This window comes from Gelidibacter maritimus, from assembly GCF_014062315.1.
Taxonomy (GTDB): domain Bacteria; phylum Bacteroidota; class Bacteroidia; order Flavobacteriales; family Flavobacteriaceae; genus Gelidibacter; species Gelidibacter maritimus.
Genome location: NZ_JACGLT010000014.1, coordinates 22,020 through 79,690, shown reverse-complemented (window position 1 = coordinate 79,690; position 57,671 = coordinate 22,020). Strand labels below are relative to the sequence as shown.

Below are 57,671 nucleotides of genomic sequence, written 5' to 3'. Positions count from 1 at the left end.
GAACTTTAGAAGCAAATACCAAAATTATAATGCTGAGGAAAAACTGTTGGCTATTGAAAAGGATAAAGGCGAAATTGAAGTGTCGGATTATGAAATCACTGATATGGATGTTGTTGATAATCCGATAAAGTATGTTTATGATTATAATTTGAAGAGTGCGATAGAGCAAATAGGTGATAAAATATTCTTATCCCCAATGCTGTTTTTCTCACCAAAAGAAAATCCATTCAAGGCAGATAAAAGGGAATACCCAATTGATTTTGTGTATGCGTTTAACGATAGATTCACCATTAATATGATGGTTCCTGAAGGGTATGTTGTAGAATCATTGCCAGAGAGTTCCGTTGTAAAATTTCTCGATGATGGCGGCGAGTTTAAGTATATTACGAAGGTTAATGGGAATGTGTTGCAATTTTTGGTTACTTTAGATTTGAACAAATCATTTATTCTCCCGAATGAATATGATGATTTTAAGCAATTCTATCAACTTATGACAGAAAAGCAAACAGAAAAAGTAGTGCTTAAAAAAATATAAAATGAAACTTAAAAATTCACAAAAAACAGTAGATGAGTGGATCAAAACCCATGGTGTCCGTTATTTTAATGAGTTAACCAATATGGCGCAGCTTACTGAAGAGGTGGGTGAAGTAGCAAGAATTATTGCGCGACGTTATGGCGAACAGAGTGAAAAGGAAAGTGATAAGGACAAAGATTTAGGTGAGGAGTTAGCCGATGTTGTTTTCGTGGTGTTGTGTCTGGCCAATCAAACAGGGATTGATCTTCAAGCCGCTTTTGATAAAAAAATGGATAAAAAAACAAAACGAGATCATGATAGGCATCACGGGAATGAGAAATTGAAATGATTTTTTAGGTTCAGAGTTCAAAGGTATTGAGGTAGCCTAACTTATTTAATTTCATATATTACGCCTACACAAGTGCTGCGAGAGCGTAGGCCTAATCCTAAACAATCAATTAAAAATCCACAATTTCTTATGAAACTTCATACTTCTTTCTATCCCTTTCTCAATTAGCTATTTAACTTTCGACAATTGTGAACGTGTCTTTTCAGAAGATAGAGATCGGCAGGTGAAGATCAAAGACCGTCAATCGTCAAATCTTTATAAAACTTCGTGTGTCTTTATGTCGCTTTATGGAATAGCTTTTCTATTTTCGTAAAATTGCAAATCCCGCCTCCGCAAATGTTGCGAATTGGTAGGTGTAAATCAAAAATCAAAAATCAAATTTCGTAAATCGTGAGTCCAATGTTGTTAGCCCTTCATAAATCTGCCGTTGTAGAAAATCCCCCAAAAATTGTTATTACAGGTTCAAAAAGTGAGTCGAATAGACTGTTATTGTTGCAAGCCCTCTATCCTGAAATAAAAATTGAAAACATCTCCAATTCTGATGATTCAAAAGTAATGCAAGCTGCATTAAAATCAACATCAAACCATATCGACATTTCTCATGCTGGTACAGCTATGCGATTTTTAACTGCTTTTTTTGCGACCCAAGAAGAAAGAGAAATCACTATTACTGGTTCGGCAAGAATGAAAGAGCGGCCGATACAGGTTTTGGTAGATGCCTTAAATACCTTAGGTGCCGATATCTCTTATTTGGAAACTGAAGGTTGTCCGCCGTTAAAAATTAACGGAAAATTACTGTCAAATAACAAAGTGTCTCTAAAAGCTAATGTGAGCAGTCAATATATTTCTGCGCTATTATTGATAGCCCCAAAATTGAAAAACGGATTGGAATTGACCTTAGAGGGTGAGATTACTTCCGTTCCCTATATCAATATGACCTTGGATTTACTAAATCAAATTGGGGTAGAAACCCATTTTGAGAATAATAAAATAAAAATAAGTCCACTTGAAAGTTTAAGTCCTGATCAAACACCGTTAACCGTAGAAAGTGATTGGTCTTCGGCATCTTACTTTTACAGTATCGTAGCGTTAAGTGCTGTTGGAACTGAAATCACCTTATCTTCCTATAGACAGAATAGTTTGCAGGGCGACATCGTATTATCCGATATCTATACTGATTTTGGGGTGGAGACTAAATTTGACAACAACAGCATCACGCTATTAAAAAAAGAAGAATACCAGCTAAAACCTATCGATTGCGATCTAAAAAATGCTCCAGACATTGCCCAAACGATAGCCGTAACCTGTTTTGGACTCGGAATAAGCTGTCATTTAACCGGTTTGCATACTTTAAAGATTAAAGAAACCGACCGGCTTGTAGCTCTGAAAACCGAGCTCGAAAAGTTAGGCGCAAAAGTATCCATCACGGAAAACAGTTTGTCATTAGAAGCGCATCAGTTGTTTGGTTCAGCAAGCCAAGGTCAGCGTAGTCAAGGGTTAGGCGAGATTATTGCCACCTATCATGACCACAGAATGGCGATGGCTTTTGCCCCGTTAGGCCTTAAAATAAATTTGCGGATCGAGGATGCCATGGTGGTTTCAAAATCCTATCCTAGCTTTTGGGAAGATCTTGAAAAGGTCGGATTTAAAATAACAAAATAATAAACGGTCATTTACTTGACAAGGCCTAGTTTGAGGTTGTATCTTTGCAGCCTGCAAAAAAATCTATACTAATCGCGATGTGACGCACTTATGACTAAGTTCAAAGCAAACGATTATATAGAAAAGGGTACTTTTTGAGGTCTGTTGGCAGGCAGATCTGATCATTAAAAAACATATAAATACATGAAATTATCCCACTTTAATTTTAAACTTCCTGAAGAACTATTGGCTGAACATCCATCAGAAATTAGAGATGAATCCCGATTGATGGTTTTGAATAGAGAAAAACAAACCATTGAACACAAGATGTTTAAGGACCTCATAGACTATTTTGATGAAGGTGATGTGATGATCTTAAACAATACCAAGGTTTTTCCAGCCCGCTTATACGGTAATAAGGAAAAAACAGGAGCAAGAATTGAAGTCTTTTTGTTAAGAGAACTTAATGAAGAACAACGTTTATGGGATGTTTTGGTTGATCCAGCCCGAAAAATACGAATTGGTAACAAATTGTATTTTGGTGATGATGAAACTCTAGTGGCTGAGGTTATTGATAATACCACATCCAGAGGGCGTACCTTACGTTTTCTATATGATGGATCTTATAAAGAGTTCCGTCAAAAATTAACAATGTTAGGAGAAACACCATTACCTAAATATATCAAAAGAGAGGTGGAGCCAGAAGATGAGGAGCGCTACCAAACTATTTTCGCTAAAAATGAAGGTGCAGTTGCTGCCCCAACCGCCGGTCTACATTTCTCTAAACATTTATTGAAGCGTTTGGAAATTAAGGGCATTGAGTTTGCTGAGGTGACCCTTCACGTTGGGTTAGGGACATTCAATCCAGTAGAGGTAGAAGATTTGTCCAAACATAAAATGGACAGTGAAGAAGCTTTTGTTACCCAACAAGCTGCTGACATTGTGAATGATGCCAAAACGCGGAAAAAAAGAGTCTGTGCTGTAGGTACAACGGCCATGAGAGCCATTGAAAGTTCTGTGTCGTCAAGCGGCACGCTGAACGAGTTTTCAGGCTGGACCAATAAGTTTATTTTTCCTCCTTATGAATTTAGCATCGCCAACTGTATGATTACTAATTTCCATACACCAAAATCGACCTTATTGATGATGGCCTCAGCTTTTGCTGGTCATGATTTTATCAAAAGGGCTTATGATGAAGCTGTTAAGGAAAAATACCGTTTCTATACTTATGGAGACGCAATGTTGATTCTTTAATTGACAAATCAATATATAAGGCCTCATCTTCGGATGGGCTTTTTTTTTAGTCATCAATCATCAGTCAGCAATCAGCCGTTGGCACGATCAGCTTATGATAGAATAGAGGACAAATTCAGTTGCGGATTTCAAGCTCAGTTTTAGCTTCAATTATATCTTCAAATTGAATCTCAATTACGGCTTGTGACCGAACTTTCTCAAATTATACCCTGACCTCTTCGCAATTCGTCAAACCTTTCATTATTTTTGCATCAGCAATGGAAACAATAAAAAAAGACATACGCGCATTAACCAAAGAACAGCTCCGAGAATTTTTCGTCGCTCAAGGCGATAAAGAGTTTAGAGGCAATCAGGTCTATGAATGGCTGTGGAACAAAGGTGCCCATAAATTTGAGGACATGACCAACATCTCCAAACAGACACGACTTATGTTGGAGGAAAATTTTGTCATCAACCATATTGAAGTGGACCAGATGCAGCGCAGTAATGACGGTACCATTAAAAACGCTGTTCGTTTGCACGACGGTTTAGTGGTTGAGTCTGTGCTTATTCCCACAAAGAAGCGGACTACCGCTTGTGTGTCGTCTCAAGTTGGTTGTAGCCTCGACTGCAAGTTCTGTGCTACCTCGCGTCTGAAGCGCATGCGTAACCTGAATCCTGATGAAATTTTTGATCAAGTAGTGGCCATTGATAAACAAAGTCGATTATATTTCAATAAGCCCTTGACCAATATTGTATTTATGGGTATGGGAGAACCGCTCATGAATTATAATAACGTGTTGAAAGCTATTGATAAGATTACCTCACCTGAAGGTTTGGGGATGTCTCCTAAACGCATTGTGGTCTCCACTTCAGGAGTTCCTAAAATGATCAGAAAAATGGCCGATGACGAAGTCAAATTCGGTCTTGCCGTTTCTTTGCACTCTGCCATTGATGACATCAGAACCTCGATTATGCCGTTTAATGCAACCTTTCCATTGGCAGATTTAAGAGCGGCTTTAGAGCATTGGTATGCAAAGACAAAACATCTCATCACCTATGAATACGTGGTGTGGAACGGTATCAATGATACAAAAAAAGATGTGGAGGCCTTGATTCAATTCTGCAAATTTGCGCCCAGTAAAGTCAATTTGATTGAATATAACCCCATTGATGATGGCGAATTCCAACAGGCCGATAATGCTGCACTAGACATGTACATTGCCATGTTGGAAGCAAATAATATCACTGTAACGGTAAGACGATCAAGAGGCAAGGATATTGATGCGGCTTGCGGACAATTGGCAAATAAGTCCTAAAAAAGCAACTTCTCATTCTATTTGTAATAATTCTTGTATAAATCTTAGCTTTCTGAAATTTTAGATAGTATTTCATTCCCATTTTTAGTACGTTTGTTATTGAAATTCGCATGACGACCTCCATTTGAAAATTGACGAACAAATAAAGCAGCCCATAGCCTATGAAATGGAACTTTTTGAACAAAAGTTCTTACTTTCCATGTCTTCTAAAGTGGCGCTTTTAAACCGGATTACAACCTTTATTGTCAATAGAAAAGGCAAGCAAATGCGCCCTATGTTTGTATTTCTCGTCGCCAAGATGGTCAATAATGGTAATGTAAGCGAACGGACTTATAGAGGTGCTGCGGTTATAGAACTGATCCACACGGCTACCTTGGTGCACGATGATGTGGTAGATGACAGCAATAGAAGGCGGGGCTTTTTCTCGGTCAATGCCTTATGGAAAAACAAGATTGCCGTGCTTATTGGCGATTATCTGCTGTCTAAAGGCTTGCTGCTTTCCATTGATAACAACGACTTTGATTTGCTTAAGATTATTTCCGTAGCCGTTAGGGAAATGAGCGAAGGTGAGTTGTTGCAAATTGAAAAGGCGCGTCAATTGGACATCACTGAGGATGTGTACTATGAAATCATTCGGCAAAAGACAGCCACACTCATTGCTGCCTGCTGTAGTCTTGGTGCGGCTTCTGTAAAACCCAATTCGCCTGATGTGGAATCCATGCGTAAGTTTGGAGAACTCATCGGAATGGCATTTCAGATTAAAGACGACTTGTTCGACTATGGCAATGAAGCTATCGGAAAGCCAACGGGCATTGATATCAAGGAGCGTAAAATGACCCTTCCACTTATTTATGCCATTAATAATTCTACTAAAAAAGAAAAATCCTGGTTGATCAATTCGGTCAAAAACCATAATAAGGATAGAAAACGCGTTAAGGAAGTCATTGCCTTCGTAAAAAATAAAGGCGGTTTGGACTATGCCGTTTCAAAAATGCTGGAATTTCAAGACGAAGCCCTACAACTTTTAAAAGCCTATCCTGAATCTAAATTTAAAGCATCTTTGCTCCTTATGGTCAATTATGTGATTGACAGGAAGAAGTAGGTTTTGATTTTGAAGCCTGAAGCGGAAAGATGAAAGTTGGAAAAGCTTTATTTTTTTTTTTTGAGTTAATTTACTTATTATCAAATAATTGGTATTTGTATTTAAATTTATTGATTCATATTTAATCCCTCAGGCAACCTTTTCCCTGTTTTCTACGTCTTTATAAATAGAAGACCTAATCGAACCAATTTTTGAAAGTCATTCAATTACATAATAACAACATCGCACTCATTAAAAAAGCGGCCAAGAACAATCGTGAGGCGCAACATCTGCTTTATGAGGCCCATGCGCCTAAAATGTTGAGTGTTTGTAGATATTACGTAAAGGATATTCAAAAAGCGGAAGAGGTTATGCTCAACGGATTTTTTAAAGCGTTTGTCAACTTAAAATCATTTAAGAACGAAGGCAGTTTTGAGGGCTGGCTTAGACGGATTATGGTAAGGGAGGCGATTTCATTTTTGAGACAGGAAAACAAGGTGGAATTTTCAGTGGATGTTATGCCAGTTAATCATGGGCAAGTTAACAATATACAAACCACTATTGAGGTGGACGAGATCCAACAGTATATTGACCAATTGCCGGAAGGTTACAAAATGGTTTTTGTGATGTATGCGATTGAGGGCTATAAACATCATGAAATTTCGAAATTACTGAATATCAGTGAAGGTACTTCCAAATCGCAGTTGTTCAAGGCAAGACAGCTTTTACAACGCAAAATCAAAACGTCCAATATAGTAAAAAATGGTACAGATGAAATGGGAGGATAATATAAAGAAAACACTTGAGGAAAGAACGCTCGAGCCATCTGCTGCATCTTGGGATACTTTAGCTGGCAAATTAGATACCGTCAACAAAAAAAGGAGTAAAACGCCGTATTGGTGGGTGGGTATTGCAGCAAGTATTGTAGCCATATTATTCACGGTAAACGTACTTTTTGATGGTAAGAGTGCTGAGATTCAAAATCCGATTATAGTGGATACCCAAGAGCAAGTTGAAGAACAATCCATGCCGATGGAGAATCAGCCAGTGGTGGAACAAGTAGCAGCAACTCACCAGGAGGATGAAAGACGAAAACCGGTTGAAAAAAAACCTTCTAAAAAAAAGCTTCTTAAAACACAAAATGATTTGATGCCACCAGTAGAAAAGAACAGTTCTGTAGCGAATACCGAGAAAGAAACAATTGAACCATTAGATGCAAATCGTCAAAAGGAAATTTTAGAAGATAAGAAAATCTCTGAGATTCTTGCCCAAATTCAAGATTTGAAAAATAAGGGTCAAACCGTAACCGATGCTGATATTGATGCCTTATTAGATCAGGCACAGAAGGAAATTAAGTTTCAAACTATGACACAGGAAGGTACATTAACGGTCGATGCAAATGCGTTGCTACAGGACGTCGAATATGATTTACAGCAATCTTTTAGAAAGAAAATATTTGAGGCATTAAAAAGTAGCTATGAAACCATAAAGACTGCCGTAGCAGAACGGAAAAATTAACCCAATTCCTGTGCAAATAGGAATTCCAAGCGTCAAAGTAAATTCATCAGTTAAAAATCGAACATTATGAACACAATTGCAAAATTTGTTGTGCTGGCAGTCTTGTGCCTACTTATGGGTAATGCCCAAGCACAAGACACGCTACAGAAAACAGACCACAGTCAAGAAATTACACGCCTCGAGCAGTTAAAGGACGCCATCGTTAAAGATGAAAAAATGTTGTTGAAAGCTGAGGTTGAAACCATTAACGAGCGCCTGGAAAATGGTGAAATTTCCCAAGAAAAGGCTGATAGCCTAAAAAGGGAAATGGCCAAAAAACGCGCGTTGAATATTGAAAATCGGATAGCCATTATTGAAAGTCAGTTGGCACTTATTAAGCGAAACCCTGAGACTTATCCATCCAATCCGGATGTATTCGACGCTTTTAGTCTCACCATTGGAAATAAAAAAAGAGTCGTGATTAAAGGAGAAAGCAAACCCGTAAAATATGATATTCGTACGTCAAACCAATTGTTATTCGCTATCGGTTTTAACAACACTATTATCGATGGGCAAAGCTTAGACGATTCACCTTACGAAATAGGAGGCTCCGGGTTTGTGGAATTGGGTTGGCTATGGAAAACCAGACTTCTAAAAAACTCGAATTTTGTAAGAGTCAATTATGGACTTTCGTTGCAGTGGAACAAATTATCCATAAAAGACAATCAATATTTTGTGGCGAACGACGACGTGACCACCTTGGAACCCTTTCCTTTAAATTTGAAAAAAGCTAAATTTAGGACTACCAGTTTAGTGGTTCCTGTACATTTTGAATTTGGTCCATCAAAGCAATTGGGTTTTAATGATCGTATTAGATATCAAACTCACAAACAATTCAAAATAGGCCTGGGCGGATTTGCAGGCATCAATTTGAGTACCAAACAGAAATTGAAGTATAAAGAAGATGGCAAGAACCAAAAGGATAAATTTAAATTAGATTACAATACCACTAATTTTGTTTATGGTGTGAGTGGTTATATTGGGGTGGGCGATTTTAGTGTCTATGCAAAATACAATCTCAACGATTTGTTCAAAGATCAAGATGTTGCCCAGCAAAATATATCTTTAGGTTTGCGCTGGGCTTTGGATTAACACAATTAATTGAGTTAGTTGAAAAAAGGGTGTTGAAGCAATTCAGCGCCTTTTTTACTTTCTTTTTATCTGTTTTTTGTCAATACAAATAATCTTCCCAGGATTCATCAACAAAGATATATTTCATGTTAGTTTTCAATTAGTTCTTTCTCGAAAGATTTTCCATTTTTCAACTTTTCAATGGCTGAATCCAATCTAAATTCGTTTTTACGAGAAGACAATTCGTGATTGGTTGCCATTAATGAATTGTACTCTTCTAATGACATCACTACAATTCCTGAGTCTTTGCCGCGATTGATGATTAGCGTTTCAAAGTTTTTAACCACTCTGTTCAAGTAGGTCTTAATGTTTTTTCTGAATTCTGAAACCGTCGTGACTAACATAAATAGTGTATTTAATTTTGTACAAATACATGTACCAAATATGGTTTTTACAAGTTTTTACTTGAAGTCGTTTTATTAAAAAGGGTGGTTCAAGTTAAAATTGTTTCGAGTACCTATTGATGAAGATCTCAATTTTCCAAGACGGGAATTGGTTGTTATGATTTTTCAAAAAAAACTCAAATCGTACATTCCTTAATTGTTTGGGTTCTTTGTGCTATTTTTACAAAAAATTATAGCTACAACTTTGATTTCAAAATCCACCATAGACCAAATATTTGAAACCGCCCGGGTTGAGGAGGTCATTGGCGATTTCGTCAACCTCAAAAAATCAGGAAGTAATTTTAAGGGGCTGAGTCCGTTTAGCGATGAACGCTCACCAAGTTTTATGGTGAGCCCCGTAAAGCAAATTTGGAAGGATTTTAGTAGTGGTAAAGGAGGAAATGCCGTGACTTTTCTTATGGAACACGAACACTTCACCTATCCTGAAGCTCTTAAGTACCTTGCCAGAAAATACAATATTGAGATTGAGCGAACCGAGCAGACCAATGAGCAAAAGGAAGTAGCCAATGAAAGGGAAAGCCTCTATTTGGTCAATGAGTTCGCAAGTACTTATTTTCAAAACACATTACATAAAACAGATCAAGGCAAGGCCATCGGATTGAGTTATTTCAAAGAACGCGGATTTACGACGGAGACGATCAAAACCTTTGGTTTGGGCTATTCACTGGATCAATGGCAAGCATTTACTGATGAAGCTTTAAAAAAAGGCTATCAACTGGAGTTTTTAGAAAAGACGGGATTGACCATTGTCAAAGATGATAAGCGCTTTGATCGGTTTAAAGGTCGGGTCATGTTCCCCATTCATAGTATGAGTGGAAGGGTCTTAGGTTTTGGGGGTCGGATTTTGGGTGCCGATAAAAAAACAGCCAAATATCTTAACTCCCCCGAAAGCGAAGTCTACCATAAAAGTAAAATCTTATATGGTTTATTCCATGCCAAACAAGCCATTGCCAAAGAAGATAATTGTTATTTGGTAGAAGGATACACAGATGTCATTCAATTTTACCAATCGGGAATAAAAAATGTTGTATCCTCGTCCGGTACGGCTTTAACCCCAGAGCAGATTCGTCTCATCAACCGTTTGACCAAAAATATAACGGTGCTATTTGATGGTGATGCTGCAGGAGTTCGTGCCGCAGTTAGAGGAATTGATTTGATTTTGGAGCAAGGCATGAACGTCAAGGTCTGCACTTTTCCAAATGGCGCCGATCCTGATAGTTTTGCAAAACAGAATACGCCTGAAGAACTGGCATCTTATCTTGTAGACCATTCAAAAGATTTTATACAGTTTAAAGCATCTTTATTGGTTGAAGATGCTAAAAAAGATCCTATTAAAAAGGCAGATACCATTCGGGAAATTGTCAATAGTATTTCCAAAATTCCTGATCCAATTAAGCGTGAGATTTATGTAAAGGAATGTGCCAATATTATGGATATCAGTGAGACGGTTTTGTTTAGCACCTTGGCTCAAATTGGTAAAAAGGAAACTCAAGAAGCCAACAGGCAACATAAGACTGAACAAAAAGCTTTTGAGGTGCTGCGTTCAGAGCAACCCGCAAAAAAAGTAAACCACCAATACATATTGGAGCAAAAAATCATTGAAATCCTGTTGCTTTACGGAAGTGAAACCGAAGAGTTTGAAGACTTGGTCATGAAGGAGGATGATGCCGGCGATTTAAAATTGGAGCCAATTATCCATCAGGCAAAAGTATTTGAAAAAATTTACTTGGACTTACAGGAAGATGAAATGCAGTTTTCTGATGAGCAGTTCCAAAATCTATATTATGTCATTATTGAGGCGTTGCACCAATCCAAAGAATTTCAATTAAAGGATTTTATCAACAAACTTGATCAACAAATGGCCAATGAGGTGACCACCATCTTGATGAATGATGAGCGTTATAGCCTTCATGATTGGGAGCGGAACCATATTATTCCAAAGGAGAAAGATCAATCCATCGCACAGCTGGTAACCCAAACAATACTAAGTTTAAGATGCTTTTTAATAGATCAAAAGGTGATGGAATATAAGATGGCAATCTCTCAACCACAAAATAATGCTATGGGCATTATGGAAGATGTTCGTGATTACTTAAGGTTGAAAACACTCTTGTCTAAAAAATTAGGGAAAGTGGTTGGTGCGTAAATTTAAATCGTACCGATATGTTGCGCCTGATGGATTAAATCGACGAGGTTTGTAACATTCAATTTCTTGAAAAGTCTGGCTTTGTAAGTGCTGACTGTTTTTTCGTTGATATCGAGTTCCAACGCAATTTCTTTGTTCTTTTTACCAATTGATAATAATTTCAAAACTTCAACTTCTCGTGTAGACAAACGTTTATAAAGTTTACTTTTGGAGTTACGGGTGTCATCATAATGCAAATGCTTCTCCATTTTGGCGCTCAAATAAATATCGCCATTATGCACTTTGATGATGGCATCCCTTATGATTTCGGTTTCTACTGTTTTGGAAAGATAGGCGGAAGCACCAGCTTTAATGCTGCTAATGGCATAGATTTCTTCGGGGTGAAAACTGAACATGATAACTTTTACCTTTTCATGTTCTTTTTTTATAGCCCTCAATGCCGTGATGCCATTTAGTTCTGGAAGATCAATCTCAGAAATGACCACGTCTACGGGATGACGTCGTATATATTCGAAGATTTCAACGCCTGTTCCAACAGTTCCAACCACTTCAATGTCTGGATCTGATTCAAAAAACAGCGTCAAACCTGTTCTTACAATGGGATGATAGTCCACAACCAATACCTTAATCATAATTTACAGTTTATTAGTTAATTAAGTTAGCCTATATACTTAAGAGGATAAGTTTACGCTTGTGGAGATTCGCTACGTAAATGTATGAAAAAAATCATGATATTCCATTGATTTCGATAACATTCCGTGATTTTAATAATAAAACAGTCCGATTATTTTAAGGTTTTAGGTATTTTACATATCGGAATCGGGACCATCTTGTGTTGGTTATTTCGGTTTAATTTTGAAAATAGTTTGAAGACTTCTGCTTTTCTACCCTCAAAATCATGAACTGTTTTCCCGTTTTCGCTCATGGTCATTGCCCACTCCAACTCCGGATAGGAGGCACCAATTTGGTCCTCGTCACTGCGGTCGTCGCCAAATAAGCCATCGCTCGGTGCTGCTTTGATTATAGCTTCCGAAACCCCCAGCACTTCGGCAAGGTCATAGATTTCTGATTTTGTCAGATCGGCAATCGGACTCAAATCTACGCCACCATCACCATATTTTGTAAAAAAACCAACCCCGAAATCTTCTATTTTATTGCCAGTACCAGCAACCAATAAGGAGTGTAATCCCGCATAATAATACAGGGTGGTCATTCGCAATCGTGCCCGAGTGTTGGCAAGTGCCATGTCAACTATAGCCTGGTCTTTAGTAGCAGTTACTTCGGTCTTGAATTGTTCAAAAACAGGAGTGAGGTCTACCAAAGTGTCCTTTACATTTCCGAAAGTTTCTTTTAACTGTTTTATATGTTCTTGGCCACGCGATACATGGCTCTTAGGTTGGTGTATGGGCATTTCAAGACATAAAACCTCCAATCCAGTCTTAGCGCATAAAATTGAGGTGACTGCCGAATCAATGCCGCCAGAAATCCCGATAACAAAACCATTTACTTTCGCAGTATTGGCGTAATCTTTTAGCCAGTTTACAATGTGGTCAATAACTTTTTCTGTTTGCATTTTTTGGAAGATTTAACACAAAGAATACTACCTTTGTATCACAAAAATAAAGGAATCGCCTAAGTAATAAAAATTAAAGAGGTTTAAAACATCTATGAAGAAAATTGGTTTTCTATTCGTCCTACTGTTTGTTTTTAACGCTTGTAAAGAAAGTAATCAGATAGAAAGTGAAATTTCTAAAATCGATATTGACCTAAATGTTGAGCGATTTGATCTGGATTTTGCCAATGCCGAAACTGAAGACCTACCTGAATTAAAACACACTTACCCTTTTTTGTTTTCAGAACGTATTCCAGACTCTGTTTGGGTTGAGCGGATTAATGACTCCCTTCAGCAGGAATTGTCCAGCGAAGTTGAAAAAGCATATTCTAATTTTGATGATATTCAGCACGATATCGAATCGCTTTTCCAACATTTAAAATACTACGACAAAACCTTTAAGGTTCCACGCGTGATTACGGTCACTTCTGATGTCGATTACAGGAATAAAACCATTGTTACCGACACAATTGTACTCATTTCGTTGGATACATATTTAGGTTCTGAGCATCGTTTTTATGAAGGCATTCAGCGTTTTATAAGCTTAAATATGAAACGATCACAAATTGTTAGCGATTTGGCAGCAAGCTATTCAGAAGGTTATATTTACCAAACCAAACCTAAAACGCTATTGGATGACATGATCTATTATGGAAAACAATTGTATTTTAAGGATCAGATGATTCCATTCAAATCAGATGCTGAAAAAATTGGATATTCTGAAGAGCAATTGGAATGGGCCATCGTAAATGAAAGTGAAATCTGGCGCTATTTTATCGAACGGGAACTTTTATTCAGCACAGATAATAGTTTGGCGGGTCGGTTTATTGCTGATGCTCCATTTTCTAAATTTTATTTGGAATTGGACAGCGAGTCACCAGGTAGAATAGGTCAGTATTTGGGTTGGCAAATAGTAAGGTCTTTTATGAAAAACAATGAGGTTCCGTTTATGGAAATGTTACAGATGGACGCAGACGAGATATTTAATAATTCTAAATTTAAACCACGCAAATAATGTCAAAAACTATAAAATCAACTATCGAATTACACGTAGAATTGGATGAAAATCGTGTGCCGGAAAAATTAAGTTGGACGGCCCAAGATGGTGGTATCAATAATGAAGAGGCAAAGGCCATGATGCTATCGGTTTGGGATAGTGAAGCACAGGAAAGTCTGCGCATTGATCTTTGGACAAAGGATATGCCCGTAGATGAAATGAAATTATTTTTCCATCAAACCTTGGTGGAAATGAGCAATACGTTCTATCGTGCTACAGAAGATGAAAAAATGTCGGCAACCATGAAGGACTTCTGCGATTATTTTGCTGAAAAGTTAGAACTCAATAAGCAATAGTCATACTTTAAAAGCCTGACAGGGATTTTCATATTATAAATAATCGATGCGCAAACTCCTATACGTTTTAATTTTGGTGCTGGTCGTTATGTTCGGCTATCGCTATATTATTAATGATAAGGATGAAACCATTCTGCAAGAAAACTCTGCACTCATCCAAGAGCAGATCAGGAACGTCAGCAAATTAGTTGTTACTGAAGGCCACTTCAGTCAGGTGTTTACCTATAAAAACTCAAAAGCTATTTTTGCCAATTTGGTCAATGTCGAAAAGAAAGCTCTTGTCGTGGTCAATGCCGATGTGACGGTTTCCTACGATTTAAGTCAAATCGAATACGAGTTGGATGAAGCCTCCAAAACTCTCAAAATTATAAGTATCCCGAAAGAAGAGATCAATATCAATCCGGATTTTGAGTATTATGATGTCACAGCGGATTATTTAAATCCTTTTAAAGCAGAAGATTACAATAAAATTAAAGATAAAGTCAGGGTGCAATTGATGAAAAAGATTGAAGCCTCAAATTTAAAAAGTAATGCCCAGAATCGTCTGATCAGCGAATTGTCAAAATTTTATATCCTGACCAGTTCTATGGGCTGGACCCTACAGTATGACGGCAGTTATATAAAATCTTCAGACGATTTACAGAACATCAAACTGTAAGTTTAAAAACCTGCATTTCGCAACAGGCAGTATGTTCTGAAACTCTAAGCATTTGGGAGAGCTGAGTGGGGTTTAGGAGGTCACTTTCCTTCTCAAGCTCAACCAGCCACCACCATTGGTAGCGATGATATTATTTAGGTTTAAGTATTCGGCTGCCTTTGCTGACCTGGCGCCACTCGCACAGCACGTTATAACGGGTTTGTTTAACTTCTTGAGTTCGCCAACCCTATCTTTCAATTCATCCAAAGGAATGTGTTTTGCATGCTTAATATGCCCATTGTCCCATTCCCTTTGAGTTCGAACATCAAGAATAATGGCATCTTTTTCTAAAAGTTCATGAATCTGTCTTTTTTTGATACCGAATATAAAATCAAAAATTCCCATAACTTTCTTTTGTTTAAATTTACGAATTATTGAACAAACCCTTGAATCAAAATATCGAATTTTAATCTTAGAATCGTGAATACCGAAGGCACACGTAGAGACGAAATCATTAATACTGCCACAAAACTTTTTAAAGAAAAAGGTTATAGTGCGGTTACCATGCGAGATTTGGCAACAGCTATGGGGATGAAGGCTGCAAGTCTTTACAATCATATCAACTCTAAGCAAGAAATTCTTAAAGCCATCATCATTTCTTTGGCTGAAGCGTTCACCCAAGGCATGGAAACCATTAAAAATTCTGACGAAACGGTCATCAGAAAATTAAATTTAATTGTTGCGCTGCATGTTGACATTACTACTAAAAACCCATACGGAATGGCTTCACTTAATAATGATTGGATGCATTTAGAGGAGCAATTAGAGTATTATTTACAGCTTCGAGAGGGTTATGAACAGGATTTTGTAGCCATCATCAAAAATGGAATAGCCAGTAACGAAATTGTTGATACTAATCCTGAGGTCATTATGTTTTCAATACTTTCTACACTTCGTTCCTTGTACTTATGGATCCCAAATAAAGACGACCTTGATCCTAAAATCTTAGCACAAAACTTGAGTGATGTCCTTATCAACGGAATTAACAAATAGTTTACAATAAATTTTGTAAATTTGTATTCAAACTAACAAGTGTTAGTTTGTTGTCTGCAAGTTTTCCTATCCTCGAGCTTAGGTACTTGTAGTTAAACTGAATTTAATAAAACAAAAATTCCCTTTCCTTTGGAAGGGGTTAGGTATAGGATTATGGCAGAATTCCACAACCTTAAAGTGGCAGATATTTACAAGGAAACAAAAGATTGCGTAGTCATTGCTTTTGATATTCCTGACGAGCTAAAAGAAACATTTAAATACCGCCAAGGTCAGCATTTGACTTTGCGCAAGGAGTTAAACGGTGAAGACATTCGGCGTAATTATTCGCTATTCTCAAGTCCATTGGATGGCGAATGGAAAGTTGCTGTCAAAACCATACGGAACGGCGTGTTTTCAAATTATGCATTCAACGAACTAAAAAGGGGAGATACGCTTGAAGTCATGGTGCCTCACGGTGAATTTACGGTTGATGTAGATGTTGAGGCGAGCAATAATTATATCGCATTTGCCGCTGGAAGTGGTATTACGCCATTAATGTCCATCATCAAAACCCATTTGTACGAGGAGCCAAACAGCACCTTTAAGTTGTTTTACTTGAACAGAACGGTAAAATCCATTATCTTTAAAGAAGAAATCGAACAGCTTAAGAATGAGTTCTTTGAAAGGTTTCAGGTCTTTTATTTTTTAACGAAGGAACAGCGTGACATTCCGTTTTTGAACGGACGTTTTGACAAAGAGAAATTGGCGGTATTGACCAAGACCTTTATAGATATACCAGATACGCAACATGCGTTCATTTGTGGTCCGCAAGATATGATTTATTTAATTCGCGATGAATTACAGGCCGCAGGAATGCCTAAGAATAGAATTCATTTTGAATTGTTTTTTACCGGGAGTTCAGAAGAAGAAAATAAACATATTGCTGAAGTGCTGGAACAGCGAATTGATGGAACACAAGTCACCATCATTGACGGTGGAAAAGAATTCCATTTTATCATGGACGATGATTTTGACAATATTCTCGATGGTGCCTTGGCTGCTGGGGCCGATTTGCCATTTGCTTGTAAAGGCGGTGTTTGTAGCACCTGCAAATGTCAGGTATTAGAGGGCTCGGTACAAATGAAAAAGAATTATGCGCTGGCTGATAAGGAAGTAGAACAGAATTTTGTGTTAAGTTGCCAAGCCGTCCCGACAAGTGATAAAGTTGTGGTGGATTTTGACGTTTAATTTACATTCAGCAGCAAGGTTTATTGAAAGAATAGGCCTAAAGAGTATGAAACGCTACTAAAATATCATATGTGTAACGAGATCTCACAGTCTCGATAGTAAACAGGATAAAACCTGTGAGATCTAAGACATACAACTAACCATTCACTAATATTTAATATCATGAGTGAAGAGCAAATAAGAAATTTAGAAAAGCAGTTCGAAGAACGAATTGCAAGAGACGAAAAAATTGAACCGAAAGATTGGATGCCGGAAAAGTACCGTCAGACGCATATCCGTCAGATGTCGCAACATGCGCATTCAGAAGTCGTCGGGATGCTTCCAGAAGGAAATTGGATCACCAGAGCGCCTTCTTTAAGACGGAAAGTAGCGTTATTGGCCAAAGTCCAGGACGAAGCAGGCCATGGTCTATATCTTTATTCTGCAACTGAAACTTTAGGTATTTCACGTGAGGAAATGTATGAGCAGTTGCACACGGGCAAGGCTAAGTACTCAAGTATTTTTAATTATCCAACCATTACTTGGGCCGATATCGGCGCTATTGGATGGTTGGTGGATGGTGCGGCCATTATCAATCAAGTGCCTTTATGCAGCACTTCTTTTGGACCTTATGCCAGAGCGATGGTCAGGGTTTGTAAGGAAGAAAGTTTCCATCAACGTCAAGGGTATGAGATCATGATCAAGCTGTCTAGCGGCACACCAGAACAAAAAGAAATGGCACAAGATGCTTTAAACCGATGGTGGTGGCCAAGTTTAATGATGTTGGGGCCTACCGACGCGGAATCTGTGCATACCGAACAATCCATGAAATGGAAACTGAAGCGTAAATCCAATGACGAATTACGTCAGCAATTCATTGATCAAACTGTGCCACAAGCAGATTTGATTGGCTTGACCATTCCTGACCCCGATTTAAAATGGAACGAAGAACGCGGAAGTTATGATTTTGGTGAAATTGACTGGGATGAGTTTTGGCAAGTGGTCAAAGGTCATGGTCCAATGAACAAAGAGCGTATGAAAGCCAGGGTTGGCGCCTGGGAACGCGGTGAGTGGGTGCGCGATGCCGCTATGGCACACGCCGAAAAGAAAGCCGAAAGAAAAGAAAAAGAAGCAGTATAACCACCTGCAAGGTTTTCAAAACCTTGTAGGTTTGAATTATAGCTTTACAGGTTTGAATCATAATATTAAGTCACAAAACTATGACAACAACAAAGAATTGGCCTCTATGGGAAGTCTTCGTAAGAAGTAAAAACGGACTGGAACATCGACATTTCGGTAGTTTACACGCCGCAGATGCAGATATGGCTTTAGAAAATGCTCGTGACGTTTACACGCGCAGGAATGAAGGCGTCAGCATATGGGTTGTAGAATCCAAAAACATCACCGCCTCCAATCCGGAACACAATGGCGAAATGTTTGAGCCAGCAAAAGACAAGGTCTATCGTCATCCCACGTTTTATGAGTTACCTGATGAGGTGAAGTACATGTAGACTTCCTGCGAAGGCAGGAAACCTTTAGGTTCAGCAAAGCTAACCTTAGAATTAAACGATTAGCGATTTGTGAATCCTGATTGTTGATTTTAGAATAAGTTCAATTTCAATTTAAAAAATGAAAAAGTCCCTATACAATTACATCCTCGGCATCGCCGACAACTCCCTAATCCTCGGGCAACGCATAGGCGAACTCTGCGGACATGGACCGAGTTTGGAAACCGACATTGCCTGTACCAATATTTCTTTGGATTTATTAGGGCAAGTACGCAGTTACTATCAATACGCCGCGAAAATAGCTGGTGATGGGCGTACAGAAGATGATATTGCCATGCTTCGTAAAGAACGTGAATATGTTAACGTGCTTTTGGTAGAACAGCCCAATACCGATTTTGCATATACCATGGCGCGTCATTTTTTATTTGATGAATATCACTTATTATTTTTGACCGAGCTGAAAAAAAGCAAGGATATGACCTTGGCGGCAATCGCTACAAAATGCATAAAAGAGGTAAGATACCATCAACGTTTTTCATCGGATTGGATCAGGCGATTAGGTGATGGCACCGAAGAAAGTCAAAACCGAATGCAAGCGGCAATTGATGACTTATGGACCTACACCGATGAATTGTTCCACCAGACTGACGCTGATAAAGCAATGGTTTCAGAAGGTATTGGCGTAGATGTTACTAAATTAAAAAACGCTTATTACGAAAAAGTAAATACGGTATTAGAAGAATCAACCTTGACCATTCCAGAATCCAAATACTTCCAAAAAGGAGGAAAAATGGGGATTCATACCGAACATATGGGATTCCTATTGGCGGAACTACAATATATGCAGCGCACTTATCCAAATATGGAATGGTGACAAAATCATGAATAAGGAAGTTTGAATATCGAATAATGAAGTTAATCCGAACGAAACTTCATAATTCATTATTCAGCGTTCGATATTCGATATTAACTATGATCACAACAGAACAACATATCGACCCTAAATTAATCCCGATCCTGGAGACAGTTTCCGATCCAGAAATCCCAGTCCTTTCCATCATGGACATGGGAGTGGTGCGTAGTGCTCTCATTGAAAATGGAATTGTAAAAGTTCAAATCACACCAACCTATAGTGGATGTCCGGCGATGGACGTTATTGGTGACGATATCAAAAAAGCCTTAAAAGATGCAGGATATAAATCGGAAGTAGAATTAATCTTATCCCCAGCTTGGACCACCGATTGGATTACCCCAAGAGGCAGAAAAGCTTTGGAGGATTATGGCATCGCGGCTCCCTTGGGTGCAGAAGCCGATAAAGATGTTTTATTGCACGGCAAACGCATTGTAAAATGTCCGCAATGTGGTTCAACAAACACAAAAATGGTGAGTCAGTTTGGTTCAACAGCGTGTAAAGCACAATTTCAGTGTGATGACTGTTTGGAACCCTTTGATTATTTTAAATGTTTAAAATGAGAATGAATAATGAATACTGATTTATAAATAACGAATCATGAAGTTTGGATTAAGCCCACTTCATTATTCGTTATTCTTAGTTCGATATTCGATATTAAAAAAATATGAATTCAATAGTATTAGAAATAAAAAATAGTGTTGCGTATATCACGCTCAACCGCCCAGAAGTCTTCAACAGCTTTAATCGTGAAATGGCGTTACGATTACAAGACACACTGGATGCTTGTGAAAAAAATGACGCCGTTCGGGCCATTGTTTTGACCGGAAATGGAAAAGCATTTTGCGCGGGTCAAGATTTAAAAGAAGTCACCTCTCCAGAATTGAATCCGGGGTTCAAAAAGATCTTGGAAGAACATTACAATCCGATCATCACCAGAATTCGTGCGATTAAAAAGCCAATCATTGGCGCCATCAACGGCGTGGCGGCAGGAGCAGGTGCAAATATTGCCTTGGCATGCGATATAGTTGTAGCTCATGAAAAAGTAAGTTTTATCCAAGCCTTTAGCCTCATCGGTTTAGTACCGGATAGTGCGGGAACTTTCTTCTTGCCGCGACTTATCGGATTTCAAAAAGCATTAGCATTGGCTATGCTTGGCGATAAAGTGTCTGCAGAAGAAGCGGAAAAAATGGGAATGCTCTATAAAGTTCTGCCTTTGGAAAGCTTTGAAGAGGATGTCAATCAACTGGCTTTGAAACTTGCCAATATGCCTACAAAAGCTTTGGGAATGATTAAGGAATTGTTCAATGACTCCATGACCAACGATTTGGAAGCCCAGTTGGCATTAGAATCTAAATTTCAAATAGAAGCCGCACAAACCGAAGATTATGCAGAAGGCGTTGCGGCATTTGTTGAAAAAAGAAAACCGAAGTTTAAAGGAGTGTGAATATCGAATATCGAACCGATTAATATCGAATAAAGAAGTTTAATATGGCAAGTTATAAGTATGATTTGGAAGAACGACTAATCCAGTTTGCAGTTGATGTTATTTTAATCTGTGGAAAAATTGATGGGAGTTTCGCCTCACAGCATTTGTCAAAACAATTAATTCGTTCAGCAACTTCTGCCGCTCTTAATTACGGAGAGGCGCAAAGTGCTGAGTCTGCAAGAGATTTTCTTCATAAAATGAGGTTGTGCTTGAAGGAATTGAGAGAGTCCTTAGTCAATCTCAAGATTCAAAAAGGTGCTGATTTAATTAAAGACATTGAACGATTGAATCTGTTAATGAAAGAGAACAATGAACTAATTGCGATTTTCGTTTCAAGTATTCGTACATCACAAAATAAAAATAAAAGCTAAATATATGAATAGTATGACTAAATCAAACTTCGATATTCAGTGTTCAAAATTCAATATTCGTTATTCATGAGAATTGGAATAATAGGGTCTGGAACCATGGGAAGCGGCATCGCGCAAGTGGCAGCAACATCAGGCTGCAAAGTGAAGTTGTACGATACCAATCAATCCGCATTAGACAAGGCAAAAACAGCTTTGGATAAAATATTGTCACGATTGATTGAAAAAGATCGTATTGATGCTGACGAAAAATCTCGGATTCAAAACAACATTTCCTACGTTAGTAATTTAAATGATCTATCGGATTCCGATTTAACCATCGAGGCTATTGTTGAAAATCTGGACATCAAGAAGAAAGTGTTTTCAGAACTGGAAACCTATGTTTCAGAAGACTGTATCATCGCCTCAAATACATCAAGCTTATCCATTGCGTCGATTGCTTCGGCCTTGAAAAATCCTGAGCGCTGCATCGGCATTCATTTTTTCAATCCGGCGCCCTTGATGCAACTGGTTGAGGTGATTCCGGCCATTCAAACCTCAAAAAACATTTTGGATAAGACCGTAAATACAATATCCGATTGGAAAAAAGTTGTTGCCGTTGCAAAAGACACTCCCGGATTTATTGTCAATCGGGTGGCAAGGCCTTTTTATGGCGAAGCTTTAAGAATATACGAAGAAGGAATTGCCGACCTGCCTGCCGGACAGGCAGGTTTTATAACCATAGATGAAAGCCTTAAAACTTTGGGAGGTTTCAGGATGGGCCCTTTCGAATTAATGGATTTTATTGGAAACGATGTCAATTACACGGTAACTGAAACCGTTTTTAAAGCCTTTTATTTTGATCCGAGATATAAGCCATCTTTTACGCAAAAGCGTTTTGCAGAAGCGGGATATTTGGGAAGGAAATCGGGTAAAGGTTATTATAACTATGATAAAAATGGAGGTATAATTATTCCTGAACGCGATTATTATCAGGAAAAGGACACTCATGATAAAAAACTAAAACAATATATATTCGATCGTGTCCTTGTTATGCTTATCAACGAAGCTGCCGATGCGTTATTCATGAATATCGCTTCCGCAGAAGATATAGATAATGCCATGACCAAAGGTGTCAATTACCCAAAGGGATTATTGGCATGGGCAAATGAAAAAGGCATCGATTGGTGCGTTACAAAAATGGATGAATTGTACAATGAATATCATGAAGATAGGTATCGGTGTAGCCCGTTGTTGCGACGAATGCTTTCTGAAGGTATGAGGTTTTTTGATTAACGATTGAAGAGTGCTGATTTTTGAATTCAGAAGTTTGGACACTTCAACAATCAAAAATCGTTAATCATCAATCAAAAATGATATCTGCTTTGAGAAGACACTTAAATAATAAGAGCTGAATTGTGATAAGTCGTATGACTTCACTCACCTCTCATCTCTACAAAACTCATCACTAAATGAACGAAACCCTTATACCATATAAAATGCTCTCCTTCGATGCCTACAGTACCTGGCTCGGCATTGAAATTTTAGAATGCGAAATAGGGCGTTGTAAAGTCGGATTAACGATAAGAAAGGAAATGCTAAACAGTATGGGTAAAGCTCACGGTGGCATCAGTTATTCATTAGCAGACACCGCTTTCGGATTTACGGCCAATACCCATGGTAAATACGCAGTTTCTATCGAAACAAGTATCAACCATATCGAAGCTTTAGATGAAGGTGATTATATAGTGGCTGAATCTGTCATTGAGAAGGTTAAAAATAAATTGGGATTTAATATTGTCGAGGTGAAACGGGGTGATGAATTGGTCGCGCTTTTTAAAGGGGTGGTTTATAGAACCAATAAAGAATGGGAATAATAAGAAAGAATGTTTTAAATTTAATAACTAAAAATTTTAAACACTAAAATATATGAAATGGAGAGGTAGAAGACAAAGTGGGAATTTGGAAGACCGTCGCGGTATGTCCACTAAGGGTAAATTTGCTGCTGGTGGTGGTATAATCGCCGTAGTTGTAGTCCTGCTACAAATGTTTGGTGGCGAAACCGGACAAGTATTAGCGCCAATTTTGGATCAGGTCAATCAATCGCAATCGGTATCAGAATCTGGAGAGCAAAGAGAATTAACTGAGAAAGAAAAGGAACTTGGTGCGTTTATGAATGCAGTGGTGGTGGATACTGAAGATATTTGGAACCAAATATTCAGGGATAATGGTTTGGGAGCTTATAAAGAGCCTAATGTGGTTTTGTTTACAGACGCTGTAAGAACTGGTTGCGGAAATGCAAGTGCTGCGGCAGGGCCCTTTTACTGTCCTGCAGATCAAAAAGTATATATGGATTTATCCTTTTTTGACCAGCTAAGAAGTCGATTTGGCGCCAAGGGTGGCGATTTTGCAATTGCTTATGTTACGGCTCATGAAATTGGTCATCACGTTCAAACCTTGCTCGGCACGTCTCAAAAGGTCAGGCAAATGCAACAACAATCCAGTGCAGCACAAGCCAATCAACTTTCTGTAGCACAAGAGCTTCAGGCCGATTTCTATGCAGGTGTATGGGCGCATCACAATAAAGAATATTTGGAAGAAGGTGATATTGAAGAGGCATTAAGCGCTGCAAATGCAGTGGGTGATGATGCTATTCAAAAACGAACACAAGGCAGTGTGCAACCGGATAGTTTTACTCACGGCACTTCTGAGCAACGAATGCATTGGTTTATGAAAGGTTATAAAACTGGCGATATCAGACAAGGCGATACGTTTTCAGAACTTTTGAATTAACCAATTCCTGCGTAGGCAGGAATCTCAGTGTTGTAAGAGCGTTAGCATTGTAAATACCGCTGATAACGATTGATGACTTTAACACACAAAAATTGTCCAGTGTATGACAGAATCGTTTTAATCCTGGAAATATTAAATTAATAAACAAATAATTTAACAACCAGCAAAGGTTAAAAACCTTGTTGGTCTTTTAAACAATAAGATTCCCGCCTTCGCGGGAATAAAGCAAGCTTATGAAAGAAGCATATATCATAGACGGCATTAGAACACCAATAGGAAGTTATCAAGGCACATTATCTGCAGTAAGAACTGACGATTTAGCAGCTTTGGTCATAGAAGAGATTGTCAAACGGAACCCAAACATCCCAAAGGATGCCTACGACGATGTCATTTTGGGCTGTGCCAATCAAGCAGGCGAAGACAATCGGAATGTGGCACGCATGGCTTCATTATTGGCTGGATTGCCATTTACCGTTCCAGGTGAAACGGTCAACCGTTTATGTAGCTCAGGATTATCAGCAATCATTCACGCCAATCGTGCCATAAAAGCTGGAGACGGTGATATTTTTATTGCCGGTGGGGTGGAACATATGACTCGTGGGCCCTATGTGGTTGCAAAACCCTCAAAAGCTTTTGGAACCGATGCTCAAATGTACGATTCCAGTTTCGGATGGCGGTTTGTCAATCCGAAAATGCAAAAACTATATGGAACCGAAGGTATGGGTCAAACTGCTGAAAATCTGGTAGATAAATATAATATCTCACGTGAGGATCAGGATAAGTTTGCTTATTGGAGCCAAATGAAAGCAGCTAAAGCTCAAGAAAACGGGCGTTTAGCGAAAGAAATTATGACTGTTGAAATTCCTCAACGAAAAAAAGACCCTATTAAATTTTCAAAAGACGAATTTGTAAAACCGAATACCTCTTTAGAAGTTTTAGGGAAATTACGTGGGGCATTCAAAGCTGAGGGAGGAAGCGTCACCGCAGGTAATTCCTCGGGGCTGAATGATGGTGCCGCTGCAACCATCATCGCTTCGGAATCAGCCGTTAAAAAATACAATTTAAAACCATTGGCAAGAATTGTAAGTTCAGCAGTGGTTGGCGTTGAGCCGAGAGTCATGGGCATTGGTCCCGTGGAAGCTTCTAATAAGGCGCTTGAAAAAGCAGGTTTGACGATGGAAGACATGGATATTATCGAACTCAATGAAGCCTTTGCAGCTCAAGCTTTGGCGTGCACAAGAGCATGGGGATTGGCAGACGACGACCCGAGATTGAATCCTAACGGAGGAGCCATTGCCATTGGTCATCCGCTCGGCGTAACGGGAACTCGAGTGGCATATTCTGCCGCACTGGAGCTTAAAGAAACGGGAAAAAGATATGCGTTGATTACCATGTGTATTGGGGTTGGACAAGGTTATGCGGCTATTATAGAACGAATTCCTGCGTAGGCAGGAAACCTTTAGGTTCAGCGTAGTTAATCTCATTGGCTCCCTAAAGCTCAGTTCATTCTCCGAAGAATGTTAACAACAGCAAGTTTCCACAAACTTGATATAAAAATTTATAAATGTTATCTATATTTATATAAAATAAATATAAAATGGCAACATTTACATCATCATTACCGGACGAATTGCTTAAGGAGCTTGCTGATACGGCAAAAAAACTTAAGCTACCGAAGAACAAAATTATAGAGAAAGCATTGGAATATTATTTAGACCAAATCAAGCGTGCTGAATATGCCAAATCCTTTCAACGTGCTGCAAAGGATCCAGAAATGCTCTTAATTGCAGAAGAAGGCTTGGAAGATTACGTCAGGATTTTAGAGGAGCTGGAAAAGAAATGAAACAGGGTGAGATTTGGAATGTTTATTTTGACCCAATAAAGGGCAGTGAACAGGCGGATAATAGACCAGCAGTTATTATAAGTGGGAACTTGATGAATTCAAAATCTGATTTGGCAATTGTATGCCCGCTAACAAGTTCAATCAAAGGTTATAAAGGAAATCCCATTTTAAAACCTGATAAAATTAATGGTTTGGAAGTGCCTTCGGAAGTTTTGGTATTTCAAGTTAGAACACTTTCGAAATTGCGTTTTAAGAAGAAAATAGGGGTTATTTCAGAAGAAATTGTTTTAGAAATAAAAAAAACACTTGATGATATTTTACGATTATAAAATTGAATATGGTATTCATTGTAATTTTCGGTACTGAGTGAAAGGACCTGACTGATTGGAGGATTTTGGATTAGGAGTATTGGTTCTGAACCGAATTATGAATATAGAAGTAAAGAAGTTTAACTAACAAAAAGCCCTTTCGTTTGGAAAGGGATGGGATAGAATGAAAAAAATACAAAATTACGTCACAGGACAATGGATTGAAGGTAAAGGAGAAGGTACTCCTATGTACGATGCCATCACTGGCGAAGTCGTTGCGCTTTCAGACACTCAAGGATTGGATTTCGCCGAAATTCTTCATTATGGAAGAACCAAAGGGGGTGAAGTGCTTCGGAAAATGACCTTTCAAGAACGTGGGAATATGTTGAAAAGCTTGGCTTTATATCTTACAAAGAGAAAGGAGGCTTTCTACGAATTAAGTTATAGAACCGGCGCAACCAGAATGGATAGTTGGATTGATATTGAAGGCGGATTTGGTAACCTTTTTTCCAACGCATCCTTAAGAAAATTATTTCCTAACCAATCCTATCATGTAGAAGGAGAGCCTATCGATTTATCACGTGGTGGACGCTTTATGGCGCATCATATCATGGTGCCAAAGCGTGGAGTGGCAGTTCATATTAACGCCTTTAACTTCCCGGTTTGGGGCATGTTGGAAAAATGTGCATCCAATTGGATGGCGGGTGTTCCTGCAGTAGTAAAACCAGCAACGAATGGTTCGTTTTTAACCGAAGCTGTGGTGCGTGAAATTATAGCATCGGGTATTCTTCCCGAAGGTGCTTTACAATTAATTACAGGCTCAGCACGAACTATTTTAGATACTGTCGAATCACAGGATGTGGTGACCTTTACAGGCTCAGCAACCACCGGTCGCTTGTTAAAATCGCATAAACGAATCATTGAAGAATCCGTCCCTTTCAATATGGAGGCTGATTCTTTGAACGCTTCAATATTAGGTGAAGATGCTGTTCCTGGAACTCCCGAATTTGATTTGTTTATCAAAGAAGTCAGAAATGAAATGACAGTCAAATGTGGACAAAAATGTACAGCAATCCGTCGCATTATTGTACCACAAGATTTGGTCGAAGATGTTCAGGTTGCCTTAGGAAAAGCTTTGGACAGGGTTACTATTGGCGATCCGAGACTTAAGGGCGTCAGAATGGGTGCATTGATAAGCAGGGATCAAGTAACGGAAGTTAGGAATCGTGTGGAGGAATTGGCTAAAACCGCCAGTATTGTTTATGGCGATTTGGATAAAATAGAGACAATTGGCGCTGATTCCAAAAAAGGAGCGTTTTTAAGTCCGATTTTGCTGCGTGAAGACAACCCGTTTAAAAACTTATCGGTTCACGAAACCGAAGCTTTTGGTCCAGTGAGCACCATTATGCCTTATAAAAATATAGAAGAAGCTGTTACTTTGGCCCAAATGGGTAAAGGTTCTCTGGTGTCGTCTATTGCAACTTTCGACGATAAAATCGCTAAAGAATATGTCGTCAATGCGGCAAGTCATCACGGCCGGATTTTAGTCATCAACCGAGAAATGGCCAAGGAAAGCACTGGTCACGGGTCGCCATTGCCGAATTTGGTTCATGGAGGTCCAGGACGTGCGGGAGGTGGTGAAGAAATGGGAGGATTAAGAGGCATTAAGCATTACTTACAACGAACTGCCATCCAAGGATCCCCAACCACATTGACCGAAATTACTGGTATTTATCAAGCCAAAGCCAAATACAAAGAAGCAGAGCAGCATCCATTCAAATACCATTGGGAAGATATTCAACCTGGTATGTCCTTAAAGACCCATAAACGGACGCTTACTGATACAGATATTATCAATTTTTCGAATCTCACTTGGGACCATTTTTATGCCCATACGGATATCACTTCCTTGGATGGGAGCATTTTTGAAAAACGAACTGCCCATGGCTATTTCATCATTGCTGCTGCCGCTGGATTGTTTGTCTATCCAAATAAAGGTCCTGTAGCTGCCAACTACGGATTGGAAGACTGTCGATTTTTACGCCCATTATATCATAACGATACCATTTATGTGCGATTGACCTGTAAACAAAAAGTGGACAGAGATGTCGCTTCCGCAGAACATCCAAGTGGAATTGTCAAATGGTTTGTTGAGGTTTTCGATGCAGAAGATGAATTGGTAGCCGTAGCGACAATTTTAACCATGGTTCAGAAAAAACAAGAAGTGTTTGTAGAAATGACCGATGAGAAAATTGAAGAGCTTCTTTCAAAATTAACTCCAGACATGAAACCAAAATGGGGCATCATGACCCCACAGCACATGTTGGAGCATCTGGAATACACTTACAAAATCGCTTCAGGTGAAGTTCAGGATTTTGATATCACGACACCGGAAAAGATATTGGAAAAAATTCATGCAAGTCTCTATACCTATGAGAAATTTCCAAGGAATTCGAATTTTCCATTACTCGAAAAAGATAAATTGGATGAATTAAAATATCCAGATTTAGAAACTGCAAAACAAAAATTCCAAGAACAAAGAGAAAGGTATGTCGCATTTTTTAAAGAACATCCAGAAGCAAAATTGAAAAACTTGGTTTTTGGTGAATTGAATAAATATGAATCGTACTTGTTGGAAAGAAAACATCTGAATCATCACTTTGAGCAGTTCGGATTAATTTGAAAATAGCACAAACCTTTCAGGTTTTTAAAACCTGAAAGGTTTCAATCATAAAATCTCATTCAAGAGTCAAAACAGTCTTGATTCTTGATTCTAAAAATCTTGATCCTAATATATGGAGCCATACGTAACACTAAAAAACAAAAACGGAGTAGGATATATCGAATTTTTTCATCCTGCCCATAATTCCTTGCCCGGAAATCTGCTTTCAGAATTGGCAAGAACCATTCATTCTGCTGGGGAAGACGATAGCATTAAAGTCATCGTGCTGCAGAGTGGTGGCGATAGAACATTCTGCGCAGGTGCGAGCTTTAACGAACTTGTTGCTATCAACGATGAGGAAACAGGAAAGATATTCTTTTCGGGATTCGCCAATGTCATTAATGCCATGCGAAAATGTCCAAAATTCATCATCGGTCGTATCCAAGGCAAAACTGTTGGAGGAGGTGTCGGACTGGCATCAGCAACCGATTATTGTATGGCGACTAAATATGCCCAAATCAAATTAAGCGAACTGAATGTTGGCATCGGACCGTTTGTGGTTGGCCCCGCAGTCCAAAGAAAATTGGGATTGAGCGGAATGTCACAGATTGCCATGGACGCCAATACATTTTATACGGCGGAATGGGCCATGCAAAAAGGGTTGTATACCCAAGTATTCGACTCGGCCGAAGAATTGGATGAGGCTGTAAAAACATTCGCGGAAAATATGTGCAGCTACAATCCGAAAGCCATGGCCGAAATGAAAACTATGTTTTGGCGTGGTACCGAAGATTGGGATCAGCTATTGCTTCAACGTGCAAAAATTAGCGGCCGATTGGTGTTGAGTGAGTTTACGAAGGAGAAACTTAAAGAGTATAATTAGAAGAGGGTAGCGGGTGTAGATGGTAGAGGGTAGCAGAGAATGGAAGTTAAATGAAATGGTTTATGGAAAGTAAATATCATTTTAATTTTGAGGAATTAAAAGTATACCAAAAGGCTATAGAATTTGGTGAATTAGTTCATGGACAAATCAATCATTTTCCCAATTATGAATCTTATCGATTATCATCGCAATTTGCAAGAGCCGCTGATTCCATTGCATTTGATATTGCTGAAGGTTCGAGCAATTCTGATGTAAGTTTTTTAAATTATTTAAGAATCGCACGCGGTAGTGCTTTAGAATGTGTCGCTGCAACTACAAAAGCACGATTGCGTAATTATATAACATTTGAGCAAAGTGAAGTTAACAGGTCTTTGCTTGTTGAAATTAATAAAATGTTGTCTGCTTTAATGAAATACTTAAAAAATAAGAAAACATGAACAATCTACCCACTACCCACTACCCACTACCCACTAAACTCTATTATCTATGATCTATAAATTCAACAACTACGTTCCCGTTGTACACGAATCCAGTTTTGTGCACCCATTAGCTGCAGTCACAGGAAATGTCATTATCGGCAAAAACTGCTATATCGGTCCAGGAGCAGCCATTCGCGGCGATTGGGGACAGATTATTTTGGAGGATGGTGTCAACGTTCAAGAAAATTGCACGGTGCACATGTTTCCGGGCAAGTCGATTAGACTACAAGAAAGCGCTCATGTTGGTCATGGTGCCATAATTCACGGTGCCAATTTGGGTAGAAATTGCCTGATTGGGATGAATTCTGTTATTATGGATGATGCTGAAATTGGCGATGAATGCATCGTTGGAGCCATGAGTTTTGTAAAAGCAGAAACCATTATTCCAAAACGCAGTTTGGTAGTTGGTAATCCGGCAAAGGTAATTAAACAAGTAAGCGATGAAATGATTGCTTGGAAAACTAAAGGAACGCAACTTTATCAGCAATTACCAGCCGATTGCCATGAGAGTTTAAGAGAAGTAGAGCCATTAAGGGAGGTTCCTGAAAACATGAAGTTACAGGAAGATGTGTATAAGACGCTTCGCGAACACTTCCTGCGAAAGGAGGAATCTTCTGATTAAAAGCAGAATGATGAGGGCAGATATTATATTCAGTTCGCGGTATTAATTGCAATGCTATGAAGGATAATGTATCATACACGGAGGATGATTATAATTTGAAATAGTTGGGCGTTACCCAAGGGTCGCACTTTAACTACTCGCTTCCCAACGAAAAGTTGGGAGAGCTCAAACAAATCGTTCAAATGCTGAGCATTCACGATTTCTTAATTATCAAATAAGTGTGGTTGAGTAATCGCTAACGCAATGTCAAAACAAGAAAGTAATATAGAATCAATAAAAAAGGGTTAATCCGCATGGATTCAAAAACCTTGAAGGATTGAAAATAAGAAACAATGAGTAAAGAAAAGAGATTCCCACTTTCGTGGGAATTAAGGATGCCCAAAATGGGCGAAAGTATCACTGAGGGAACAATCATCAGTTGGCTCATCAACGAAGGAGACAGCTTTGAAGAGGGCGATATCATTCTGGAAGTTGCTACCGATAAGGTTGACAATGAAGTCCCAGCACCCCAATCCGGTAAGTTAATACAAACCTTGTTTAAGGAAAAAGATGTAGTTCCGGTGGGGGAAATTATTGCAATTTTTGAAGCTTCGGAAGACATAACCTCCAATGAACAGAAGGTTGTAGCTACTAAGTCTGAGAACACTCAAGAAAAAATAGTACAAAAGCCAAACAAGTCAAAGCAAACTAAAACTGCACCAAAATCAACCACTTCAATTCCTCTCCATGGTTATCAGACTTCAACTTCAAATGCTTTCTTTTCGCCACTAATTCTGAAAATTGCCAAGGAGCACCATATCAGCTATGAAGAATTAGCAAGGATTCCAGCCACTGGACATGAGGGACGATTACGGAAAAGCGATGTTTTCAATTATATTGAGGATGGAAGACCCTATAAGTTTGCACAGCCCGTAACACAAGACCCGACCGCATACCGAATTCCGCAATTGAATTTTGATAAAGGCAAAGGAAAAATCATTGAAATGGATCGCATGCGCCAAATGATTGCCGATCATATGGTCTATTCCAAACATACATCACCACACGTCACCGCTTATGTGGAAGCCGATATGACCAATATGGTCAACTGGAGAAACGCCAATAAGGAAGCTTTTCAAGAGAAATATGGTGAGCGATTGACCTTCACGCCGTTATTTGTGGAAGCCGTCGCCAAAGCGGTTAAGGATTTTCCAAACATCAATGCTTCTGTGGATGGGAATAACATTATCGTGAAAGAAGATATCAATATAGGCATGGCAACGGCCTTGCCGAGTGGGAATTTGATTGTTCCAGTTGTTAAAAATGCAGATACCAAAGATTTGATGACCTTGGCCGAAAACGTCAATGACCTTGCCAATAAAGCGCGAGACAATAAATTGGGAGGCGACGATATTAAAGGCAGTACGTTCACTATTTCTAACGTTGGTACCTTTGGAAGTGTGATGGGGACACCCATCATCAATCAGCCAGAAGTGGCCATTTTGGCCTTGGGGATCATCAAAAAAAGAGCGGAAGTCATTGAAACAGAAAAAGGTGATGAAATAGCGATCAGGAGCATGATGTATTTGTCTTTGTCGTTTGACCATCGCGTGGTTGATGGTTTCTTAGGAGGCAGTTTTGTTCGTCGAGTTGCTGATTATTTCGAGCAATTTGATGTTAATAGAGCAATTTAAAATAAATACAGACCTAACAGGTTTTTTGAAACCTGTTAGGTCTCACAATACAAAATATAGAATCCGTGTCAAAAAACATAAGTAAAGATCTATTAAAAAAAGCATTCAAACATCTTTGTACAGCCAAGGCAATGTCCGAATTGTACGAAGCCAATTTCAAGCAAGTATCCAAATACGTTCACGCTACCTCAAGAGGTCACGAAGTCATCCAAATAGCTTTAGGCATGCAATTGCTGCCGCAGGATTATGCGTTTCCGTATTATCGTGATGATGCAATGCTGTTGTCTTTCGGGTTGAAACCTTACGATTTAATGCTGCAATTATTGGCTAAAAAAGACGATCCGTTTTCTGGGGGACGCACCTACTATTGCCATCCAAGTTTGAAGGATTTTGACAAACCTAAAATCCCCCATCAATCATCAGCTACTGGAATGCAAGCTATTCCTGCAACTGGCGTCGCTATGGGGTTCTCTTACCGCGAAGGCGGTAATCTTTTTAAAGAGGAAAACGAAACAACTAAAATATCAATTCCTGATGAAGAAGAATTTTTAAGTGATTATGATGCCTCTGTTCATTCAGAAGCTTCCCGCCGCAACGGGAATGCGCCAATTGTGGTTTGCTCCTTAGGCGATGCCTCCATTACCGAAGGCGAAGTTGCGGAAGCCTTTCAAATGGCGGTCCTTAAGAAATTACCCATTTTATATTTGGTACAAGATAACGATTGGGATATTTCGGCCAATGCTGCTGAAACCCGAGCCCAGAATGCCTTTGAATACGCAAAAGGCTTTAAAGGTTTGGAAGCTATTACAATTGATGGTGCCAATTTCATTGAGAGTTATGAAGCCATTGAAAAAGTGATTGCTACCATTCGTAAAGAACGTCGGCCATTTTTAGTGCATGCTAAAGTGCCTTTGCTGAATCATCATACCTCTGGCGTGCGAATGGAATGGTATCGTGATGATTTGGAAGAAGCCAGATCTCGAGATCCTTATCCGGTATTAAAGCAACAGTTATTGGATCATGGGTTTTCTAATGATGATTTAGAAACTCTAGAAAAGGAATGTCATACGGCTGTAGAGAAAGATTATAATATGGCCCTAAAAGCCGATGATCCAAAACCAGAAGATTTATTCACCCACGATTTTGCACCCACGCCAATCACTGAAGAAGAAGGCGAGCGTTCTCCTAATGGTGCTGAGAAAGTCGTTATGGTTGATTGTGCTTTATTCGCCGTAGAAGAATTAATGCGAAAACATAAAGAATGTTTGCTCTATGGACAGGATGTTGGTGGCAGATTAGGTGGTGTTTTCAGAGAGGCCGCAACCTTGGCGCAAAAGTTTGGAGATGATCGGGTCTTCAATACACCCATTCAAGAAGCTTTTATAGTGGGGTCAACCGTTGGCATGAGTGCTGTTGGACTAAAACCAATCGTTGAGGTTCAATTTGCCGATTATATTTGGCCAGGCTTGAATCAATTATTTACAGAAGTCAGTAGAAGCTGCTATTTATCTAATGGAAAATGGCCCGTGAGCATGATTTTGCGTGTGCCAATTGGGGCTTATGGCAGTGGAGGTCCGTACCATTCATCGTCAGTGGAAAGTATCGTCACTAATATTAGAGGCATTAAAATAGCTTATCCAAGCAACGGTGCCGACCTAAAAGGCTTAATAAAAGCAGCCTATTACGATCCAAATCCAGTTGTTATTTTGGAGCATAAAGGGTTGTATTGGAGCAAGGTGCCGGGCACTAAAGGCGCCACATCTGTTGAGCCAAGCGAAGATTATGTGCTGCCTTTTGGCAAGGCTTGGGTACTTCAAGAAATTTGGAAACAGGAAGATAAAGAGACCATTACTATTGTTACTTACGGCATGGGTGTGCATTGGGCATACAATGCATCTGGTGAGTTGGACATGCGCGATCAAATTGAAATTATCGACTTAAGAACCTTGTTTCCTTTAGACGAAGAGACCATTATGACCTCCGTTAAGAAAACAGGAAAGTGTCTTGTGGTAACTGAAGAGCCTTCAAACAATTCGTTTGCAAGGGCTTTGGCAGGCAAGATTCAGGAAGCATCTTTTAAATTCTTAGATGCGCCGGTGATGACTATTGGCAGTGAGAATATGCCTGCTATTCCTCTGAATTCCATATTGGAGGAGACTATGATTCCGAGTACCGAGAAGGTGAAGCAAAAGATAATTGAGTTACTTAATTATTGATTACAGTCAAAACGACTGTTGATAGTATGATAGTTTTACACTAAATATTAAAACTCATATTATGAAAAAAATAATTTTTATGTCAACGATGTCTTTGTTTATGACCTTTTCGTTGACTTCCTGCAGAGAAGAAACTGAGAAGGAAAGAATCATAAATGAAATGCAAGATGAAGGTGCTGATATTGATGTCAGTGAAGATGGCGACAAAATTAAAATGGAAACCGAAAACCGAAAAGTCAAAATTAAAACTGATGATGACGGCGATGTCAAAATAAAGGATAAAACTGACAATGACGATAATTAAGGTTCAAAGGAAAAAACGACTCTCAAATGAGTCGTTTTTTTATGCCTTGCTTTATGATCCCTTCTAAACTTCATGAAATTAAACTACATAATGTAGTGGCTCCCCCAATCACCTAATCCTCGCATAACGGTCTATCAAAAAACTGTAGCTGAAGCTGTACTTTTATTCACGTCTATATAGTCGGCGTAAGGATTCAGAAATAAATTGGCGACTAAATTTAATTATAATCTTCTTTACCTCATTTTCTAAGGCTTGGTTTATGCAATAACTAATTACCGCTAATTTATCTAACGTAATTTTTATAAAGCAGCCTTCTTTCTACATTCTTGGAAATATGACCAACTAATCTCTCTATTGTTTGTAGTTAAGTCATATTCATACACAAGAATGTGATATGTTAAGATTATTCAAGTTTATAGAACCTTAGGTTAAAATTCTGTTAACAACCCCTTATAGGCAGTCATAATCATTTGTTCTTGTTTTTTAGTTAAAATGAACGAATTATTGATTTTTTGATGAAAATTCTTACTGAATTATTTTTGATTGGCTAAAAATCGAAATTTTATGTAATTAAAACATAAATATTGTTAAGTTTACGTCCGTTAATTTTATGTTAAAACATGTCAAAACTTATTTTTAAGACGAAATTCAATCTCGTATTTATAGTTATGCTAAGTTGCTTCAGTTGTAAAGAAGAAAGCAAACAAAATGAACAACTAAAGGAAAGCAATTTCTTATTCAACAAACTTCCAGTCGAGCGTACCAATATCACCTTTCAAAACACAATTGTTGAGGATGTCAATCATAGCATCATCAATTATATCTACTATTATAATGGAGGAGGTGTAGCGGCTGGAGATATCAATAACGATGGTCTTCCTGATTTGTACTTCGTCTCCAATACGGGTGAAAATAAATTATATCTCAATAAAGGAAATATGGAATTTGAGGATATAACTGCTACGGCCAATGTTTCCAGTAAATCAAGTTGGAACACCGGTGTTACTATGGTTGATATCAACAATGATGGGTATTTAGATATTTACTTATGTTCTGTTTCTGGACTTTTGGATTTTAAAGGTCATAATGAGCTTTTTATAAATAACGGTGACGGGACTTTTACCGAAATGTCCAAAGAGTATGGTTTGGACTTTGAAGGATATTCAACCCAAGCTTATTTTTTTGATTACGATAAAGACGGTGATCTTGATGTTTATATAGTTAATCATGCCGTTCATACCACACTATCCCATGGGCCTTCACATGTTAGAGACCAACGGGTTCCACTTGTTGGAGATGTGCTCTTAAATAATGACAACGGTAAATTTGTTGATGTTAGCGCCAAAGCAAATATTTACGGAGGCATCAATGGGTACGGACTTAGTGCAACCATTGCAGATTTCAACAATGACGGTTGGGATGATATTTATGTATGCAACGATTTTCATGAAGATGATTATTATTATATCAACAATCAAGATGGGACATTCTCGGACCAAATAAAGATGGCATTTTCAACAATAAGTAGATTTTCAATGGGAAGTGATGCAGCAGACATCAATGGCAATGGTTACCAAGATTTGATCACTTTAGATATGTTGCCAAAAGACGAAAAAGTCATTAAGGAGTCTGAAGGAGATGACGCCATGTTTAATATGCAAGAGCGTATGAGAGAATTGGGCTATAAGGATCAGTATGCCCGGAATATGCTACAAATTAACAATAAAGGTGCTTATTTTACAGAGACCGCTTTGTATAATGACATAGCAGATACTGATTGGAGTTGGGGGCCACTCATTGCAGATTTTAATAATGATGGTCATCAGGACCTGTTTGTGTCTAACGGGATTTTGAGAAGGCCCAATAATTTAGATTTTAGAAAATATGTAGCCAGTGCCTTTAGAGGTAGAAGTCCCGAAAGCGCATTAAATTGGTTGTATAATTCTATCAATGAAATGCCAAGCGGTCGGGTTGCTAATGAAATATTTGAAGGCAATTCGAATAAATTTGAAAATAGAACAGGCGAGTGGATTGAAAACATGCCTTCGCTTTCCAACGGCGCTATATATATCGATTTAGATAATGATGGCGATTTAGATTTGGTCATCAACAATCTCAATGGATATGCTAATGTTTATGAAAATACAACAAATAACACTAAGAATTATTTGTCGGTAAACTTAGATTACAAAGGTCAGAACAAGGAGGGTATTGGCGCAAAAGTTATTGTTTTTAGCGATGGCAAATCCCAATTAAAACAACTTTTCAAATCCAGAGGCTTTCTCTCCGCAACAGATGGTAGTCTGCATTTTGGTTTAGGCGATACTTATGAAATTGATTCATTACAAGTGATATGGCCAGATCAAAAATTCCAGACACTTAAAACACCAAAAATCAATCAAAAATTGACAATTGCCTATGCCGAGGATTTAGTAGAAGACTATTGGTTTGAGAACAAATTGATTAACGAAGGTTATTTTAAAGAAAGTAAATTAATCACTTTCAATCATGCTGAGGATGATTATAATGATTTCGTCCAGGAAAAATTAATTCCTTACAAAGTTTCTACTTTAGGGCCTGCAGTAGATGTGGCGGACATTAATAAGAATGGTTTTGATGATATCTTTATTGGAAATTCATCGGGAAAGCCCGCTAAGTTATTCTTGAACAACGGCATCACTTTTAGAGAGATGAATATTGAAGCCATTGCAAAAGATAGTTTATATGAAGATAACGACGCTGTATTCTTTGATTCCAATAATAATAAGCATTTGGACCTCTATGTAGCTTCAGGAATCAATCGGACAAGAGATAAAGCTTATGAAACTGACCGATTATATGTCAATATTGACGGGTCGTTCATAAAGTCAGAGAATAAAATACCACGGAATCCATTGGTAACCTCCTGTGTTGCAGCTTACGACTTTGACAATGATGGTGACGTGGACTTATTTATAGGCAACTTATCAGATCCAGACGATTTTGGTCTTGCAGTATCCTCGTATATTTTGGTAAATGATGGTCAGGGCACATTCCATAAACTCGAGGATTTTTCTTTGACTTCAAAAGTCACATCAGCCGTTTGGGCAGATATTGACAATGATGGGGTAAAGGATTTATTGGTGTCTACAGAATGGGATGGACCAAAGGTTTACTTGAACAAAAACGGAACCCTAAATTTAGTTGAGCTACCCGAAGGCATGAACGGTTTATGGCAGTCCATTGCAAGTTATGATATTGATGGGGATGGTGATAAGGACATTCTCTTGGGAAATTGGGGACTAAATACCAGATTCAATCCAACGGCAGAGACGCCATTGTTAATGTATTATTCTGATTTTGATCAAAATGGCAAGAACGAGACCGTCTTAGCCTATGGCAAAGACAGCAACTATTATCCAGTCAATTCAAAAGATGAACTTGCCAGTCAGATGAATGTCATCAGTAAAAGGTTTGTAAATTACAAGGACTTCGCCCTGAAAACTATAGAAGAAGTATTGTCACACGATGCCATAGCTAAGGCTGTAAAGTATGAAGTTCATACTTTGGCATCTGGTTACTTAAGGAATGATAATGGTGTTTTTACTGAATTTGTTGAATTTCCTCAAGAACTTCAATTGGCTCCGATCAATTCGTTTACAAATATCAGCATAGATAATGAAGATCAGTTGTTGGTCAGCGGAAACTCGCTCAAAGTTAACACCTACCACGGCGCTTATACGTCCTTAAAAGGGGTGTTTTTAAAAGATCTGTCCGAAATGAATGCCGTTTATGAGTTCGGTATTCAGCCGTTTCACGGTCAAGTTAAAGAAACAGTTACTTTAAAAATGAAAGATAAGAATCTACTTATCATCATTACAAATAACGAAAGCTTAAATGCCTATACCTACAAAAAATAAATCATGTATTTTATTAAACAGTTCATCATATGGTGTTTCATTACTTTATGTTTGGGATGCGCCTCAGAAAAGAAAAATATCGAAATATATCCTGATGATTACCACAAGTTAGTGGACATGGTAACAGGAATTATGGTCCATGACGTTTATTCGCCACCCGTAGCGAGCAGAATTTATATTTATCCAAACATAGCATCTTATGAAGTTTTAAATCAAAATAGTGAAACTTATAACTCGCTGGTTGGTCAAGTCAACGGATTGGCTACATTGGATGTTCCAGCAGTTGACGATGACCTAAATTTAAAACTGGCCTCAATTATAGCATATATAGATGTCGCTAAAGAATTGGTTTTCTCAAAAGACATCCTTGTTTCCTACAGAGATAGTCTATATGGAAATTGGAACACTCATAATTCAAAAGAGTTTTCAAGTGCAAAAGCTTATGGATTGAATATATCCAAACAAATTCTTCAATGGATGGAGGAGGATAACTACAGAGAAACACGTTCGATGCCTAATTTTAATGTGTACGAAAAAGATCCTTCACGATGGAAGCCAACACCACCGGCATATATGAACGGGATTGAGCCTCATTGGGACAAAATCAGAACCTTTGTGTTAGATTCTGCATCGCAGTTTATGCCATTGCCGCCTCCTGAGTTTTCCATGAAACCCAAAACTGATTTTCACAATGAAGTCATGGCAGTTTATAATGTTGTTAATGAGATTAGGGCGTTGGGCGATACTTCTGAAGAGATTGAAATTGCACGATTTTGGGATTGTAATCCATTTGTAACCGTCAATAAAGGACATTTTATGTTTGCAGAAAAAAAGATAACTCCAGGCGCGCATTGGATGGGCATCTGTCAAATTGTAAGTAAAGATTCCAATTCTGATTTCGAAAAAACTGTATTTGCCTATACCAAAACCTCGATGGGCATAGCTGATGCTTTTATAAGTTGTTGGGATGAAAAATATAGAAGTAACCTGATCAGACCTGAAACTCTGATCAATGAATATATTGACGCTGATTGGACCCCTTTATTGCAAACCCCACCATTTCCAGAATACTCAAGTGGCCATTCTGTAGTTTCAGGATCAGCGGCCGAGGTCTTGACCGCTATTTTTGGTGACAATATTAGTTTTGATGATACTACTGAGCTTCCTTATGGGTTGCCGGTAAGAGCTTTCAGCTCGTTCAGGGCTGCCGCTGAAGAGGCCGCAATAAGTAGGCTTTATGGCGGCATACATTACCCTTCTGCAATTAACGAAGGTTTATCTCAAGGCGTGCGTGTTGGAACCTTAGTAAATTCTGAAATTAAATTTATAAAAAATCAGTAAGCCAATAGGAGTTGTACTATAACTTATATTCAGAAAGCGGTTTGGTAAACTTCTCCGGATCAGCAGCCAAATGATACCGAGGGTCGTCAATAGCATCAATAATAACTTCCTCAAACTTAGGACTAGCTTTATACATCAACGTTTTACAGTCTTCACTTAAATGTTTGAGTTTGATTGTTTTGCCCTCCGCTTCATATTTGTTAACTAAATTGAATATGGCTTCCATTGCCGAATGATCACTCACACGAGATTCAACAAAATCAATGACTACATTTTGAGGGTCGTTCTTGACATCAAATTTATTATTGAAATTTTGAACAGAACCAAAAAATAGAGGTCCCCATATTTCATATACTTTTGTGCCATCCTCTTTTAGGCGTTTACGAGCTCTAATCATTGTGGCATTTTTCCAGGCAAAAACAAGAGCAGATAAAATAACACCAATAAAAACAGCAATGGCAAGATCATAAATAACTGTCACTGCAGATACAGTAACAAGTACGAAAGCATCTGCAACCGGTATTTTTCTAATAATCCTGAAGCTGGACCAGGCAAATGTTTCAATGACCATCATAAACATAACACCTACCAAAGCGGCAATTGGTACTTGTTCAATATACTGCGCCGTAAATAAAATAAAGGTTAATAGGGTTAATGCCATAGCAATTCCCGATAAACGTCCTCTACCGCCAGCATTAATGTTAATAACGGTTTGACCAATCATACCACAACCTCCAGTACCTCCAAATAAACCACTGACCATATTTCCAGCACCTTGAGCCACGCACTCTCTATTTCCATTGCCGCGAGTGTCTGTTAATTCGTCAACCAGATTCATGGTCATTAAAGATTCAATAAGTCCAACAGACGCTGCTAAAAACGCATAGGGAAGGATGAATTTAAAAGTAGCAAAATTAATAGGCAGGTTTTGCCAGAGTTCTATATTTGGCGTTGGAAGTTCTCCTTTCAAACCTTCACCACCGCCTTCTATGATATACGAGCCAACGGTGCTTACATCCAGCCCACCAAAAATAACAACGCCACTTGTGACGATAATGGCTATTAATGCGGAAGGGATTTTGGTAGTCAACTTAGGGAGTAACCAAATGATGGCCATAGTAAGTCCGACGAGTGCCAGCATGGTGTATAGCTCTGTGCCCTCCATTGGAATGTTGATGTATCTTTTTAAACCATCCTCTCCAATTTGTAATTCTTTGTGGGAGAACATGCGGACTTGTGCTAAGAAAATCACAATGGCCAATCCGTTAACAAAGCCCATCATGACCGAATGCGGAATCAATCGCACAAAACGTCCTAATTTTAAAACACCAGCGCCAATTTGGATGAGTCCCATCAATATTACGGCTGCTAACAAATAAAAATAACCCATGTTTTCAACGGGGGTGTCAAATAACATGCCTCTCTCATGTCCTTCTGAAATAAGATTTACAAAAATAACGGCCACAGCACCGGCGGCACCAGAGATCAATCCAGGTCGGCCACCAAAAATTGCAGCAATCAATCCCACTATAAATGCGCCGGACAAGGCCACTAAAGGATCAATCTGCGCCACAAAAGCAAAAGCAACAACCTCGGGAATCATGGCTAATGACACAGTAATACCGGCAAGGATATCATTCTTAGGGTTTTGGGTAAAGTTTTTTCTGGTTTGACTAAACATCATAGTTTTTATACTTAAAAGGGGGCAAATATAAGGTTTTTGATTGGAAGGCAGGATTTGCTTGGTATTTTTGGACACAAAAAAAGCATCAATAATTAAAATTGATGCTTTTAAATTTCTTTCTCCCCAATAGGTTTTAAGACCACGGGTTTCTTTTAAAGACCATTAATTTTGGATTCCAGGAGGGTATTTCTCCATGATATTGGCGACAAATTCCTTGATACGTTCTTCTTTTTTGTCCATCCGTTGTGATAAATAGCCCACACCCATTCCTTGCCAAACCAATTCTTTTTTCTTGGCGTCAATTAAGTCGACATAAAGTGTGCCTTCGGTAGAGGTAGAGACTGAATTATAACCTGAATTCCAGTAATATGGACTCCAACCCCAACCATAACCGTAAGGTCCGTAGCCATAGGCATTGTTATAGACATTGACTTTGTCACGAGATTTGGTAAAAATGCTGACCAATAGATCTGGGTTTTCAGATTTTGTAAAACCTTTGGCCATTAGTTCACTTTCTATGGCTCTTAAAATCCGACGTTTGTCAAGATCGCTGATTTCGGCCTTATCAATACCTGTTTTAAAAAAAGCAAAGGTTTTGTACTCGTTGAAATTTGCATTCTTGTCATAATCCGCAGCAACTCTTACTGAGCTACAGGATGTGGCTACTACTAAGAGCAGAGCCATTGATACAGTTGTTAATATTTTGTTCATAGCATTTTTATTTAGAGTTATTCAGAATTCAATAAATCGGAATCCACAGCATTTGGGAGCGTTACTTTTAAATTGGGCTCAGTTTGCATGGCACGTTTTATGGCGAAAATCGCCTCGTCATTTCTTGCCCAACTGCGTCTTGAAATACCATTGTTGACATCCCAAAAAAGCATGGATTTTAAGCGTCTTTCAGCCTCCTTACTACCATCAAGAACCATACCAAAACCGCCGTTGATTACTTCGCCCCACCCAACGCCACCGCCGTTGTGGATGCTTACCCAGGTGGCTCCTCTAAAGCTATCGCCAATTACATTTTGTATGGCCATATCCGCAGTAAAACGTGAGCCATCAAATATATTCGAGGTTTCCCGATATGGTGAATCCGTGCCTGAGACATCGTGATGGTCGCGGCCTAGAACCACATAGCCAATTTCACCCTGAGCAATGGCATCATTGAAAGCTTTAGCTATTTTTGTGCGGCCTTCAGCATCGGCATATAATATTCTGGCTTGTGAACCTACCACTAATTTATTGTCTTGAGCGCCTTTAATCCATTGGATATTGTCGGCCATTTGTTGTTGTATCTCTTCAGGAGCGTCTCGTTTTATTTTTTCCAAAACCTGACAGGCAATGTGATCTGTTTTTGCTAAATCTTCTGGCTTCCCAGAGGTGCAAACCCAGCGGAATGGTCCAAAGCCATAATCAAAACACATGGGCCCCATGATATCTTGAACATAACTCGGGAATTTGAATTCGCGCCCCAAAGTCGGATTTTCGGCCATCACATCAGCTCCTGCGCGTGAGGCTTCCAGTAGAAAAGCATTACCATAATCGAAAAAATAGGTGCCTTTCTCAGTATGTTTATTAATTGCTTTAGCATGTCGGCGCAAGGTTTCCTGAACTTTTTCCTTAAATAGCTCAGGGTTATTTGCCATCATTAAATTGGCTTCTTCAAAAGAAATATCAACCGGATAATAACCTCCAGCCCACGGATTATGCAGTGAGGTTTGATCACTTCCCAAATCGATATGAATATTTTCTAGATCAAACTTTTCCCAAACATCAACAACATTTCCTAAATAGGCAATGGAAACAGTTTCGAGATCAGCTTTTGCTTTTTTTACTCGAGTTACAAGTTGGTCTAAATCTGAAATCTTTTCATCAATCCACCCCTGATCCAAGCGTACTTGGGTGATTTTTGGGTTGACCTCAGCGCACACTGTGATACATCCGGCAATGGTTCCAGCTTTTGGTTGTGCGCCAGACATGCCGCCTAAACCGGAGGTGACAAATAAATTTCCTTTTGGCGCTTTATTTATTTTTCGAAATCCGTTCAGAACGGTAATGGTAGTGCCGTGAACAATGCCCTGTGGTCCGATATACATATAACTCCCCGCGGTCATTTGCCCGTACTGCGTTACGCCCAAGGCATTGAATTTCTCCCAATCGTCAGGCTTTGAGTAATTCGGGATCATCATGCCGTTGGTGACCACCACCCTCGGAGCTTCTTTATGACTTGGAAATAACCCCATGGGATGTCCAGAGTACATGCTCAGGGTTTGCTCATCAGTCATTTCGGCCAAATATTTCATGGTCAGTCGGTATTGTGCCCAGTTGGAGAACACAGCCCCATTGCCACCATAAGTAATGAGTTCATGTGGATGTTGTGCCACGGCATAATCGAGGTTGTTTTGAATCATCAACATGATGGCCGCAGCTTGTTTTGATTTAGCCGGATACTCATCCAATGGTCGGGCGTACATTTTATAATCCGGACGCAAACGGTACATATAAATTCTGCCATAAGTCTCTAATTCATGCCTAAATTCTGGGAGTAATTCCGCATGCTGGTTCGGGTCAAAATACCGTAAAGCATTTTGTAAAGCTAATTTTTTTTCTTCATCAGATAAAATGTCTTTACGTTTTGGCGCATGATTGATGGCGTCGTCATAAGGTTTTGCTGGAGGTAAAACACTCGGGATGCCTTCTAATATCTGATCTTTAAAAGAAATGGAAGTACGTTGCATTAGTTTGTTTTTAATTTTTTTTGCCAGTCCTGCGCTGGGTCGGAGGATTAAAACCATAAGGGCAATGTCTGCAGCCACTTTCGCAACAATAACCACGCTTGAGTAGGTATTGAGCAGTAAAACAGCGGTAACCTTCTGGTGTCAAATAATAATCGCCTTCTTCAATCGGAACAATTTTCTTCATAGTATTACAAAGATAGTGTAAATTCGAGAAAAAATTCTGTGGCCTTAAATGAAGGTCAGTAGGTTTTAGGATATTCATACACTAAATTTTTTTTAAGTACATAACCCATGATATTGGTCTCAAAATACATCGTTCCAAAAGGGTATTCTGGTATTGCCCTGTTTCCGTTTGTATTTGTAAAGCACGCCTATCTCAAACTTGATAAGATATTTCTAAATCATGAACACATCCACTTAAGGCAGCAGCTGGAATTATTGATCATACCCTTTTTTGTCTGGTATGGTTTAGAGTTCTTAGTGCGATATGGCCGCTATAAAAATTGGTATCTGGCTTATCGGAATATCTCCTTTGAGCGCGAGGCCTATCAACATGAAAACCACTTAGAATTTCTTAAAAAACGACCATTTTGGAACTTTTTGAAATATCTTTGAAGCCATGAATTTTAAGGTACATCTTTCAGAAAACCAAAGCTTAAACTTAGGCCATAATGCTAAACATTATTTGAGTGTGAAAAGAGAGGATCTTATCCATCCTTATATTTCAGGAAATAAATATAGGAAATTGAAATACAATGTGGCACAGGCAAAAGAAGAGCGGCGAAGTACCCTATTGACGTTTGGAGGTGCATTTTCAAATCATATTGCTGCTGTTGCTGCCGTGGGAAAAGAATTTGGATTCGAGACAATTGGTGTCATAAGAGGTGAAGAGCTAGTGGATAATATAGCTAATAACCCCACTTTGCAATTTGCAAAAAGCTGTGGGATGAAGTTCAAATTTGTGACCCGCGAGGCTTATAGAAATAAAATTTCCGAAGAATTTATTCAAAACTTAAAAAGTGAGTATGCAGACTTCTATTTAATCCCAGAAGGCGGCACCAATGATTTGGCTATCAAAGGCTGTGAGGAAATCCTCTTAGAAGAAGATTCTAAATTTGATTATATCTGTTGCTCTGTTGGCACGGGTGGAACTATTTCTGGACTTATTAACACTTGCAGACCACATCAGCAGATTTTGGGTTTTCCTGCCCTAAAAGGTGATTTTTTGAGAGAAGAAATTAGTAAATTTGCCAAAAATCCAAATTGGCAGCTCATCACAGATTATCATTTTGGTGGTTACGCTAAAATAAATAAAGAATTCATCGGCTTTATCAATCAGTTTAAAAGTGATTATAACATTCCTTTAGATCCAATCTATATTGGAAAGATGATGTACGGCGTTATGGATTTATTGAGCAAAGGATATTTTCCTGAAGCCTCAAAAATATTGGTCATTCATACAGGCGGTTTACAGGGGATTTCTAGGATGAATGAGCTATTGAAAAAAAAGAAATGGCCTTTAATAAGTTAAGCTTTCTATGAAATTTAGTTTGAGATTAATCATGGTTTTGGTCGTTGCATTAAGCTTATCAAGCTGCGGCGGTAAGAAACGCATTGTTACTAAAAAGAAAAATTCTAAATCAAAAACCGAACGTGTGGTTAGAGATCATCGTACCTCCAATCCTTCGGAAGTGGGTGTTCCTACGGTCATTACCCCTAAGACACCGGGAAACTTAGGTGTCAACGAAATGTACATCGCAACCTACGGTGAAATTGCCAAAAATAATATGCGCACCCATAAAATCCCGGCGAGTATCACCTTAGCTCAAGGCATTTTAGAATCGGGTTCTGGTAGGGGCAGATTGGCGGTAAAAGCCAATAATCATTTTGGAATTAAATGTCACGGCTGGTCTGGCGATAAAATTTATCATGATGATGATGCCTCCCAGGAATGCTTCAGAAAATATAGACATGCTTCCCAATCCTTTGAAGACCACTCTAAGTTCTTGACCACACGTGGCCGTTATTCAAAATTGTTCCAATTGGAAATTGATGATTACAAGGGCTGGGCCAAAGGTTTAAGAGCGGCAGGTTATGCCACTGATAGAAAGTATCCGCAGAAATTGATCAGTTTAATTGAGCGTTTCCAGTTGTACCGATTTGATCAAGAAGTTTTGGGGACGAGACCAAAACCGAGACCTCGTGAAATTGCCTCTCAACTGACCCATAAAGTAGTTAAAGGAGATACCATGTATTCTCTTTCAAAGCGCTATAATCTTTCGGTTAGCGAATTGCAAAAGCTAAACGGAATGAACAACAATAATTTACAAATAGGACAAATCCTGATTATAAAAGTCAATTAATTCATGTTATATCAACGCAGTAGTAGTTTATTTAAAGAAGCAGAAAAAGTAATTCCAGGAGGTGTGAATTCGCCGGTTAGGGCGTTTGGAGCCGTCGGTGGAACCCCTATTTTTGCCCAATCGGCTAAGGGTGCTTATATCCACGATGAGGATGGACGCACCTATATTGATTATATTAACTCATGGGGGCCCATGATTCTTGGTCATGCCTTTGAGCCGGTAGTGGATGCCGTGGTTAAGAAAGCCAAACAAGGCACTTCTTTTGGAATGCCAACGGCCATTGAAACCGAAATTGCAGAATTGGCGGTTTCTATGGTGCCCAATATCGACAAAATAAGATTTGTCAACTCAGGTACTGAGGCCTGTATGAGTGCAGTCAGATTGGCTCGCGGTTATACAAAAAAAGATAAAATCATCAAGTTTGCGGGATGCTATCATGGCCATAGTGATGCGTTTTTAATTGCGGCAGGATCTGGTGCAATAACTTTTGGAACGCCAAATAGCCCAGGGGTGACCCAGGGTACCGCTAAAGATACACTTTTGGCAAAGTTTAACGATATTGATAATGTAACACAATTAGTGGAAGCAAATAAAGAGGAGATTGCCTGTATCATCATTGAGCCTGTTGCAGGAAATATGGGATGTATTCCTCCAAAGGATAATTTCTTGCAGAAGTTAAGGGCTTTATGTGATCTACATGATATCCTGTTGATTTTTGATGAGGTGATGACTGGTTTTAGATTGGCTGCGGGTGGGGCTCAAGAATTATATAAGGTCAATGCCGATATTGTTTGCTTTGGAAAGGTGATCGGCGGTGGTTTGCCTGTTGGAGCGTTTGCCGCGCGAAATGAAATCATGGATTATTTGGCGCCTCATGGGCCTGTGTACCAAGCGGGAACCTTAAGTGGGAATCCGTTAGCCATGGCGGCAGGTTTGGCCATGCTACAGCAGTTAAATAACGATAGGACGGTTTATAACCGCTTAGCAGAAAAGACAGAATACTTACACCATGGTATGGCAAATGCTCTTCAAGACTATAATATAAAACATACCATTAATAGGAAAGGATCCATGATTTCCATCCATTTTGAAGATCATGAGGTGCATGATTTTGAAACCGCTGCAAAAGCCAATAACGAGACCTTTAAAAAGTTCTTTCACGGCATGCTCAAAGAAGGAGTTTATATTGCCCCGAGTGCTTTTGAAACTTGGTTTTTGTGTGATGCCCTGAGTTATGATGATTTGGATGCAACGATTAAAGCGGTTAAAACGGTCAGCAAGGATCTTTAAACCGTATTGGATTAAAGTATTAAAAAAGGGAATTTCTAACTGGAAATTCCCTTTTTTACTTTTTTCAGATTGAATAAAATTACTGTTTTGTTTTTTGTTGGGGCATCCCCTCTTTTCTGTTTTTGGAACGCATACCGTGTCTTTTGCTCTTGTGGTGACGTTTTTGATTCATTTTACCCCATTTTTTATACTGCTCTTCAGATAAAATATCTTTCATTTTTCTCTTCATTTCAATTTTCTGATCCAATCTGGCGTTGGCCATTTTGAGACGTTCCGCTTTGGAGAAGTCCTTACGATCGCCTTTCGTGTTACCCTGTAAATACGCCTCCTTTTTACTTTGCCTCAATTGGGCTTGTTTCAAATATAAATCGGCTACCTCATTTTGTTGATTAGTGTCTAAATCGAGTTTTAAAGTCAATTTTTTAGACTTGAGCTGCGCCATTTCTTCAGGAGAATAATTCATTTTGGAACTTGTGCGCTGTTTTTTCATGTCTCTCTTTTGGTCCTGTGCCGAAACTTGAAATGTTGCCACTGCAATCAGGATCATTATTAATTTTTTCATGTCTCTTTTTTTTAAGGTTTGTAGTAATAGGACTGATAAGGGGTTAAAACGTTTAATTCTAAATTTTTAAAGTAGCTTTGTATTGGAAACTAACATCTGTTAATCCGGGTAATTCACTCGATGATTTATCCAAACCATCAGTTTATAGGAAAACTGAAAGTTTAAAGCTTATAATAAATTGAGAGTTAAAAAAATAGTATTCACTATCCTAACATTATACATTATGATTGGAGCATCTTTATATTTTTTACAAGAGAAAATTCTATTTATGCCAACGGTATTACCTCAGGATTTTCAATATGAATTTAATCACCCTTTCGAGGAACTGTTTTTAAAAACGGATGAGGATGCGGTAATTAATGCCCTACATTTCAAAACCGAAAACCCAAAGGGTGTTATTTTATATTTTCATGGGAATGCGGGCGACCTATCCCAGTGGGGAACCATTGCAGAATACTTTGTAAACATGAACTACAATGTGTTTATTATGGATTATCGGACTTACGGAAAAAGCACGGGGAAATTAAGTGAAGCCGCGCTTTACAAAGACGCACAATATTGTTACGACTACTTAAAACAAAGCTATTCTGATTCGGACATCAGCCTTTATGGGAGGTCGCTCGGTACTGGGATTGCCGCTTATCTCGCCTCAAAGAATAAACCAAAACAATTAATTTTGGAAACGCCTTACTATAGCATGACCGATGTTGCTAAGTCACGCTTTCCTTTTCTTCCGATTGAAAAATTATTACAATACAAGTTTCCCACCAATGAATTTATAACGTTGGTAGAATGCCCCATAGTAATTTTTCATGGGACAGCTGATGGGGTGGTACCATTTGAATCGGGCCATAAACTTTTTGAAATCGCGCCAAAACAGCACACCACGTTTGTGAAAATTGAAGGTGGTGGACATAATAACCTGATTGAATTTGAAGCTTATAGAACGGGCATTCAAAACGTTCTGAAATAAAAAATGCTTCAAGAAAACTTCCTGAAGCATTTTTTGATCAATCATAAATTAAGTGTTTAACTTAACTCTTCGGATTTAATATAGCATCAATCCGTTGTAAGGCATCCGTTAAATGGATTCTGCTCATGGTGTCATTGGTTCTTGCCAATCCAGATCTGATGGCGCGTTCTAATGTTTTCAATTCGGCTCTCGAAATCGCTTTTATATCTGAAGGAGATTGCTTCGCAGACATTAAATATTCCATTCGATCAATATAACTGTGCTGAAGATTTCTTCTATAGGTATCTATTTTTTTTCCTGAACGCAATTCGCTGAAAATCCCTTTTCGTAAATCTTGCATCATACTTAACGGTGAGTAGGCTTGGTTCTTATTAATAGTCTCATTTTCAATCATACGTTGTAGCCGCGATGGTTGCAGGAGATTATTAAGGGTTCTGGTTTGCGTTCCACGAATACGTGTCACATTTCCGTCAAACTCGATTTTATTGAAAATCTCATCGTCTATCAACCATTCAGGGGTGTTGAAAAGTTGGTCTTGAAGAAATTGTAAAGCTTCCTTTTGTTTTGCTTTATCAACTTGTGTATATACGGCACCTTCCTGATCGTAGGTTTTGTAGTTTTCATAAACGCCACCAATATTAGCGGTAACATGCCCCATATAGCGGTTAAATTGGCTAAGAACCTCACCGTACATTGTTTTTAAATCCTTATAGTCTTTACCATCTTCCGCTGTCCATTTGATTAAATTTGGCACAATACGTTTGAGGTTGGCAATACCATAAGCACTCGCCTTCATGGCATCATCGCCTAAGTCTTCTGTTTGAGAACTTGGATCAATCACCATGCCTTGTTGTTTTCCAAAACGATACATTGGGTCCCCTGCATGTTTAAGAATCCAGCTATCCAGCGTTTTCTTTTCGTCTTCTGGTGTTTTTGCATCCAAAATTGGGCGGTAACCCCATTCAATAGCGTACTTATCATAAACGCCGATATTTGGCATTAAGGCAACACCATCGTCACCTGGTTGGGCCACATAATTAAAACGTGCATAATCCATAATGGATGGTGCGGTTCCATGTTTCTTAGTGAACTCTGGATCGCGTAAGTCATCCACTTTATAAGCAGAACTACTTCCCATATTATGAGGTAATCCTAAAGTATGTCCCACTTCGTGTGAAGATACAAAACGAATCAATCGTCCCATGATTTCGTCTTTAAACTTTACGCTTTGTGCATCGGGATTGATGGCAGCGGTCTGAACGAAGAACCAATTGCGTAATAAAGTCATCACATTATGGTACCAATTGATATCACTTTCAATAATTTCGCCACTTCTTGGGTCACTGACATGAGGACCATTAGCATTAGGGATAGGTGAGGCTAAATAGCGCACTACTGAATACCGCGCATCTTCAGGGCTCCAATCTGGGTCTTCTTCAATTGAAGGTGGATCTTTGGCTATGATAGCATTTTTAAATCCAGCAGCTTCAAAAGCCACTTGCCAATCTTCGATTCCTTGTTTTATATATTTACGCCATTGCACAGGGGTCGCTCGATCAATGTAGTAGACAATTTGTTTTTTAGGTTCAACCAATTCGCCACGCTTAAACTTCTCAATGTCTTCATCTTTGACTTCAAGGCGCCATCGGTCTAAATAAGTCACGCGTTTGCTTTCGTGCGCATCCAAACCGTAATCTATCTGACCGCTTGTAAACCAACCAACACGTTGGTCAAAGATTCTACGTTTCATAGGCTCTTTTGGTAGCAGCACCATTGAATTGCTTAGTTCAATTGATATGGCGCCGCTAGTTGCGTTTGAAGGTGGGTTACCGGCATTATAAGTTTTTACATGACGGGTCTCAATATTTAGTGGGTAACTTTTTATGCTTTCAATATAGGACAGGTCCGAGTCCAAACGTGTCACTTTATATTGTTTTCTACTTCGATTGGGTAATCCGAAAGGTTTCACATCTTTATTATATAAATCAGTGACTTCAATTACGGTAGATGTTGAGTCTTTGCCAATTGCTTTTATAGGAAAGCTGAATAGAACAGGTTCAAAGTTGGAATTGACAACTGCTTCATGAACCGGTAAGGTATCATTGGCAACCACGCTGTGTGAGACCATGCGAAGTAAGACTCTTTTACCTTTCTTTTGCCAACGCAATACTTGCTCGTCTTGCTTACCGCCGCCAAAACCTAAGCCACTGGCAGTTTTAGCAATACGGGTCACTTTGAGCATTTCACGTTCGAATAACGAATCAGGAATTTCATAAAAATAGGTCTCATCTATTTTGTGGACCGTAAACAATCCTGGATCGCTAACAGCCTCTTTGGTAATAACTTTGTTGTACGGTTGGATATCATTTTTTCCAGGTTTTTTAGCGCTACTTGATTTAGCGCTCGCGGAAGTTGGTGCCTTTGACGCTTTCTTGGTCGTTGAACATGAGACAAATAAGAAAAGAGACGCCAAAAATAGCACACTTAAGGAGATTTTTTTCAAAATGTTAGGAGTTTAGAAATTTAAAAACGGGAAAATACGTAATACATCGTTGTTATAGGGTATTACAAAATGTTTTAGTATTTTTTTAACTATTGCAAGCCGAGGTACTGATTATTGAAAGCAGATAATTATTAAATATCTGCAAGGTTGTCTTGTTATCTATTCAAAAACCGATTAAACAAATCATGCTATGGTGCCAAAATATTATTTGAAATAACCAACGAGCATGGCGTGATCAGAGACCTTATAGTAAAATTTTTCAAGAAGAATGGGGGTGAGGCTTTTGGCTGCATAAATTTGATCAATTTCAAGAAGCGGAATGCCAAAGGGCCAAGTGGCGCTAAATCCTTGGCCGTAATCCCGAAAGCTGTTGTAATCGTCTTCATAATTCCTAAAATGAACACTTTCATACGGTGTATTGAAATCGCCCACAATAAGATCTGTGTTTTTATCAGTAATTAACTGCAATACCGTTTCTAAGGTTTCACGTTTATCCATTATGGGACTTTGAAAAGTATCAACAACAGCAAGCATCATTGAGCCATTTTGGCGTTGTATCTTCACAAAATTTATGTCGTAGCTATACGCTTCATTCATATAATTAATATCTTCAATATGCCCTTTAACCCCGATCATCATAAAGCCATCAAGGATTCGGAATTGATAGTTGGGAAATGCTCTTGAAAGTTCTAAAACATCTTCTTCGGTGGCGTGTTCTGTCTCAACAAGAGCGAGGATATCAGGCTGAATTTTTTTAATGTTTTTAAAAAGGATTTCCATAGGAATTGTTGCCTTATCGGCAGCATTCCAAAATATAACTGATGTTGCATCTTCCTGAACGGCAACAGTTTTTGGAAATATATAAGCCTTGTTGAACCAGACTCCAGTCAGACCTAGTGTTAGACAAATGAAAAAAATAAAATAGGCTTTGGGTTTATAAAACAAAATGGCAATAATGCTTCCAATAAAAACTAAAATAGGCAGCGGAAAGGCATAGAAGAAAATTTGTAGAAATTGAAAGTGATCCTTTAAAACGAAATGGATAAGTAATAAAAAAGCATATGCAAATAATGCACATGCTCTTAGTATTACAAAGGTTTTTATGGCGATATTATAAAGCATCTACAAATAAACCATCTTCTGTCTTAGTCACTTTGGCCAAATTGTTTTTTGTTAAGCCTTTTATAGTGGCGTCCCACTTTTTGTTACTTAATCCTGATTGGGCCTTTAAGGTGTTTAGATCGATTGGTGATTTAGCTTTTAGAAGGTTTAGGACAGCTTTCTCTTCATCGGTCATAGCCACAGCTTTCTTTTCCGGTTTCATTTGAGGGAAGAACAATACTTCTTGGATGGATTGGTTATTGGTTAAATACATGATGAGTCGATCCATGCCTATGCCCAATCCTGAAGTTGGAGGCATGCCGTATTCCAAGGCACGCAGGAAATCATAATCGATCATTTCAGTAGCTTCGTCATCGCCTTTTTGGGCCAATTGCATTTGATGTTCAAAACGCTCACGTTGGTCAATTGGATCATTCAATTCAGAATAGGCATTGGCGATTTCCTTACCACAGACCATCAATTCAAAACGCTCAGTCAGTTCTGGATTGTCGCGGTGTTCTTTACACAAAGGACTCATCTCTTTTGGGTAATCGGTAATGAAGGTTGGTTGGATATAGTTGCCCTCGCACTTTTCTCCAAAAATTTCATCTATCAATTTGCCTTTGCCCATGGTTTCATCCACAGCAATACCCATATCTTGAGCCGCTTTTCTGATGTCGTCTTCAGATTTTCCAGTAATATCAAAACCCGTAAAATGCTTAATTGAATCCGTCATGGTGACTCGGGCATAAGGTGCCTTAAAATCGATGTGGTGTTCCCCAAAGGTTGCTTTGGTGGTACCGTTTACGGCAATGGCACAATGCTCTAATAGATCCTCACAAAAACTCATCATCCAATTGTAATCTTTGTAGGAAACATAAATTTCCATGGCCGTAAACTCCGGATTGTGGGTGCGGTCCATGCCTTCATTTCTGAAGTTTTTTGAAAACTCATAGACGCCATCAAAACCGCCAACAATAAGACGTTTTAGGTAGAGCTCATTGGCAATTCTCATGTATAATGGAATATCCAAACTGTTGTGATGTGTTACAAAGGGACGTGCCGCTGCGCCTCCAGGAATGGGTTGCAATACAGGGGTTTCCACCTCAAAGTAGCCGGCATCATTAAAGAATTGACGCATGGCGTTATACAATTTAGTGCGTTTGATGAACACTTCCTTGACCTTAGAGTTGACTACCAAATCGGCATAGCGTTGTCTATAGCGTTGTTCAGGATCTGTAAAGGCATCGTAAACAACACCGTCTTTTTCCTTAGGTAATGGCAAGGGCTTTAAAGCTTTGCTTAGTAAGGTGAAGTTTTTGACTTTTACGGTCTTTTCGCCAACCTGAGTGGTGAATAGCTCACCTTCAACACCTATAAAATCACCAAAATCCAATAGTTTTTTAAAGACGTCGTTATATAAGCTTTTATCGTCACCAGGACAGATTTCATCCCGATTAAAATACGCTTGTATTTTGCCGGCAGAATCCTGTATTTGGGCAAAACTTGCCTTTCCCTGAACTCTTACGGACATCAATCGGCCCGCAATAACAACTTTCTTACCTTCCTCAAATTGCTCTTTTACCTGTTTGGAAGTATGATCAACAGGATATAAATCGGCTGGATATGGATTAATACCCATCTCACGTAGTGTCACTAATTTTTCTCTTCGAATGAGTTCTTGTTCTGAAAGTTGCATATTGTAAAATTTTAATGTGCAAAATTACACTTTTTTAAAAATTAAACAGCCTAGTTTCATGGATAGATTGGCTTTTTGACGGATTAATGAAGGAAAGTTATTTTTATTTGTCATATTATTTGACTTTGGGTGTATATTTCAATTTTTTAAAGAATTTTGCGGTGTTTTCAGTTTTTGATACGTCGGTTTTTTAGGAACATTATCGTAACAAAATGGGATGTTTATGCGTCTTATTGGCATACCGACTTGAAGTAAGGTCTATCAATCATCAAAAATCATCAAAATTATGAGTATTTGGAGGGTTATTCTTTCTATTATTTGTCCACCATTGGCTGTCCTTGACCGAGGCTGTGGCTCTATTGTCATTGTTTTTTTATTATGGCTCTGTGGTTGGGTGCCCGGAGTTATTGCGGCGCTAGTCATCTTGAATAATCCGAAGCGGTAGATTTTAGATGGCAGGCTTCTGTCTCAGTCGCAGCCACGGTCAATGATGATTCGTTCATTTTTTAGATGGTTATAGCTTGATAATTGCCTCCATCTTTTATATACAACAAAAAATTCTGATAGACCATAGAATTATAATATCGTATCCCATACATCATCCATACACTATCCATACACTATCCATACACTATCCATGGAGTATCTATGGAGTATCTATGGAGTATATACGCTATACCTATTTTGTAGATTCCGTCGGACCCGTTCTAAGATAACCATTCTGGTTAAAGAAAAATTCCTAATATAATTATACGATTGAGTTTCTTTTATTACACACTTGTACTCTTTTTCAACCGCAAGTTTAGAGCTCTATTCGTTGGTTTTTGAGGGGAGATGAGGTGTGAGATGGGAATTGATAAATTCAATTGGAACAACTTTTTTGATGATCCGTTACCCGTCTTCCACCAAAAATGGCTTAATTTTGTTGACATGAATAAAATAATTGAAATTCAAGATTTAGGCCACAATGATTATAAAGCAACTTGGGATTATCAAGAAGGTTTATTCAAATCAATTATTGATGCCAAAGTCAAGAACAGAAGAGAAGGCATCAATTTAGATACGCCAAATTACTTTCTATTTGTAGAGCATCCACATGTGTACACATTAGGTAAAAGTGGCGATTTCTCACATTTGTTGTTAAATGAAGAGCAGCTCACGGAAAAAGGGGCAACTTTTTATAAAATTAATAGAGGCGGAGACATTACATATCACGGACCGGGTCAGATTGTGGGCTACCCCATTCTGGATTTGGAGAACTTTTTTACTGATATTCATAGATACCTACGTTTATTGGAGGAAATGATCATTTTGACCTTGTTTGAATACGGACTTAAAGCCGAACGCAGTCCGGGAGAAACAGGGGTTTGGTTGGGTGTAGGAACACCGTTTGTACGGAAAATTTGTGCCATGGGAGTCAGAGCAAGTAGATGGGTGACGATGCATGGGTTTGCACTGAACGTCAATGCCGATTTAGGGTATTTTGACAATATCATACCGTGTGGTATTCGTGGTAAAGCGGTTACATCTTTGAATGTGGAATTAGGTGTTGCTAGGGTGGACGAATCCGAATTGAAAGCGAAGCTCCTAAAGCATTTCATCAATTTGTTTGAAGCCATGCCGCATCATAAAAAGAGTGTGATTTAAATATGGGACACCTCCAAAAAATCATTTTGTTGGTTTTAATCGTGCCATTGGCGCTGTTCCCCGGAGGGTTGATTTCTTATGTGTTATTGTTTGAAGAACTGAAGTTTGAAGCGTCAATGTGGATCCCGATTGGTATAACGGTATTGGGTATTGGTAGCTTTATGTTCCATTTTAAAACCAAAAAATTCTATAAGCTGCTCCGAATGAAAGTGGTTTTGCCAAATGTAGATCCGTGGTTGTGGGTTCTTGATATTGCTTTCGGAATTGCTTATATCTTGCTTTCCTTTTACTTTGTATATATCATGTACACCTTTTCAGCAGACAAGAACATTAATGTTTTATTGATGGTTGCCATCCCTATGTTTGTTGCAGGAGCATGGACCGTTTTTGAAGCTATCTATCTCAATAAATTAATCGGGATTCATAAATACGCCCATCGTCATTCAGAGATCGAAGACATCAAAGGGAATGTCACGGAATAATACCAAATTAACAATATAATGTCGCATTCAAACTCGTTCATTTTCCGTTCTATTTCCTTGCTCATATTTTCCATAGCTATGGCTATGCAAAACAATCGCAGCGTCATATAACGAAA

56 protein-coding genes (1 of these 56 only partly in view) are annotated in these 57,671 nt (G+C 38.7%); 44 read left to right on the top strand and 12 right to left on the bottom strand.

Translation table 11 applies throughout. The annotated features are described in order from the left end of the window. From H3Z82_RS15400 to H3Z82_RS15360, 9 genes are all read left to right on the top strand, one after another. Nucleotides 1–535 carry the end of a transglutaminase domain-containing protein gene (locus tag H3Z82_RS15400; protein ID WP_182206389.1) on the top strand. 1,472 nt of this gene lie to the left of the window's left edge, so 535 of the gene's 2,007 nt are visible here — the last part of the coding sequence; its start codon lies off the left edge, out of view; its stop codon occupies nucleotides 533–535. Nucleotide 536: 1 nt separating this feature from the next. Beyond that, nucleotides 537–863, top strand: a complete 327-nt coding sequence (locus H3Z82_RS15395; RefSeq protein ID WP_182206388.1) for a nucleotide pyrophosphohydrolase — start codon at nucleotides 537–539, stop codon at nucleotides 861–863. 399 nt (nucleotides 864–1,262) lie between these two features. Then, nucleotides 1,263–2,525 carry a 3-phosphoshikimate 1-carboxyvinyltransferase gene (locus tag H3Z82_RS15390; RefSeq protein ID WP_182206387.1) on the top strand — a complete coding sequence of 421 codons (1,263 nt, stop codon included), beginning with the start codon at nucleotides 1,263–1,265 and terminating at the stop codon, nucleotides 2,523–2,525. A 183-nt stretch (nucleotides 2,526–2,708) separates the two neighbouring features. Next, nucleotides 2,709–3,758 carry a tRNA preQ1(34) S-adenosylmethionine ribosyltransferase-isomerase QueA gene (gene queA / locus H3Z82_RS15385; protein ID WP_182206386.1) on the top strand — a complete coding sequence of 350 codons (1,050 nt, stop codon included), beginning with the start codon at nucleotides 2,709–2,711 and terminating at the stop codon, nucleotides 3,756–3,758. Between the two features lie 257 nt (nucleotides 3,759–4,015). Next, entirely contained in the window at nucleotides 4,016–5,056 is a 1,041-nt protein-coding gene (gene rlmN / locus H3Z82_RS15380) for a 23S rRNA (adenine(2503)-C(2))-methyltransferase RlmN (RefSeq protein WP_182206385.1), read from the top strand. Nucleotides 5,057–5,180: 124 nt separating this feature from the next. Next, complete coding sequence (locus H3Z82_RS15375) at nucleotides 5,181–6,158, top strand: polyprenyl synthetase family protein (protein ID WP_182206384.1); 978 nt, start codon at nucleotides 5,181–5,183, stop codon at nucleotides 6,156–6,158. 191 nt (nucleotides 6,159–6,349) lie between these two features. Further along, nucleotides 6,350–6,925 (top strand): RNA polymerase sigma factor, encoded by a 576-nt coding sequence (locus H3Z82_RS15370; RefSeq protein WP_182206383.1) that lies wholly within the window; start codon nucleotides 6,350–6,352, stop codon nucleotides 6,923–6,925. Beyond that, a complete protein-coding gene (locus H3Z82_RS15365) occupies nucleotides 6,909–7,655 on the top strand; it encodes a hypothetical protein (protein WP_182206382.1) in 747 nt (248 codons plus the stop codon). The genes H3Z82_RS15370 and H3Z82_RS15365 overlap by 17 nt, the downstream gene beginning before the upstream one ends. Nucleotides 7,656–7,721: 66 nt before the next feature. Further along, nucleotides 7,722–8,786 (top strand): coiled-coil domain-containing protein, encoded by a 1,065-nt coding sequence (locus tag H3Z82_RS15360; RefSeq protein ID WP_182206381.1) that lies wholly within the window; start codon nucleotides 7,722–7,724, stop codon nucleotides 8,784–8,786. Between the two features lie 128 nt (nucleotides 8,787–8,914). On the opposite strand, the gene H3Z82_RS15355 is transcribed toward H3Z82_RS15360, so the two are convergent. Continuing rightward, nucleotides 8,915–9,169, bottom strand: coding sequence for a type II toxin-antitoxin system Phd/YefM family antitoxin (locus tag H3Z82_RS15355; protein WP_182206380.1), 255 nt, complete (start codon nucleotides 9,167–9,169; stop codon nucleotides 8,915–8,917). 244 nt (nucleotides 9,170–9,413) lie between these two features. Between H3Z82_RS15355 and dnaG the strand changes: the two genes are divergently transcribed. After that, nucleotides 9,414–11,375: a DNA primase gene (gene dnaG / locus H3Z82_RS15350; protein ID WP_182206379.1), complete on the top strand. Its 1,962-nt coding sequence runs from the start codon at nucleotides 9,414–9,416 to the stop codon at nucleotides 11,373–11,375. 2 nt (nucleotides 11,376–11,377) lie between these two features. On the opposite strand, the gene H3Z82_RS15345 is transcribed toward dnaG, so the two are convergent. Next, a complete protein-coding gene (locus H3Z82_RS15345; RefSeq protein WP_182206378.1) occupies nucleotides 11,378–12,007 on the bottom strand; it encodes a response regulator in 630 nt (209 codons plus the stop codon). Between the two features lie 152 nt (nucleotides 12,008–12,159). Next, the gene (gene nadE / locus H3Z82_RS15340) at nucleotides 12,160–12,948 is read right to left on the bottom strand and encodes an NAD(+) synthase (RefSeq protein ID WP_182206377.1); all 789 of its coding nucleotides are present in this window, start codon (nucleotides 12,946–12,948) and stop codon (nucleotides 12,160–12,162) included. Nucleotides 12,949–13,042: 94 nt separating this feature from the next. Between nadE and gldB the strand changes: the two genes are divergently transcribed. The 3 genes from gldB to H3Z82_RS15325 are packed head-to-tail and all read left to right on the top strand — an operon-like array spanning nucleotide 13,043 to nucleotide 14,998. Next, a complete protein-coding gene (gene gldB, locus H3Z82_RS15335; protein WP_182206376.1) occupies nucleotides 13,043–14,002 on the top strand; it encodes a gliding motility lipoprotein GldB in 960 nt (319 codons plus the stop codon). Next, the gene (gene gldC / locus H3Z82_RS15330; protein WP_182206375.1) at nucleotides 14,002–14,340 is read left to right on the top strand and encodes a gliding motility protein GldC; all 339 of its coding nucleotides are present in this window, start codon (nucleotides 14,002–14,004) and stop codon (nucleotides 14,338–14,340) included. Before gldB ends, gldC begins: the two co-directional genes overlap by 1 nt. A gap of 46 nt (nucleotides 14,341–14,386) precedes the next feature. Then, nucleotides 14,387–14,998, top strand: a complete 612-nt coding sequence (locus tag H3Z82_RS15325; protein WP_182206374.1) for a DUF4230 domain-containing protein — start codon at nucleotides 14,387–14,389, stop codon at nucleotides 14,996–14,998. A 72-nt stretch (nucleotides 14,999–15,070) separates the two neighbouring features. Here the strand turns inward: H3Z82_RS15325 and H3Z82_RS15320 are convergent, their stop codons facing one another. Further along, entirely contained in the window at nucleotides 15,071–15,382 is a 312-nt protein-coding gene (locus tag H3Z82_RS15320) for a rhodanese-like domain-containing protein (RefSeq protein WP_182206373.1), read from the bottom strand. A gap of 75 nt (nucleotides 15,383–15,457) precedes the next feature. On the opposite strand from H3Z82_RS15320, the gene H3Z82_RS15315 reads away from it, so the two are divergent. The 23 genes from H3Z82_RS15315 to H3Z82_RS15205 all read left to right on the top strand — a co-directional run bounded on the left by H3Z82_RS15315 (nucleotide 15,458) and on the right by H3Z82_RS15205 (nucleotide 40,513). Continuing rightward, a complete protein-coding gene (locus H3Z82_RS15315) occupies nucleotides 15,458–16,030 on the top strand; it encodes a TetR/AcrR family transcriptional regulator (RefSeq protein WP_317172465.1) in 573 nt (190 codons plus the stop codon). Nucleotides 16,031–16,183: 153 nt separating this feature from the next. Next, a complete protein-coding gene (paaE, locus tag H3Z82_RS15310) occupies nucleotides 16,184–17,257 on the top strand; it encodes a 1,2-phenylacetyl-CoA epoxidase subunit PaaE (protein ID WP_182206372.1) in 1,074 nt (357 codons plus the stop codon). A gap of 162 nt (nucleotides 17,258–17,419) precedes the next feature. Further along, nucleotides 17,420–18,376 (top strand): 1,2-phenylacetyl-CoA epoxidase subunit PaaA, encoded by a 957-nt coding sequence (gene paaA, locus H3Z82_RS15305; RefSeq protein WP_182206371.1) that lies wholly within the window; start codon nucleotides 17,420–17,422, stop codon nucleotides 18,374–18,376. 80 nt (nucleotides 18,377–18,456) lie between these two features. Further along, on the top strand, nucleotides 18,457–18,747 hold the full coding sequence (paaB, locus tag H3Z82_RS15300) for a 1,2-phenylacetyl-CoA epoxidase subunit PaaB (RefSeq protein WP_027125816.1): 291 nt from the start codon (nucleotides 18,457–18,459) through the stop codon (nucleotides 18,745–18,747). A 118-nt stretch (nucleotides 18,748–18,865) separates the two neighbouring features. After that, nucleotides 18,866–19,618: a 1,2-phenylacetyl-CoA epoxidase subunit PaaC gene (gene paaC, locus H3Z82_RS15295; protein WP_182206370.1), complete on the top strand. Its 753-nt coding sequence runs from the start codon at nucleotides 18,866–18,868 to the stop codon at nucleotides 19,616–19,618. A gap of 98 nt (nucleotides 19,619–19,716) precedes the next feature. Further along, entirely contained in the window at nucleotides 19,717–20,217 is a 501-nt protein-coding gene (gene paaD / locus H3Z82_RS15290; protein ID WP_182206369.1) for a 1,2-phenylacetyl-CoA epoxidase subunit PaaD, read from the top strand. 104 nt (nucleotides 20,218–20,321) lie between these two features. After that, nucleotides 20,322–21,101: an enoyl-CoA hydratase-related protein gene (locus H3Z82_RS15285; RefSeq protein WP_182206368.1), complete on the top strand. Its 780-nt coding sequence runs from the start codon at nucleotides 20,322–20,324 to the stop codon at nucleotides 21,099–21,101. A gap of 44 nt (nucleotides 21,102–21,145) precedes the next feature. Continuing rightward, entirely contained in the window at nucleotides 21,146–21,514 is a 369-nt protein-coding gene (locus H3Z82_RS15280) for a four helix bundle protein (RefSeq protein ID WP_182206367.1), read from the top strand. A gap of 66 nt (nucleotides 21,515–21,580) precedes the next feature. Further along, nucleotides 21,581–22,786, top strand: a complete 1,206-nt coding sequence (locus H3Z82_RS15275; RefSeq protein ID WP_182206366.1) for a 3-hydroxyacyl-CoA dehydrogenase NAD-binding domain-containing protein — start codon at nucleotides 21,581–21,583, stop codon at nucleotides 22,784–22,786. 176 nt (nucleotides 22,787–22,962) lie between these two features. Next, nucleotides 22,963–23,367 (top strand): PaaI family thioesterase, encoded by a 405-nt coding sequence (locus H3Z82_RS15270; protein WP_182206365.1) that lies wholly within the window; start codon nucleotides 22,963–22,965, stop codon nucleotides 23,365–23,367. A 52-nt stretch (nucleotides 23,368–23,419) separates the two neighbouring features. Further along, a complete protein-coding gene (ypfJ, locus tag H3Z82_RS15265) occupies nucleotides 23,420–24,283 on the top strand; it encodes a KPN_02809 family neutral zinc metallopeptidase (RefSeq protein ID WP_182206364.1) in 864 nt (287 codons plus the stop codon). A gap of 233 nt (nucleotides 24,284–24,516) precedes the next feature. After that, complete coding sequence (gene pcaF, locus H3Z82_RS15260) at nucleotides 24,517–25,731, top strand: 3-oxoadipyl-CoA thiolase (protein ID WP_182206363.1); 1,215 nt, start codon at nucleotides 24,517–24,519, stop codon at nucleotides 25,729–25,731. Nucleotides 25,732–25,880: 149 nt separating this feature from the next. Then, nucleotides 25,881–26,126 carry a ribbon-helix-helix domain-containing protein gene (locus H3Z82_RS15255; RefSeq protein WP_182206362.1) on the top strand — a complete coding sequence of 82 codons (246 nt, stop codon included), beginning with the start codon at nucleotides 25,881–25,883 and terminating at the stop codon, nucleotides 26,124–26,126. Then, the gene (locus tag H3Z82_RS15250; protein ID WP_182206361.1) at nucleotides 26,123–26,455 is read left to right on the top strand and encodes a type II toxin-antitoxin system PemK/MazF family toxin; all 333 of its coding nucleotides are present in this window, start codon (nucleotides 26,123–26,125) and stop codon (nucleotides 26,453–26,455) included. Before H3Z82_RS15255 ends, H3Z82_RS15250 begins: the two co-directional genes overlap by 4 nt. Before the next feature lie 163 nt (nucleotides 26,456–26,618). Then, nucleotides 26,619–29,117 (top strand): phenylacetic acid degradation bifunctional protein PaaZ, encoded by a 2,499-nt coding sequence (paaZ, locus tag H3Z82_RS15245; protein ID WP_182206360.1) that lies wholly within the window; start codon nucleotides 26,619–26,621, stop codon nucleotides 29,115–29,117. A gap of 112 nt (nucleotides 29,118–29,229) precedes the next feature. Continuing rightward, a complete protein-coding gene (locus H3Z82_RS15240) occupies nucleotides 29,230–29,979 on the top strand; it encodes an enoyl-CoA hydratase/isomerase family protein (RefSeq protein WP_182206359.1) in 750 nt (249 codons plus the stop codon). Between the two features lie 62 nt (nucleotides 29,980–30,041). Then, nucleotides 30,042–30,416 (top strand): four helix bundle protein, encoded by a 375-nt coding sequence (locus H3Z82_RS15235; RefSeq protein WP_182206358.1) that lies wholly within the window; start codon nucleotides 30,042–30,044, stop codon nucleotides 30,414–30,416. Between the two features lie 49 nt (nucleotides 30,417–30,465). Beyond that, complete coding sequence (locus H3Z82_RS15230; RefSeq protein WP_182206357.1) at nucleotides 30,466–31,080, top strand: acyltransferase; 615 nt, start codon at nucleotides 30,466–30,468, stop codon at nucleotides 31,078–31,080. A gap of 332 nt (nucleotides 31,081–31,412) precedes the next feature. Further along, nucleotides 31,413–32,753 (top strand): dihydrolipoamide acetyltransferase family protein, encoded by a 1,341-nt coding sequence (locus tag H3Z82_RS15225; protein ID WP_182206356.1) that lies wholly within the window; start codon nucleotides 31,413–31,415, stop codon nucleotides 32,751–32,753. A 131-nt stretch (nucleotides 32,754–32,884) separates the two neighbouring features. After that, a complete protein-coding gene (locus H3Z82_RS15220; protein WP_182206415.1) occupies nucleotides 32,885–34,969 on the top strand; it encodes an alpha-ketoacid dehydrogenase subunit alpha/beta in 2,085 nt (694 codons plus the stop codon). 61 nt (nucleotides 34,970–35,030) lie between these two features. After that, nucleotides 35,031–35,273, top strand: a complete 243-nt coding sequence (locus tag H3Z82_RS15215) for a hypothetical protein (RefSeq protein ID WP_163517268.1) — start codon at nucleotides 35,031–35,033, stop codon at nucleotides 35,271–35,273. 620 nt (nucleotides 35,274–35,893) lie between these two features. Further along, complete coding sequence (locus H3Z82_RS15210) at nucleotides 35,894–39,172, top strand: VCBS repeat-containing protein (RefSeq protein ID WP_235982463.1); 3,279 nt, start codon at nucleotides 35,894–35,896, stop codon at nucleotides 39,170–39,172. Nucleotides 39,173–39,175: 3 nt separating this feature from the next. Continuing rightward, nucleotides 39,176–40,513, top strand: coding sequence for a vanadium-dependent haloperoxidase (locus tag H3Z82_RS15205; RefSeq protein WP_182206355.1), 1,338 nt, complete (start codon nucleotides 39,176–39,178; stop codon nucleotides 40,511–40,513). A 16-nt stretch (nucleotides 40,514–40,529) separates the two neighbouring features. Here the strand turns inward: H3Z82_RS15205 and H3Z82_RS15200 are convergent, their stop codons facing one another. From H3Z82_RS15200 to H3Z82_RS15185, 4 genes are all read right to left on the bottom strand, one after another. Further along, nucleotides 40,530–42,197, bottom strand: coding sequence for a SulP family inorganic anion transporter (locus tag H3Z82_RS15200; RefSeq protein WP_182206354.1), 1,668 nt, complete (start codon nucleotides 42,195–42,197; stop codon nucleotides 40,530–40,532). 162 nt (nucleotides 42,198–42,359) lie between these two features. Further along, nucleotides 42,360–42,908: a DUF4136 domain-containing protein gene (locus H3Z82_RS15195; protein ID WP_182206353.1), complete on the bottom strand. Its 549-nt coding sequence runs from the start codon at nucleotides 42,906–42,908 to the stop codon at nucleotides 42,360–42,362. 17 nt (nucleotides 42,909–42,925) lie between these two features. Beyond that, a complete protein-coding gene (locus H3Z82_RS15190) occupies nucleotides 42,926–44,920 on the bottom strand; it encodes a urocanate hydratase (protein WP_182206413.1) in 1,995 nt (664 codons plus the stop codon). A 25-nt stretch (nucleotides 44,921–44,945) separates the two neighbouring features. Then, nucleotides 44,946–45,119: a DUF5522 domain-containing protein gene (locus H3Z82_RS15185; RefSeq protein WP_182206352.1), complete on the bottom strand. Its 174-nt coding sequence runs from the start codon at nucleotides 45,117–45,119 to the stop codon at nucleotides 44,946–44,948. 107 nt (nucleotides 45,120–45,226) lie between these two features. Here H3Z82_RS15185 and H3Z82_RS15180 point away from each other — a divergent pair, with 107 nt between their 5' ends. Genes H3Z82_RS15180 through hemL form a run of 4 tightly spaced genes read left to right on the top strand, consistent with a single transcriptional unit; the run spans nucleotide 45,227 to nucleotide 48,588 of the window. After that, the gene (locus tag H3Z82_RS15180) at nucleotides 45,227–45,550 is read left to right on the top strand and encodes a hypothetical protein (RefSeq protein ID WP_182206351.1); all 324 of its coding nucleotides are present in this window, start codon (nucleotides 45,227–45,229) and stop codon (nucleotides 45,548–45,550) included. Between the two features lie 4 nt (nucleotides 45,551–45,554). Continuing rightward, nucleotides 45,555–46,466 (top strand): 1-aminocyclopropane-1-carboxylate deaminase/D-cysteine desulfhydrase, encoded by a 912-nt coding sequence (locus tag H3Z82_RS15175; protein ID WP_182206350.1) that lies wholly within the window; start codon nucleotides 45,555–45,557, stop codon nucleotides 46,464–46,466. Nucleotides 46,467–46,473: 7 nt separating this feature from the next. Further along, nucleotides 46,474–47,298 carry a glucosaminidase domain-containing protein gene (locus tag H3Z82_RS15170; RefSeq protein ID WP_182206349.1) on the top strand — a complete coding sequence of 275 codons (825 nt, stop codon included), beginning with the start codon at nucleotides 46,474–46,476 and terminating at the stop codon, nucleotides 47,296–47,298. Nucleotides 47,299–47,301: 3 nt separating this feature from the next. Continuing rightward, nucleotides 47,302–48,588: a glutamate-1-semialdehyde 2,1-aminomutase gene (hemL, locus tag H3Z82_RS15165; protein WP_182206348.1), complete on the top strand. Its 1,287-nt coding sequence runs from the start codon at nucleotides 47,302–47,304 to the stop codon at nucleotides 48,586–48,588. Between the two features lie 79 nt (nucleotides 48,589–48,667). Here the strand turns inward: hemL and H3Z82_RS15160 are convergent, their stop codons facing one another. After that, nucleotides 48,668–49,150: a hypothetical protein gene (locus H3Z82_RS15160; RefSeq protein WP_182206347.1), complete on the bottom strand. Its 483-nt coding sequence runs from the start codon at nucleotides 49,148–49,150 to the stop codon at nucleotides 48,668–48,670. Between the two features lie 268 nt (nucleotides 49,151–49,418). On the opposite strand from H3Z82_RS15160, the gene H3Z82_RS15155 reads away from it, so the two are divergent. After that, nucleotides 49,419–50,123, top strand: a complete 705-nt coding sequence (locus H3Z82_RS15155; protein ID WP_235982462.1) for an alpha/beta hydrolase — start codon at nucleotides 49,419–49,421, stop codon at nucleotides 50,121–50,123. Between the two features lie 61 nt (nucleotides 50,124–50,184). Here H3Z82_RS15155 and H3Z82_RS15150 read toward each other — a convergent pair whose 3' ends face one another. The 3 genes from H3Z82_RS15150 to lysS all read right to left on the bottom strand — a co-directional run bounded on the left by H3Z82_RS15150 (nucleotide 50,185) and on the right by lysS (nucleotide 55,426). Beyond that, nucleotides 50,185–52,626, bottom strand: coding sequence for a zinc-dependent metalloprotease (locus tag H3Z82_RS15150; RefSeq protein WP_235982461.1), 2,442 nt, complete (start codon nucleotides 52,624–52,626; stop codon nucleotides 50,185–50,187). A gap of 204 nt (nucleotides 52,627–52,830) precedes the next feature. Then, nucleotides 52,831–53,748, bottom strand: a complete 918-nt coding sequence (locus tag H3Z82_RS15145) for an endonuclease/exonuclease/phosphatase family protein (RefSeq protein WP_182206345.1) — start codon at nucleotides 53,746–53,748, stop codon at nucleotides 52,831–52,833. Continuing rightward, nucleotides 53,738–55,426, bottom strand: coding sequence for a lysine--tRNA ligase (gene lysS / locus H3Z82_RS15140; RefSeq protein ID WP_182206344.1), 1,689 nt, complete (start codon nucleotides 55,424–55,426; stop codon nucleotides 53,738–53,740). Before lysS ends, H3Z82_RS15145 begins: the two co-directional genes overlap by 11 nt. Before the next feature lie 286 nt (nucleotides 55,427–55,712). On the opposite strand from lysS, the gene H3Z82_RS15135 reads away from it, so the two are divergent. From H3Z82_RS15135 to H3Z82_RS15125, 3 genes are all read left to right on the top strand, one after another. Continuing rightward, nucleotides 55,713–55,871 carry a YqaE/Pmp3 family membrane protein gene (locus tag H3Z82_RS15135; RefSeq protein ID WP_182206343.1) on the top strand — a complete coding sequence of 53 codons (159 nt, stop codon included), beginning with the start codon at nucleotides 55,713–55,715 and terminating at the stop codon, nucleotides 55,869–55,871. Nucleotides 55,872–56,356: 485 nt separating this feature from the next. Beyond that, a complete protein-coding gene (lipB, locus tag H3Z82_RS15130; RefSeq protein ID WP_182206342.1) occupies nucleotides 56,357–57,073 on the top strand; it encodes a lipoyl(octanoyl) transferase LipB in 717 nt (238 codons plus the stop codon). Nucleotides 57,074–57,075: 2 nt separating this feature from the next. Continuing rightward, nucleotides 57,076–57,555: a hypothetical protein gene (locus H3Z82_RS15125; RefSeq protein ID WP_182206341.1), complete on the top strand. Its 480-nt coding sequence runs from the start codon at nucleotides 57,076–57,078 to the stop codon at nucleotides 57,553–57,555. The last annotated feature ends 116 nt before the right edge of the window (nucleotides 57,556–57,671 follow it).

Coding starts and splice junctions, on each gene's coding strand:
- H3Z82_RS15175 (WP_182206350.1), top strand. CDS start 45,555: ATGAATTTTAAGGTACATCTTTCAGAAAACCAAAGCTTAAACTTAGGC.
- H3Z82_RS15355 (WP_182206380.1), bottom strand. CDS start 9,169: ATGTTAGTCACGACGGTTTCAGAATTCAGAAAAAACATTAAGACCTAC.
- paaC (WP_182206370.1), top strand. CDS start 18,866: ATGAAAAAGTCCCTATACAATTACATCCTCGGCATCGCCGACAACTCC.
- H3Z82_RS15180 (WP_182206351.1), top strand. CDS start 45,227: ATGATATTGGTCTCAAAATACATCGTTCCAAAAGGGTATTCTGGTATT.
- H3Z82_RS15360 (WP_182206381.1), top strand. CDS start 7,722: ATGAACACAATTGCAAAATTTGTTGTGCTGGCAGTCTTGTGCCTACTT.
- gldC (WP_182206375.1), top strand. CDS start 14,002: ATGTCAAAAACTATAAAATCAACTATCGAATTACACGTAGAATTGGAT.
- H3Z82_RS15325 (WP_182206374.1), top strand. CDS start 14,387: ATGCGCAAACTCCTATACGTTTTAATTTTGGTGCTGGTCGTTATGTTC.
- H3Z82_RS15285 (WP_182206368.1), top strand. CDS start 20,322: ATGAATTCAATAGTATTAGAAATAAAAAATAGTGTTGCGTATATCACG.
- H3Z82_RS15280 (WP_182206367.1), top strand. CDS start 21,146: ATGGCAAGTTATAAGTATGATTTGGAAGAACGACTAATCCAGTTTGCA.
- H3Z82_RS15145 (WP_182206345.1), bottom strand. CDS start 53,748: ATGCTTTATAATATCGCCATAAAAACCTTTGTAATACTAAGAGCATGT.
- H3Z82_RS15250 (WP_182206361.1), top strand. CDS start 26,123: ATGAAACAGGGTGAGATTTGGAATGTTTATTTTGACCCAATAAAGGGC.
- paaD (WP_182206369.1), top strand. CDS start 19,717: ATGATCACAACAGAACAACATATCGACCCTAAATTAATCCCGATCCTG.
- H3Z82_RS15225 (WP_182206356.1), top strand. CDS start 31,413: ATGAGTAAAGAAAAGAGATTCCCACTTTCGTGGGAATTAAGGATGCCC.
- H3Z82_RS15255 (WP_182206362.1), top strand. CDS start 25,881: ATGGCAACATTTACATCATCATTACCGGACGAATTGCTTAAGGAGCTT.
- H3Z82_RS15230 (WP_182206357.1), top strand. CDS start 30,466: ATGATCTATAAATTCAACAACTACGTTCCCGTTGTACACGAATCCAGT.
- H3Z82_RS15205 (WP_182206355.1), top strand. CDS start 39,176: ATGTATTTTATTAAACAGTTCATCATATGGTGTTTCATTACTTTATGT.
- rlmN (WP_182206385.1), top strand. CDS start 4,016: ATGGAAACAATAAAAAAAGACATACGCGCATTAACCAAAGAACAGCTC.
- paaE (WP_182206372.1), top strand. CDS start 16,184: ATGGCAGAATTCCACAACCTTAAAGTGGCAGATATTTACAAGGAAACA.
- hemL (WP_182206348.1), top strand. CDS start 47,302: ATGTTATATCAACGCAGTAGTAGTTTATTTAAAGAAGCAGAAAAAGTA.
- H3Z82_RS15365 (WP_182206382.1), top strand. CDS start 6,909: ATGAAATGGGAGGATAATATAAAGAAAACACTTGAGGAAAGAACGCTC.
- H3Z82_RS15270 (WP_182206365.1), top strand. CDS start 22,963: ATGAACGAAACCCTTATACCATATAAAATGCTCTCCTTCGATGCCTAC.
- H3Z82_RS15195 (WP_182206353.1), bottom strand. CDS start 42,908: ATGAACAAAATATTAACAACTGTATCAATGGCTCTGCTCTTAGTAGTA.
- paaB (WP_027125816.1), top strand. CDS start 18,457: ATGACAACAACAAAGAATTGGCCTCTATGGGAAGTCTTCGTAAGAAGT.
- paaZ (WP_182206360.1), top strand. CDS start 26,619: ATGAAAAAAATACAAAATTACGTCACAGGACAATGGATTGAAGGTAAA.
- H3Z82_RS15135 (WP_182206343.1), top strand. CDS start 55,713: ATGAGTATTTGGAGGGTTATTCTTTCTATTATTTGTCCACCATTGGCT.
- lysS (WP_182206344.1), bottom strand. CDS start 55,426: ATGCAACTTTCAGAACAAGAACTCATTCGAAGAGAAAAATTAGTGACA.
- H3Z82_RS15155 (WP_235982462.1), top strand. CDS start 49,419: ATGCCAACGGTATTACCTCAGGATTTTCAATATGAATTTAATCACCCT.
- H3Z82_RS15170 (WP_182206349.1), top strand. CDS start 46,474: ATGAAATTTAGTTTGAGATTAATCATGGTTTTGGTCGTTGCATTAAGC.
- H3Z82_RS15220 (WP_182206415.1), top strand. CDS start 32,885: ATGTCCGAATTGTACGAAGCCAATTTCAAGCAAGTATCCAAATACGTT.
- H3Z82_RS15345 (WP_182206378.1), bottom strand. CDS start 12,007: ATGATTAAGGTATTGGTTGTGGACTATCATCCCATTGTAAGAACAGGT.
- H3Z82_RS15395 (WP_182206388.1), top strand. CDS start 537: ATGAAACTTAAAAATTCACAAAAAACAGTAGATGAGTGGATCAAAACC.
- H3Z82_RS15215 (WP_163517268.1), top strand. CDS start 35,031: ATGAAAAAAATAATTTTTATGTCAACGATGTCTTTGTTTATGACCTTT.
- H3Z82_RS15125 (WP_182206341.1), top strand. CDS start 57,076: ATGGGACACCTCCAAAAAATCATTTTGTTGGTTTTAATCGTGCCATTG.
- H3Z82_RS15185 (WP_182206352.1), bottom strand. CDS start 45,119: ATGAAGAAAATTGTTCCGATTGAAGAAGGCGATTATTATTTGACACCA.
- H3Z82_RS15390 (WP_182206387.1), top strand. CDS start 1,263: ATGTTGTTAGCCCTTCATAAATCTGCCGTTGTAGAAAATCCCCCAAAA.
- lipB (WP_182206342.1), top strand. CDS start 56,357: ATGAATAAAATAATTGAAATTCAAGATTTAGGCCACAATGATTATAAA.
- H3Z82_RS15275 (WP_182206366.1), top strand. CDS start 21,581: ATGAGAATTGGAATAATAGGGTCTGGAACCATGGGAAGCGGCATCGCG.
- paaA (WP_182206371.1), top strand. CDS start 17,420: ATGAGTGAAGAGCAAATAAGAAATTTAGAAAAGCAGTTCGAAGAACGA.
- H3Z82_RS15235 (WP_182206358.1), top strand. CDS start 30,042: ATGGAAAGTAAATATCATTTTAATTTTGAGGAATTAAAAGTATACCAA.
- gldB (WP_182206376.1), top strand. CDS start 13,043: ATGAAGAAAATTGGTTTTCTATTCGTCCTACTGTTTGTTTTTAACGCT.
- H3Z82_RS15210 (WP_235982463.1), top strand. CDS start 35,894: ATGTCAAAACTTATTTTTAAGACGAAATTCAATCTCGTATTTATAGTT.
- queA (WP_182206386.1), top strand. CDS start 2,709: ATGAAATTATCCCACTTTAATTTTAAACTTCCTGAAGAACTATTGGCT.
- H3Z82_RS15200 (WP_182206354.1), bottom strand. CDS start 42,197: ATGATGTTTAGTCAAACCAGAAAAAACTTTACCCAAAACCCTAAGAAT.
- ypfJ (WP_182206364.1), top strand. CDS start 23,420: ATGAAATGGAGAGGTAGAAGACAAAGTGGGAATTTGGAAGACCGTCGC.
- H3Z82_RS15240 (WP_182206359.1), top strand. CDS start 29,230: ATGGAGCCATACGTAACACTAAAAAACAAAAACGGAGTAGGATATATC.
- H3Z82_RS15160 (WP_182206347.1), bottom strand. CDS start 49,150: ATGAAAAAATTAATAATGATCCTGATTGCAGTGGCAACATTTCAAGTT.
- H3Z82_RS15320 (WP_182206373.1), bottom strand. CDS start 15,382: ATGGGAATTTTTGATTTTATATTCGGTATCAAAAAAAGACAGATTCAT.
- nadE (WP_182206377.1), bottom strand. CDS start 12,948: ATGCAAACAGAAAAAGTTATTGACCACATTGTAAACTGGCTAAAAGAT.
- pcaF (WP_182206363.1), top strand. CDS start 24,517: ATGAAAGAAGCATATATCATAGACGGCATTAGAACACCAATAGGAAGT.